Source organism: Methylobacter sp. sgz302048 (genome assembly GCF_052162025.1).
Taxonomy (GTDB): domain Bacteria; phylum Pseudomonadota; class Gammaproteobacteria; order Methylococcales; family Methylomonadaceae; genus Methylobacter.
The window spans coordinates 4,171,328-4,228,998 of sequence record NZ_CP197401.1 but is presented as its reverse complement, the minus strand read 5'-3'; the positions used below and the strand labels follow the sequence as shown (position 1 = coordinate 4,228,998).

45 protein-coding genes, 1 pseudogene and 1 riboswitch are annotated in these 57,671 nt (G+C 53.7%); of the genes and pseudogenes, 24 read left to right on the top strand and 22 right to left on the bottom strand.

The features are described from left to right. Window positions 1–21: 21 nt before the first annotated feature. Both fucP and ACTNE6_RS18950 read right to left on the bottom strand, forming a co-directional pair. Window positions 22–1,323: an L-fucose:H+ symporter permease gene (gene fucP / locus ACTNE6_RS18955; protein WP_442497879.1), complete on the bottom strand. Its 1,302-nt coding sequence runs from the start codon at window positions 1,321–1,323 to the stop codon at window positions 22–24. 282 nt (window positions 1,324–1,605) lie between these two features. Continuing rightward, window positions 1,606–3,795, bottom strand: coding sequence for a glycoside hydrolase family 3 N-terminal domain-containing protein (locus tag ACTNE6_RS18950; protein WP_442497878.1), 2,190 nt, complete (start codon window positions 3,793–3,795; stop codon window positions 1,606–1,608). A 585-nt stretch (window positions 3,796–4,380) separates the two neighbouring features. Here ACTNE6_RS18950 and ACTNE6_RS18945 point away from each other — a divergent pair. The 5 genes and pseudogenes from ACTNE6_RS18945 to ACTNE6_RS18925 all read left to right on the top strand — a co-directional run bounded on the left by ACTNE6_RS18945 (window position 4,381) and on the right by ACTNE6_RS18925 (window position 14,905). Continuing rightward, on the top strand, window positions 4,381–7,980 hold the full coding sequence (locus ACTNE6_RS18945) for an amino acid adenylation domain-containing protein (protein ID WP_442497877.1): 3,600 nt from the start codon (window positions 4,381–4,383) through the stop codon (window positions 7,978–7,980). A 276-nt stretch (window positions 7,981–8,256) separates the two neighbouring features. Beyond that, window positions 8,257–9,849 (top strand): annotated as a pseudogene (locus tag ACTNE6_RS18940) (TonB-dependent siderophore receptor). Between the two features lie 113 nt (window positions 9,850–9,962). Further along, window positions 9,963–11,222 (top strand): PepSY-associated TM helix domain-containing protein, encoded by a 1,260-nt coding sequence (locus ACTNE6_RS18935; protein WP_442497876.1) that lies wholly within the window; start codon window positions 9,963–9,965, stop codon window positions 11,220–11,222. 281 nt (window positions 11,223–11,503) lie between these two features. Beyond that, window positions 11,504–12,211, top strand: coding sequence for a 4'-phosphopantetheinyl transferase family protein (locus ACTNE6_RS18930; protein ID WP_442497875.1), 708 nt, complete (start codon window positions 11,504–11,506; stop codon window positions 12,209–12,211). 339 nt (window positions 12,212–12,550) lie between these two features. Continuing rightward, window positions 12,551–14,905, top strand: coding sequence for a hybrid sensor histidine kinase/response regulator (locus ACTNE6_RS18925; RefSeq protein ID WP_442497874.1), 2,355 nt, complete (start codon window positions 12,551–12,553; stop codon window positions 14,903–14,905). Here ACTNE6_RS18925 and ACTNE6_RS18920 read toward each other — a convergent pair. Beyond that, window positions 14,899–15,111, bottom strand: a complete 213-nt coding sequence (locus tag ACTNE6_RS18920; protein ID WP_194970986.1) for an MbtH family protein — start codon at window positions 15,109–15,111, stop codon at window positions 14,899–14,901. The genes ACTNE6_RS18925 and ACTNE6_RS18920 overlap by 7 nt on opposite strands. Before the next feature lie 491 nt (window positions 15,112–15,602). On the opposite strand from ACTNE6_RS18920, the gene ACTNE6_RS18915 reads away from it, so the two are divergent. The 4 genes from ACTNE6_RS18915 to ACTNE6_RS18900 all read left to right on the top strand — a co-directional run bounded on the left by ACTNE6_RS18915 (window position 15,603) and on the right by ACTNE6_RS18900 (window position 20,688). After that, complete coding sequence (locus ACTNE6_RS18915) at window positions 15,603–16,103, top strand: RNA polymerase sigma factor (protein ID WP_442497873.1); 501 nt, start codon at window positions 15,603–15,605, stop codon at window positions 16,101–16,103. Window positions 16,104–16,156: 53 nt separating this feature from the next. Then, window positions 16,157–17,191 (top strand): FecR family protein, encoded by a 1,035-nt coding sequence (locus tag ACTNE6_RS18910; RefSeq protein WP_442497872.1) that lies wholly within the window; start codon window positions 16,157–16,159, stop codon window positions 17,189–17,191. A gap of 169 nt (window positions 17,192–17,360) precedes the next feature. Further along, window positions 17,361–19,778, top strand: a complete 2,418-nt coding sequence (locus ACTNE6_RS18905; RefSeq protein ID WP_442497871.1) for a TonB-dependent siderophore receptor — start codon at window positions 17,361–17,363, stop codon at window positions 19,776–19,778. A gap of 76 nt (window positions 19,779–19,854) precedes the next feature. Continuing rightward, window positions 19,855–20,688, top strand: coding sequence for a DJ-1/PfpI family protein (locus tag ACTNE6_RS18900; protein WP_442497870.1), 834 nt, complete (start codon window positions 19,855–19,857; stop codon window positions 20,686–20,688). 153 nt (window positions 20,689–20,841) lie between these two features. On the opposite strand, the gene ACTNE6_RS18895 is transcribed toward ACTNE6_RS18900, so the two are convergent. After that, entirely contained in the window at window positions 20,842–21,342 is a 501-nt protein-coding gene (locus tag ACTNE6_RS18895; protein WP_442497869.1) for an RNA polymerase sigma factor, read from the bottom strand. 553 nt (window positions 21,343–21,895) lie between these two features. On the opposite strand from ACTNE6_RS18895, the gene ACTNE6_RS18890 reads away from it, so the two are divergent. The 6 genes from ACTNE6_RS18890 (at window position 21,896) to ACTNE6_RS18865 (ending at window position 28,245) form a co-directional block, all read left to right on the top strand. Continuing rightward, the gene (locus tag ACTNE6_RS18890; RefSeq protein ID WP_442497868.1) at window positions 21,896–24,289 is read left to right on the top strand and encodes a penicillin acylase family protein; all 2,394 of its coding nucleotides are present in this window, start codon (window positions 21,896–21,898) and stop codon (window positions 24,287–24,289) included. Between the two features lie 221 nt (window positions 24,290–24,510). After that, window positions 24,511–25,488, top strand: coding sequence for a FecR family protein (locus ACTNE6_RS18885; RefSeq protein WP_442497867.1), 978 nt, complete (start codon window positions 24,511–24,513; stop codon window positions 25,486–25,488). 289 nt (window positions 25,489–25,777) lie between these two features. Beyond that, the gene (locus ACTNE6_RS18880; protein ID WP_442497866.1) at window positions 25,778–26,095 is read left to right on the top strand and encodes a hypothetical protein; all 318 of its coding nucleotides are present in this window, start codon (window positions 25,778–25,780) and stop codon (window positions 26,093–26,095) included. A gap of 239 nt (window positions 26,096–26,334) precedes the next feature. Then, complete coding sequence (locus ACTNE6_RS18875; RefSeq protein ID WP_442497865.1) at window positions 26,335–27,153, top strand: TonB family protein; 819 nt, start codon at window positions 26,335–26,337, stop codon at window positions 27,151–27,153. 13 nt (window positions 27,154–27,166) lie between these two features. Next, window positions 27,167–27,832 carry a MotA/TolQ/ExbB proton channel family protein gene (locus tag ACTNE6_RS18870; protein ID WP_442497864.1) on the top strand — a complete coding sequence of 222 codons (666 nt, stop codon included), beginning with the start codon at window positions 27,167–27,169 and terminating at the stop codon, window positions 27,830–27,832. A gap of 2 nt (window positions 27,833–27,834) precedes the next feature. Further along, window positions 27,835–28,245: an ExbD/TolR family protein gene (locus ACTNE6_RS18865; protein ID WP_442497863.1), complete on the top strand. Its 411-nt coding sequence runs from the start codon at window positions 27,835–27,837 to the stop codon at window positions 28,243–28,245. Window positions 28,246–28,503: 258 nt separating this feature from the next. Here ACTNE6_RS18865 and ACTNE6_RS18860 read toward each other — a convergent pair whose 3' ends face one another. The 6 genes from ACTNE6_RS18860 to ACTNE6_RS18835 form a co-directional block, all read right to left on the bottom strand. Then, entirely contained in the window at window positions 28,504–29,331 is an 828-nt protein-coding gene (locus ACTNE6_RS18860) for an alpha/beta hydrolase (protein WP_442497862.1), read from the bottom strand. Between the two features lie 56 nt (window positions 29,332–29,387). Further along, window positions 29,388–29,759: a hypothetical protein gene (locus ACTNE6_RS18855; RefSeq protein WP_228779186.1), complete on the bottom strand. Its 372-nt coding sequence runs from the start codon at window positions 29,757–29,759 to the stop codon at window positions 29,388–29,390. A gap of 129 nt (window positions 29,760–29,888) precedes the next feature. After that, entirely contained in the window at window positions 29,889–30,410 is a 522-nt protein-coding gene (locus ACTNE6_RS18850) for a hypothetical protein (protein WP_442497861.1), read from the bottom strand. A 173-nt stretch (window positions 30,411–30,583) separates the two neighbouring features. Further along, window positions 30,584–31,141, bottom strand: a complete 558-nt coding sequence (locus ACTNE6_RS18845; RefSeq protein WP_442497860.1) for a hypothetical protein — start codon at window positions 31,139–31,141, stop codon at window positions 30,584–30,586. Between the two features lie 110 nt (window positions 31,142–31,251). Then, window positions 31,252–31,722: a VOC family protein gene (locus ACTNE6_RS18840; protein WP_442497859.1), complete on the bottom strand. Its 471-nt coding sequence runs from the start codon at window positions 31,720–31,722 to the stop codon at window positions 31,252–31,254. 141 nt (window positions 31,723–31,863) lie between these two features. Further along, window positions 31,864–32,334, bottom strand: a complete 471-nt coding sequence (locus ACTNE6_RS18835) for an Lrp/AsnC family transcriptional regulator (RefSeq protein ID WP_194971000.1) — start codon at window positions 32,332–32,334, stop codon at window positions 31,864–31,866. Window positions 32,335–32,515: 181 nt separating this feature from the next. Here ACTNE6_RS18835 and leuA point away from each other — a divergent pair, with 181 nt between their 5' ends. Continuing rightward, window positions 32,516–34,168 (top strand): 2-isopropylmalate synthase, encoded by a 1,653-nt coding sequence (gene leuA / locus ACTNE6_RS18830; RefSeq protein ID WP_442497858.1) that lies wholly within the window; start codon window positions 32,516–32,518, stop codon window positions 34,166–34,168. Here leuA and ACTNE6_RS18825 read toward each other — a convergent pair. Next, window positions 34,165–35,169, bottom strand: coding sequence for a helix-turn-helix domain-containing protein (locus ACTNE6_RS18825; protein ID WP_442497857.1), 1,005 nt, complete (start codon window positions 35,167–35,169; stop codon window positions 34,165–34,167). The genes leuA and ACTNE6_RS18825 overlap by 4 nt on opposite strands. Before the next feature lie 178 nt (window positions 35,170–35,347). Between ACTNE6_RS18825 and ACTNE6_RS18820 the strand changes: the two genes are divergently transcribed. After that, window positions 35,348–35,926 (top strand): hypothetical protein, encoded by a 579-nt coding sequence (locus ACTNE6_RS18820; protein ID WP_442497856.1) that lies wholly within the window; start codon window positions 35,348–35,350, stop codon window positions 35,924–35,926. Window position 35,927: 1 nt separating this feature from the next. On the opposite strand, the gene ACTNE6_RS18815 is transcribed toward ACTNE6_RS18820, so the two are convergent. Further along, entirely contained in the window at window positions 35,928–36,977 is a 1,050-nt protein-coding gene (locus ACTNE6_RS18815; protein ID WP_434482518.1) for an AAA family ATPase, read from the bottom strand. A gap of 280 nt (window positions 36,978–37,257) precedes the next feature. Continuing rightward, window positions 37,258–37,348, top strand: a riboswitch (cyclic di-GMP riboswitch). Between the two features lie 41 nt (window positions 37,349–37,389). On the opposite strand from ACTNE6_RS18815, the gene ACTNE6_RS18810 reads away from it, so the two are divergent. After that, the gene (locus tag ACTNE6_RS18810; RefSeq protein WP_442497855.1) at window positions 37,390–38,235 is read left to right on the top strand and encodes a choice-of-anchor P family protein; all 846 of its coding nucleotides are present in this window, start codon (window positions 37,390–37,392) and stop codon (window positions 38,233–38,235) included. Window positions 38,236–38,378: 143 nt separating this feature from the next. Here the strand turns inward: ACTNE6_RS18810 and ACTNE6_RS18805 are convergent, their stop codons facing one another. Next, complete coding sequence (locus tag ACTNE6_RS18805) at window positions 38,379–39,047, bottom strand: response regulator (RefSeq protein WP_442497854.1); 669 nt, start codon at window positions 39,045–39,047, stop codon at window positions 38,379–38,381. Beyond that, a complete protein-coding gene (locus tag ACTNE6_RS18800) occupies window positions 39,044–40,405 on the bottom strand; it encodes an ATP-binding protein (protein WP_442497853.1) in 1,362 nt (453 codons plus the stop codon). The genes ACTNE6_RS18805 and ACTNE6_RS18800 overlap by 4 nt, the downstream gene beginning before the upstream one ends. A 214-nt stretch (window positions 40,406–40,619) precedes the next feature. On the opposite strand from ACTNE6_RS18800, the gene ACTNE6_RS18795 reads away from it, so the two are divergent. The 6 genes from ACTNE6_RS18795 to ACTNE6_RS18770 all read left to right on the top strand — a co-directional run bounded on the left by ACTNE6_RS18795 (window position 40,620) and on the right by ACTNE6_RS18770 (window position 48,081). Beyond that, window positions 40,620–41,138, top strand: coding sequence for a DUF2380 domain-containing protein (locus tag ACTNE6_RS18795; RefSeq protein ID WP_442497852.1), 519 nt, complete (start codon window positions 40,620–40,622; stop codon window positions 41,136–41,138). A 179-nt stretch (window positions 41,139–41,317) separates the two neighbouring features. Beyond that, window positions 41,318–42,844, top strand: a complete 1,527-nt coding sequence (locus ACTNE6_RS18790) for an Ig-like domain-containing protein (protein ID WP_442497851.1) — start codon at window positions 41,318–41,320, stop codon at window positions 42,842–42,844. 507 nt (window positions 42,845–43,351) lie between these two features. Further along, window positions 43,352–44,854, top strand: a complete 1,503-nt coding sequence (locus ACTNE6_RS18785) for a metallophosphoesterase (protein WP_442497850.1) — start codon at window positions 43,352–43,354, stop codon at window positions 44,852–44,854. Next, a complete protein-coding gene (locus ACTNE6_RS18780; RefSeq protein WP_442497849.1) occupies window positions 44,796–46,814 on the top strand; it encodes a CHAT domain-containing protein in 2,019 nt (672 codons plus the stop codon). Before ACTNE6_RS18785 ends, ACTNE6_RS18780 begins: the two co-directional genes overlap by 59 nt. Window positions 46,815–46,945: 131 nt before the next feature. Next, the gene (locus ACTNE6_RS18775; protein ID WP_268120897.1) at window positions 46,946–47,389 is read left to right on the top strand and encodes a helix-turn-helix domain-containing protein; all 444 of its coding nucleotides are present in this window, start codon (window positions 46,946–46,948) and stop codon (window positions 47,387–47,389) included. After that, the gene (locus ACTNE6_RS18770; protein WP_442497848.1) at window positions 47,386–48,081 is read left to right on the top strand and encodes an IS630 family transposase; all 696 of its coding nucleotides are present in this window, start codon (window positions 47,386–47,388) and stop codon (window positions 48,079–48,081) included. The genes ACTNE6_RS18775 and ACTNE6_RS18770 overlap by 4 nt, the downstream gene beginning before the upstream one ends. A gap of 145 nt (window positions 48,082–48,226) precedes the next feature. Here ACTNE6_RS18770 and ACTNE6_RS18765 read toward each other — a convergent pair whose 3' ends face one another. The 8 genes from ACTNE6_RS18765 to ACTNE6_RS18730 form a co-directional block, all read right to left on the bottom strand. Then, window positions 48,227–49,408, bottom strand: a complete 1,182-nt coding sequence (locus tag ACTNE6_RS18765; RefSeq protein ID WP_442497847.1) for a sigma-54 interaction domain-containing protein — start codon at window positions 49,406–49,408, stop codon at window positions 48,227–48,229. Window positions 49,409–49,652: 244 nt separating this feature from the next. Then, window positions 49,653–50,867, bottom strand: a complete 1,215-nt coding sequence (locus ACTNE6_RS18760; RefSeq protein WP_442497846.1) for a bifunctional 3,4-dihydroxy-2-butanone-4-phosphate synthase/GTP cyclohydrolase II — start codon at window positions 50,865–50,867, stop codon at window positions 49,653–49,655. A 10-nt stretch (window positions 50,868–50,877) separates the two neighbouring features. Further along, a complete protein-coding gene (locus ACTNE6_RS18755) occupies window positions 50,878–52,071 on the bottom strand; it encodes an acyl-CoA dehydrogenase family protein (RefSeq protein WP_442497845.1) in 1,194 nt (397 codons plus the stop codon). After that, a complete protein-coding gene (sfnG, locus tag ACTNE6_RS18750) occupies window positions 52,071–53,174 on the bottom strand; it encodes a dimethylsulfone monooxygenase SfnG (RefSeq protein ID WP_442497844.1) in 1,104 nt (367 codons plus the stop codon). Before sfnG ends, ACTNE6_RS18755 begins: the two co-directional genes overlap by 1 nt. A gap of 13 nt (window positions 53,175–53,187) precedes the next feature. After that, window positions 53,188–53,730, bottom strand: a complete 543-nt coding sequence (locus tag ACTNE6_RS18745; RefSeq protein ID WP_194969936.1) for an OsmC family protein — start codon at window positions 53,728–53,730, stop codon at window positions 53,188–53,190. Window positions 53,731–53,844: 114 nt separating this feature from the next. After that, on the bottom strand, window positions 53,845–55,026 hold the full coding sequence (locus ACTNE6_RS18740) for an acyl-CoA dehydrogenase family protein (RefSeq protein ID WP_442497843.1): 1,182 nt from the start codon (window positions 55,024–55,026) through the stop codon (window positions 53,845–53,847). 10 nt (window positions 55,027–55,036) lie between these two features. Then, window positions 55,037–55,615 (bottom strand): NAD(P)H-dependent oxidoreductase, encoded by a 579-nt coding sequence (locus ACTNE6_RS18735; RefSeq protein ID WP_442497842.1) that lies wholly within the window; start codon window positions 55,613–55,615, stop codon window positions 55,037–55,039. A 645-nt stretch (window positions 55,616–56,260) separates the two neighbouring features. Then, window positions 56,261–57,655, bottom strand: coding sequence for an OmpP1/FadL family transporter (locus ACTNE6_RS18730; RefSeq protein ID WP_442497841.1), 1,395 nt, complete (start codon window positions 57,653–57,655; stop codon window positions 56,261–56,263). Window positions 57,656–57,671 lie beyond the last annotated feature (16 nt).

Below are 57,671 nucleotides of genomic sequence, written 5' to 3'. Positions count from 1 at the left end.
CTTCTAAAAGCCGATACCTGCTTAAGCTACAAGCCTATGGCCTTTCCAGCCGTAATAAGCAATATATAAATAGCAGAGAACGGGAATGAAGAAAGCCTGCTGGATGCCGACCCGGTCGGCGAACAGGCCCTGCACAACGGGAATGATAGCGCCGCCGACGATGGCCGCGCATAAAATCCCGGAGCCCTGGCCGGTGTGCTTTCCCAAGCCGTTGACTGCCAGAGAAAACAGGGTCGGGAACATGATGGAGTTGCACAGTCCTACGGTCAGAATGGACCACATGGCCAAAGGGCCGGCGCCGACCATGCTGGCTACAACCAGGACGGAGGCGGCCAGGGCATTGAACGCCAGGACTTTTCCGGGCTGGATATTGCGCATGACGATCGCGCCGGCGAAACGGCCGACCATGGCGCCGCCCCAGTACAGCGACACGTACTTCGCCGCCTCGTGCTCGGCCAGTCCCGAAATATTAGGCTGAGCCAGATAATTGACCAGAAAGCTGCCGATAGAGACTTCCGCGCCTACATAGACAAAAATGCCGACCGCGCCCAGGACCAGATGCCGATAGCCCCAGGCGCTTTCGCGAAAGGCGCCATCGGTGATATCCAGCGCATGGGCTTCGGCGGGCTCCACCTCGGGCAGTTTGATCGCGGCAAAGGCGCCGGCAATCAAAAACAAAACTGCGGCCAGCAGCAGATAGGGATGCTGCACGACGGCCGCCTGCGCGGCCTGATAGGCCGACAGATCCCCGGCGTTCAACAATTTGATTTCATCGGCCGTTTTGACGGCGGCGGACAGTATGAACAAGGCGCCGAAATAAGGCGCGATCGTCGTGCCCAGGGAATTGAAAGCCTGCGTCATCGTCAACCGGCTGGAGGCGGTTTCCGGTTGGCCGAGAATGGTCACATAAGGGTTGGCCGCGACCTGCAGCAGGGTGATGCCGGAGGCCAGCACGAAGAAAGCTATCAAGAACAATGGATAGGAATGTTGGCCGGCCGCCGGATAAAAGAGTAGGCAGCCCAGGCCGGCTATGGACAGGCCGGTAATGATGCCGCCCTTGAAGCCGATCCTTTCAACCAGATGGCCGCTGGGCATCGAAACCACGAAATAAGCCGTAAAGAAGCAGAACTGGATCAGCATGGCCTGTGTGTAGTTCAGCGTGAATACCGCTTTCAGATGCGGAATCAGGATATCGTTCAGGCTGGTGATGAAGCCCCAGATGAAAAACAGCGATGTCAGTACGGCCAGGGAGCCGAAATAAGGGTTTTTGGTGTTGTCTGTCAGTTTGTCGGATGCCATTGGGGTATGGGGTATGTTCGCCATGCTTGTATCCTGCTTGTTAATAGGTACCTGTTATATAAGCTTAAAGGATTTGACCACGAAGACGAGAAAACATAAAGCTTCGTGTCCTTCGTGGTGTTTTCTAATATCAGCTGCAGCCGGACGGGGCATGTTGCCCCGTCCGAAACGTTTGATGCTGGTTAAGCGCATTTCCTTAACCCTGACATTGCAGAAACGCTAGGGACGGGGTAACAAACCCCGTCCCGCTTGAGAGTTGCGGAGCCGATAAACGTCGAAGAAGGTACGCAATGCGTACCCTAGGGCCTATTCCGTTACGAAAAAACTGGCCGTTTCATTGCCGACCATCACCTTAAACTCGCCCGGCTCGACGATGCGCTTCATGTCGATGCCGATAAATGACAGATCGCGCGGCGTCAGGGTAAAGCTCAGGCTTTGCTCCTGCCCCGGTTCCAGCTCGACCTTTTTGAAGGCTTTGAGCTGTCTGACAGGCCGCGTTACGGAGGCCGCGACATCATTGAGATAAAGCAGCACGGTTTCCTTGCCTTTCAGCGTGCCGGTATTCTTGACGCTGACATGGACAGTGACGTTTTCGCCCATTTTAATCTGGTTCTTTTCCACGCTCAGGCCGTGGGTCTCGAACGTCGTATAGCTCAGGCCATGGCCGAACGGATAAAGCGGTTTGTAGGTGTTGAATTCAAACGCTTCGATCGGCTTGTGGTCGTACGGCACGATGCCGTTGGTGTTTCTCGGATAGCTGATGGGCAGCTTGCCGTTGGGATTGTAGTCGCCGTAAATAATGTCGGCGATGGCTTCGCCGCCTTCCATGCCCGGCAGGAAGCCCAGGATCACGCCGGGCACTTTTTCGGCAATGGCCGTGATGACGCGCGGGCGGCCGCTCAGCATCAGCAAAATGACCGGCTTGCCGGCCTCGATCACGGCATTGGCCAGGTCGATCTGCTTCTGGTCGAGCATCAATGAGTCGATATTTCCCGGCGTTTCCGTATAGGGTTTCTCGCCCAGGGCCAACAGGACATAATCGTGATTTTGAGCTTCGGCGACGACTTTGTCGACATCGATCGGGTCGTCAAACGCCTGGCCGCCGACATAGGTCACTTTGCCGGCCGACTTTGTTTGCAGGGCTTCGAAGACGGTCAATTTGTCCTGCGGATACAGGCTCTCGCTGTCGCCCTGCCAGGTAATGGTCCAGCCGCCGTTCATGACGCTGAGCAGATTGGCGGTGGGCCCCGCGACTAGAATACTGGCGTCTTTCTTCAACGGCAGTATATGGTTGTCGTTTTTAGCCAGAATGATGGCTTCGCGCGCGGCCTGCCGGTTCGTCTCCACGGCCTCGGGCGTAGCGAAGTTGCCTTCAGCGGGCAAAACCGGCCTTTCCGGATCGAACAGCCCGGTCTGGAACTTGACGGTCAAAATCCTCGACACGGCTTCGTCTATGCGCGACATCGGCACTTCGCCGGATCGGGCCAGCTCAACCAGTAAATCATAAAAGGTAAAATCGAACGGCACCATGCTCATGTCCACGCCGGCCATCACGGCGATTTTGACTGCTTCTTTCGGGGTCGCGGCCAGCTTGTCGCGCGTATAAAGGCGCTTGATGTCTTCCCAGTCGGAGACGGTGAAGCCCTTGAAGCCCATTTCGCCGCGCAGGATCGTCGTCAGGTACTGATAGTTGGCGTGGCCCGGAATGCCGTCGACTTCAGCCGAATTGACCATGACCGTCGGCGACCCGGCCTGTACGCCGGCTTCGAACGTCGGCAGGAAGTATTCGCGCAGCATGCGTTCGCCGATCCAGGCCGGCGTCCGGTCCTTACCGTTGATCGGAAAGCTGTAGCCGACATAATGCTTCAAACAGGTCGGCAGTTTATCGGGCGCCGAGAAATCGTCGCCCTGATGGCCTCTGATATAGGCTGTGCCCATGACAGAGGCCAGATGCACGTCCTCGCCGTAAGTTTCCCACAAGCGTGGCCAGAGCGGTTGCCGGCCGATATCCATGACCGGCGAGAAATTCCATTGCAGGCCCGATGCGCGCACTTCGCGCGCCGTTATCTCGCCTTCCTTGAAGCTCAGTTCGGGATTGAAAGTCGCGGCCATGCTGATGGCCTGCGGAAACAGCACGGCGCCTTGCGTATAAGTCGCGCCGTGAATGGCATCAATGCCGTAGATAACCGGGATTTTCAGGCGCGTTCTCTGTGAGACTTCCTGTATCGCGGCCGTTATTTTCCGCCAGGTCCCGATCGGAGCCGCTCTGTTGGCGGGCGTGAAAGGTACGTTCAGGATGGAGCCGACATGGTGGTTGATCACAGCATCTTCCAACCTGGGCCGGTCGATCGGGGGCTCTTCGCCTGATACGGCAGGCGTGCCCACGACGCTGAAGTCGATCTGCGTCATCTGCCCGGCTTTTTCTTCCAGCGTCATTTGGGACAGCAGTTCTTTTACTTTATCTTCAATGGCTTCGCTTGCGGCATGCGTATTCATGGAGCACTCCAATAGGGCAAACAGGGACAGGATTAGAATACTACGTTTTGCTTTCAACATTTTCCTTGCTAATTCAGTTGATTAAGCCGCTATAAGGCGACGGCTTGCTTTGGGAATGAACGCCGGTCATGGACGGCAGTTCGGGGGCAGTAAAAGTCGGGTGGTGCACCCATCAATTTTATTGTAACCGATGTTATGCATGCGCGGTTTATCCCGTTTGCAGTGAACGCCACCGTTTTTTCGGCGTCCGCAGTACCATGGCTGTTAACCAGCCAATAAACGGCTCACACAGCTAGCCATAACCGGCGTGAGGGTAAGGGAGTTTTGAGACGTCTATTTTTGAACAGAGAGGGCTGCATTGAGGCGCAGCTTATCCTGCGGATGCACAGGCGATCGCTTTGATCGAACGACTGCAAAAGCAAGGCTTGAGCTCAGAGACGTGAGTGGTATTTAATAAGCCAACAGGGGCGAACTGTCGGCCGCCATAAGTGAAAGCAGGGCCAGAGTTTTTGATATACTGCTCAAACTCATACTGGACTTTTTTGAACAATCATTAATCTTCACCTTTTACAAGGAGTTTCGTCTATGGACGTGCTAGAAGTGCTTGCCTACTTGCAGGAAAAAGATATTGCCGTCAGCGCCAATGATGCCGAATTAATCGTGCGCGCACCGCAGGGTGCCCTCAATGAAGGCATAATGGCGCTCCTGCAGCAGTATAAATGGGAGCTGCTGCTCCTCCTTCAGGACGATCAAGACAATCAGGCGGCAAGCGAAACTGACGCACAGACAGCGCAACCGGCCATAATCACGCCCGACATGCTGACGCTGGTCAATCTCACGCAGGACGAGATCGATCTGATTGTCGGCAGCGTGCCGCAGGGCGCGGCCAATATCAAGGACATCTACCCGCTGGCCCCGTTGCAGGAGGGCATCCTGTTCCATCATTTGCTCGAAACCCAGGGCGATGCGTATCTGACGCGTTCGGTCATCCTGTTTGACGACCGCCCTAAGCTGGATGATTTTCTGAACGCCTTGCAGACCGTTATCGACCGGCACGATATCCTGCGCACATCCGTGCGCTGGACCGGACTGTCCAGACCCGTTCAGGTCGTGCATAGCCGGGCGCCGCTGCCCGTTGCGGAACTGACGCTGGCCGCAAATGCCGACATACAGCAGCAATTGCTCAGCCATACCGATCCGCGTCACCTGCGGCTGGATTTGCAGCGCGTGCCGCTGTTTGCCGCCTACATCGCCGCCGATCCGCATTCGGCTGCCTGGTGGCTGGTGCTGCTGAACCATCGCATGACGTGTGACAGCTACACGCTACAGCTGATCATGGCAGAAGTTCAGCGGGTGTTTCAGGGACAAGGGGATCGTCTGCCGGAACCTGTGCCCTATCGCAATTTTATCGAACAGATACAGGCGACTTCACGGGTTGGACACGAAATCTACTTCAGGCAGCAACTCGGCGATATCGATGAGCCGACCGCGCCTTTCGGCCTGTTGGACACAAAAGCGGACGCCGGACAGGCCGGCGAGGCGGTTCTGGCCCTGAGCGACGATCTGGCCCAGCGCATCCGCGACAGCGCCCGACAGCACGGGGTCAGCGCCGCGGCCCTGTTTCATGTGGCCTGGGCGCAGGTTCTGGCCCGGTGCAGCGGGCGCGATGACGTCGTTTTCGGCACGGTGCTGTCCGGCCGGCTTCGGGGTTCGGCCGGCGCTGACCGGGGCATCGGCATGTTCATCAATACCTTGCCGGTACGCATCCCGCTCGCCGGCGCCAGTGTCCGGCAGCTGGTCAAATATACGCACCAGTGCTTGAATGAACTGCTGCTTCATCAATACGCTCCGCTCTCGCTTGCGCTACGCTGCAGCGCCTTGCCGCCGTCGGTGCCGCTGTTTACCGCATTGCTGAATTATCGTCATGCCATTATCGCGGCCGCTCCGGATAAATCCGACGGCATGCGCGTCGTCAGCTGCGTGGAACGCACCCATTATCCTTTTACCGTTTCGGTAGACGATTTGGGGCAGGGCTTCACGCTGACTGCGCAATGCGTGCACGGCATCGACCCAGCCCGCATCAACGATTATCTTCACACCGCCATCGCAGGGCTGGTCGAAGTATTGACTCAGGCCCCCTGGCGCTTGGCCATGGATTTCGACATCCTGCCCGCAGCGGAGCGGCGTCAGCTTCTGGTCGATTTCAACGCGACGGCGGCGGTTTATCCGCGACACAAGTGCCTGCATCAGTTATTCGAGGAGCAAGTTGAAAAAACGCCTGATGCCGTTGCTGTCGCGTTTGAAGAACAGACCTTGACCTATGCCGAACTTAATGCCCGCGCCAACCAGGTGGCCCATTACCTGCGATCGGAGGGCTGCGGCTCGGAGATGCCGGTCGGACTCTGCGTTGAACGCGGTCTGGAGATGATGGTGGGCCTGCTGGGCATCCTGAAGGCCGGAGGGGCTTATGTGCCGATCGATCCTCAGTATCCCGAAGCGTGCATTGCCCACATGCTGGACGACGCGCGCATCGCTTTGCTGCTCACCCAGGCGCGGCTGGCGGCGGCATTGTCCTGTTACACACAGGCTATCGTTTATCTGGATAGCGACTGGCCGGCCATTGCGCAATACCCGGCCGACAATCCGTCGCTATGCAATCATCCGCTCGATCTGGCCTATATCGTCTATTCCTCCGGCTCGACGGGCCAGCCCAAAGGCGTTATGGTCGCGCACCGCAACGCCGTGCATGCGGCGACTGCGCGGTTTGCGGCCTATCAGGCGCCGGTCAGCGCTTGCCTGCTGCTGTCCTCGTTCGCGTTCGACAGCGCCGCCGGCATATTCTGGACCTTGGGGCAGGGTGGGCGTCTGTGCCTGCCGGGCGAATACAGCAGTACAGATCCGTCAGCGTTAGCGGCGCTGATCGAAAGGCACCAGGTCTCGCATGTGCTGGCCTTGCCGCATTTTTATGCCTTGCTGCTCGATCAGGCCCGGGCGCAGTTGCATTCCCTGAAAACGGTCATCGTTGCGGGCGAATTCTGTCCAACCGAAGTGGTCAGGCGACACTACGCGGTGCTGCCGCATATAGCGCTATACAATGAATACGGGCCGGCCGAAGGCTCGGCGTGGAGCAGTGTCCACCTGGGCGATCCGGACGGTCTGGAACGGCCTTTGCCGATCGGCAGACCGATCAACAACGTACGGCTTTATATTCTCGATAAAATCGGCCAGCCTGTGCCGCTGGGCGCGGCCGGTGAGCTCCATGTCGGCGGCGAGGGCGTGGTCAGGGGCTACCTGAACCATCCCGAACTGACCGCGGAAGCGTTCGTTCCCGATCCGTTCCGGAATGACGGCGGCCGGTTGTACAAAACCGGCGATCTGGCGCGTTACCGGCCTGACGGCAGCATCGAGTTTTTAGGCCGCATCGACAATCAGGTGCAAATCCACGGCTTCAGGATTGAGCCGGGGGAAATCGAGGCAAAGCTTGTGGAACAGCCCGGCGTGGATGAGGCCGCTGTTCTCGTGCGTGAAGACCAGTCCGGCAACAGGCGGCTGGTTGCCTATGTGGCCGCTCGCGACAGTGGGGCATTGATCGAGGATGGCCTGCGCAAGGCTATCGGAGAGCGCTTGCCTTACTATATGCAGCCCTCGGCCTATGTATTTATGGAGAGCTTGCCTTTGAACGCAAACGGCAAAATCGATCGAAAAGCGCTGCTTACGCCTGAAAACTATATCACGGCTATGGATAAGCGCGGCGATAGCCTCAGCGATTCCATAGAACAGGACTTGGCGACTCTCTGGATGGAAATCCTCGATACCAAGACTGTAGGGGGCAATCAGAGTTTCTTTGAGCTGGGCGGCCGTTCGATGCTGGCTATGCAGGTCATCGCGCGCATTCAGGAACAGTTCGGCATCAAGCTTGCCATAGATGACATTTTCCATAAACCGACCATAAAGGAACTGGCGGCGCTGATTGTGCAAATGCAGGTCGAGCAATTGACTGTCACTGACATATCGGCGCTGTTGGGGGATATACAGCAGCTTGTTTCGGAAAGCGACAATGAAGAATTCGACGGCATTGATCCCATAGGGCAGAGCGAACACTTGACCGAAGCTGATGCGTCGGCGCTATTGGCGGAAATAGAGCGGCTGACCCATGAGGAAGTGGGCCTTATGCTTAAATTTTAAGAATGTACCCGATCGCCGCCGGTTAGATAAAATCGGCGGCTTGGCGCGATATCGGGCAGGTGGCAACATTGAATTTTTAGGAAGGATCGATGTGTGCTGCTAAAACGCCGCCAGCTCTGCTTTATGAGTAGCGGTTTTTTGAGTCGCTCGTAGCAAGCAAGATCATCAGCAAATAATTCCCGACTGGCCAGGTGAGGATATTGCCTAGTCCGCTCGTCTACTTCCCAATGATGCGGGATAAACGCATCAGTTAATACTAATAACAAAGGGGAGACCATGATAGACACTGTGATAAGTGCCGATGACGCGTCGGCCATGCGAAACCGCGGCCAATTACCGGCCGGCGAACCGGCAATTAATTCACCCTTCCTGAGCGGAAAGCAGGCAGCGGGTCTGGCCTTGATGCTGACATTATGTCATGCCGTGCCGGGCCAATCCGCAGAGCATGATAAAAATAAGGTGTTCCGCTTCGACATTCCGGCCGGGAACATGGCTTCAGCCTTGAGAGCTTTTTCGGAAACGACTGACATGCAATTGAGCTATCCGTCCGTGCTGGTCAGGGATGTTAAAGCCAATGCGTTGACCGGCCGTTATACGCCCGAGCAGGCGCTGGCAAAGCTGTTGGGTAATTCCAACATCACCTATCGGATTGCCGATGACCAGGTCATCGCCCTGGCTCAAGCACCGAAAGAAAATTCCCCGGGTAATCCTGCTCCTGAAAAATCGGTGGAGTTGGCGGTTATGACAGTGAAGGCCGATAGCTTGGCTCCTGATGACATCAGTCCTTACATCAAATCCGAATCGACGGCGGGCTCAAAAATCCCAGTCGAAGGTACAGTGGAAACAGGCTTCCTGACGCATCAGATCTTCCTGGGCGGTGATTACACCAAGTCGCATTTCGGAACGAGCTCGATCAATCTGGCCGGCGTGCCCGCCATTGACGCCCTTAATCCCGTTTATCTGGGTGCACAACCTGCGGCAGGGCCGGCTCGGCTCGGCAGTCACGGCACTTCGGAACTGGGTTCGTTTGCGTTTCAGGATATCATTTCGATCACTCAGGAATTTGACTTGACGGGAAGCGTGCGCCAATCCACCTACAGCGCGAAACGACTCAATATCGCCAACGGCGTAACCTCGGAAATAGATACCGACAACACGTCCTATCAGGTCGGAGGTACTTTTCACGCCACCGATTCTATCCACTTTTTTGCGGGCTACGGCGAGGGATTTTCGCCTATCCCTGCGGTTGCGATGGCCAACGGCGCCTCGCTTGAACCGGGCTAATCCGCACAAGTGGAAGCCGGCGTCAAGATTAACTTTCCTTCCGGCCTGAGCGGGACGGCCTCGTTTTTTGACATTACGCGCAGCAACGTGACTACGCCGGACAGATTCAATCCGGGCTTTCAGGTGGCTACCGGCGAAATTCAATCCCAGGGCGCGGAGGTGGAGCTGGCTTATCAGGTGACCGAACAATGGTACGTTCAGGGCGGCTATGCCTTCATCGATGCGGAAATCACCCAAAGCAACGCGAACGATGTCGGCAACCGGCCGGAAAAAATTCCGGAGCACCAGGCCAATATCTGGACCCATTACAGATTCGACAGCGGCATCCTGAAAAATCTGACCCTGTCCGCAGGCGCCAATTATGTCGGCAACCGCCCGTTCGACAATGCTAATATCGCCAAGCTGCCCAACTATACGACGCTGGATCTGGCTACGTCCTACCTGGAAGAACATAAAACTGGAACTGTTCGCGAACAATGTGCTGGACAAGCACTATTTCGTCTCGGCCGATTTTGGCCCGGCCGTGTTCCCCGGCGATCCGAGGACCATTTTCGGCCGGGTATCGTTGAAGTTTTAACCGCTTAAGCCGGAAGCGTTTTTTCGTAATCTGACTGTTTGACGGGAATGCAGGCTATGGCGGCGGCTTGTCACCCGCCATAGCTTGCAAGGCTGCAAACAACAACCTGCTAGAAAATACCATGCCTGAAAATACTCAATTCATTCTTGACCGCAAGAAACCGATACGTCTGTCATGGCTCAAAGCCGGCCGCAAATTGTGGTTGGACGTGCATGTCTATATCGCCCTGTCGCTAGGCTTTATTTTTGTCTTGCTCGGGCTGACGGGTTCTTTCAATGTGTTTTATTTCGAACTGGAAGAGGCGGGGCTTCCCGACGTGCACAAAGAAGCCCGCGCGCAGCCGCTTCCGCTGAATGACATCATGCAGATCGTCAGGACCGCTCATCCGCAAAGGCAGGGCGTATGGAACCTGCACATGCCCGGCGAGAACCGCGACTATTTATGGGCGACTTTATGGGCGACGTATGCAAAACCCGAGGAAACCGCCGGTGAGCTCTTTGCGCCGCTGCAAATAATGGTCGATCCGTACACCGGCAGAATCGTCAATGAAACCTTCTGGGGACGCACCGTATGGAGCCTGGTTTACGAAGTGCACGCCACTTTGCTGATGGGCAAGGTCGATGCGGACATTGCGAAGGTGATTTTTAAAATCATCTGTTTTCTCGGCGTTTTTATGTTCATATCGGCCTTGTCCGGGCTTTATTTGTGGTGGCCCAGGTCCGGCAAATTCAGGCAGGCCGTCACTATCAAGCCCGGCGCGAGTTCGGAGCGGCTTTGCTTCGATCTGCACAAAACGGCCGGTTTTTACAGTTCCATCGTATTGCTCATTCTGGCATTCAGCGGTTTCTCGTTCGGCTACCGCGATCAGATCAAATCGGTGGTCAGTTGCTTTTCAGACGTCAAGGCGGAGCGTTTCAAAACGCCGGCAGCGGTTAAATCCGACTATCAGGGGCAAACCGAAACGATTTCCATCGACCGTGCCGTCGCAATAGCCGACCGGATTTTCCCCGGCGCGCCGGTGCGCTGGCTGGCAACGCCCAACGGCAAGGAAGGCGTCTACGTCATCGAGAAGCGGCAGGATGGCGAAGCCAGCCGCAGACGGCCGCGCAGCAAAGTCTGGATCGATCAGTACAGCGGCAAGGTGCTGGGGTTCGAAGATCCCAACCGGTTCACGGCCGGCGAAACCTTTTTAAATGTGATGTGGCCGCTGCACAGCGGCGAAGCCTTCGGATTTGCCGGCCGGGTTTTATGGAGTATAGTAGGCGTGATGCCGCTGGTTCTGTACGTTACGGGCCTGATTCGCTGGCTGCAGAAGCGCAAGGCGAAGAAATTGAAGGAAAACCGGGCCAACCCGCCGGCGCTGACGGGACGCGGAATCTGAAAGAACCGAGCCGGTAAAAATAATAAAGAACAAAGAGCGCCTGGAAATACAGGCGTGGCACGAATCGATCTCTGTTCTGTTTTAGTGTTACTGCGGCAGTGCAGGTGCGAATTCATTTATGCCCTTTGGGTACTTGTGCCCCTTGCGGGTACTTGTGCCCTTTGGGGGTATTCGCACTGCCTGTCCATCTCGGGTTGTCCCGGGTCGAATACCCACAAGGGGCACAAGTAAATTCGACCTTACAATTGCACAATATCAGTTATTAAGACGGAGCCCATCAAATGGACGGTAAAAACATTGATCTATGGCTTGAACCATTAGCCGCAGCCGAGGATGCCTATCAACGATACTGGACGCTGCTCGATGAAGAAGAGCGGGCCAAAGCCCTGCGTTTTGTCCAGGAACAGCACCGCGTCCGGTACGTTGTCAGCCACGGTAAAGTTAGGACGATACTGGCGCGCTACATAGACAGGCCGCCTGAAGCCATCCGCTTTGCGCAGGAGGCGGCGGGCAAACCCTATCTGGTCGTCGACGGCAACCCGCACGAGGTCAGATTCAATCTGTCGCATTCAGGCGATACCATGATTCTGGCAGTTAGCCGTCATGAATCTGTCGGGGTGGATATCGAGGAATGGAACCACAGACTCGATTTTGCCGCCATTGCCAAGGAATGTTTTGCCGAATCCGAGCAGGCGTTCTGGCAGGCGTTGCCGGCGCAGGAAAAAATCGACACATTTTTCCGTCTCTGGACACGCAAGGAGAGTTTTGTAAAGACGGTCGGCGCCGGTCTTTCGCTGGATGTCTCGCAAGTCGAGACCTCGCTGGATGGGACTTCCCGATTTGTATCGTTGCCGGATCGCTATGGCGCGGCCGGGCAATGGCAGCTCGTGGACCTGGATTTGGGGCCGGGCATCAGCGGCGCCTTGGCAGTCAGGGCCGGCGGCATGGAGCGGCTTTGTTTCAGGGGGCTGAACGCCCCCATCTCCTGAGTCCATGTAGCCATAATCTGTATTAGTCCGGACCAGCTGCTATAGGTCACAAATTGCTCGCTGAACGTAAATGTAAAGGATGCGCTGCCAACGCATGTTTAACGAAGCCGGCGAACCAGATCCAAAAGCAAACTTTCAAAACCGCTAACGAGCGGCGCGTCCCTTTGACCGCTGTGTTAGGCCAATTGTCAAAGCAGCGTATAGAATGGCCGAAGGCCAGCATGCGGCGCAATACGGCTAGCGCCTATTGCGCCCTATGAATTGCGCCTTATCGCGTTGTTCTTGAAATGGCTTCCGTCAGAGGGCGATAATTCAGCTTTTTTATCATAAGGATTGATAATGTCCATAATAGATAGCTTGTTTGCCTTCAGCCATCGTTCAGGATGCAGACTAGCCAGGCATTTTTCATATCCCGCTCTGAAGCGACGAGGCGGCGTTTATCTTCTTATCGTTACTATGGCATTGATGTTCCTGGCTTTGTGGATACGTCTGGCTATGGCGCCTATCAATGCCGGCCTGCAGTATGTGACATTCTTTCCTGCGGTCGCTCTGGCGGCTTTTATCGGTGGGTTCGGTGCAGGGCTGCTGGCAACAATCGTTGGATTACTCTTCGCTACTTATATCTTTACACCGCCTTATTACTCTTTTTCAACCGAGGTCCTGAAAACCTCTTTTTGGTCAAATATGGTGTTTTTCATTGACGGCATCCTCGTCTCCTCGTTACTTGAGGCTATGCATCGCTATCGCCAGCAATTAGCCAGAGAATTGAAGCGAACGATTGATGTGAATAGCGACTTAGAGGAAAACACCCAGCATTTAAAAAGCCTCATCGATAATCAATTTGCCTATGTCGCCTTGTTAGATACCCGTGGAGTCATTCTGGAAATTAACAAGGCCGCATTGGATCAGTTTGGTTACCGCCGAGAAGATGTCATTCATCATTACTTCTACGACTTGCCGTGCTGGTCTTATGACGAGACGGTCCAGACACAATTAAGGACGGCGATGGCCGACGCCCTGCGGGGGAAAACAGCGCGTTATGACGTGGCCGTGAAAAAAGGCGATGACTCCATTATGGTCGATTTCCAGCTATCGCCGGTACGCAACGGCGAAGGCAGTATCGTAGGGTTACTGCCCATGGCAGTCGATATTTCAGAACGCATCCATGCCGAGGAGGCGCTAAAAAAATCCCGTTCGCAACTGAAAACTTTCATTCGCCAAGCGCCCATTACCATGGCCATGTTCGACCGGGACATGAATTATCTGGAAACCAGCGGCCCCTGGCTGCATGATTATGGCCGCGGTTACGCCGATTTGCGCGGACTCAATCACTATGATGTGCATCCGGACCTGCCGGACAGGTGGAAATTGGTCCATCAGCAGTGCCTGGCTGGCGCTATGCTGAGAAATGAAGAAGACCTATGGGTCCATGAGGATGGCAGCGAGCATTGGTCGCGTTGGGCAGTAATGCCATGGGTCGACGAGAATGGCACCATTGGCGGTATTATCGTCTCGGCTGAAAATATTACCGACCGTAAGCAAAACGAGGCGCATTTGGCCGAGCAAGCGCAACAGTTGCAGGAAGCCGACCAGCGCAAGGACGAGTTCCTCGCCATGCTGGCTCACGAACTGCGCAATCCTTTGGCGCCGATCCGTAATGCGGCGCAAATTCTGAAGCGGCCCGATCTGGACGAAACACGGCTGGCCTGGTGCCGTAATGTCATCGACCGTCAGGTCGACCACCTGGTCCAATTGGTCGATGACCTGCTGGATGTCTCGCGCATCAGCCGCGGCAAGATCGAGCTCAAGAAAGAAATTCTCGAGGTGTCAGCTATCGTGCAGCGGGCGGTGGAAACCACGCAGCCCTTGATTGAGGCTCGCCATCATGCCTTTATGGTACAATTGCCATCAGAACCTATCTATGTCGAAGGCGATCTGGTGCGACTCTGTCAAGTCGTGTCGAACCTGCTCAATAATGCCGCCAAATATACCGATGAAGGCGGCTGCATTGATCTGACCGTTGAGCAGGCAGGCAATGACATCTTGCTCCGAGTGCGCGACAATGGCCGGGGCATCGCGCCTTCGGCGTTACCGGGCTTGTTCGAATTATTCTATCAGGTAGACCGCACGCTCGACCGCTCGGAAGGCGGGCTGGGCATTGGCCTGTCACTGGTTAAAAGCCTGGTAACGATGCACGGCGGCGAGGTCTGGGTCAGCAGCGAAGGCCGCGGCCAAGGCAGCGAATTCGGCATTCGTCTACATCGCGTGCAGCCAGCGCCGGCCGTCCCGATCGCCCATGCAGCAAAGCCGAAATGGGCGGCGGACCTTTTGCACATTCTGGTGGTCGATGATAATCGCGATGCGGCCCAAAGTCTGTCCCTGCTGCTGACCAGCGAAGGGCACGAAGTATTGCTGGCTTATGACGGCTACAGCGCCTTGGAAGTCGCACTGGCTGAACGGCCGCAGATCGTGCTGCTCGATATTGGTCTGCCTGGCATGGATGGCTACGCAGTGGCTCGGGCGCTGCGGCAGCATCCTGACATGAATAGGACGCAGCTGATCGCCCTGAGCGGTTACGGACGGGAGGTGGATCGTGAGCAGGCGCGGGCAGCCGGATTTAACGGTTATTTGACCAAACCGGTCGACTTTGACGAACTGCATTGCGCCTTGACTCAACCGTCATTTGATCATTGATGCCCCGTCTGGCTGCGCAAGCTCAACGGACGCATATCCGTCCAGACATCCTTGATGTAATCGAGGCATGTCTGTTTGTCGCCGGTTTTATCAACTGTCTTCCAGCCGTCGGGAATTTCTTTGTAATCGGGCCAGATCGAGTATTGTTCCTCATGGTTGACTACGACCCGATAGATAGTGTTGTTTTCTTGGTTATTATTAGCCATTGTTGATGCCTTATTAAAATTCTGTGAGCTGATGCTCTTCAGTCATGAATCAGACGACTGACAGGCCATTTAACCTCAGTATTATTTTTATCCCGCTGCCGTTTTTTATCTGCCTGCAGGTGCGCCAGGCTTCCATTAAAAATAACCGTGGGAAACGCGTAAAGGGCGCTTTACGTTCTTTTTAGAAACTGATGTTACACCGTTGTAGGATCGAATGCGCCTGGAGCGCCTGCTGGGATTTGCCCCCGCATTGCTTGCGGTCAGCCTAAAATTAAAAAAACTATGTCATATAACCTATCGAGTGCGGCATATGACATAGTTTTTATGACTTGTCACGAGACCTCTCTAACTGATGGAATGAGCGCCAGGCCGCATAACTTAAAGGTTTGGCCGTAATTGGCACTGTATTTGCTAAAAATATTTAAGGGGATTTCCCCTTCTTAATTTCCATAGCAGCATCATTCTTGAACATCAAAGGAATTGATTTGACGATGAATTTATTTCCCGATCAGAGTTTGTCATCGTGTTTTCTTCAGCATCAAAAGGATTTGATGCAATTTTTGACGTACAAGGTACAGTGCGCCGAAACCGCAACGGATTTAACTCAGGAAACTTATTTGCGTGTTGCCCGCCATCGAAAAGCGGACACTATCGAAAATATGCGCGCCTATTTATTTCGGATTGCCAATAATCTTGCCCTTGACCATCTTCGCAGCCGGGCACGGCTGCTTCAGCGCGAAGCCGGACCGGTTACGGACGATTTCATCTGCGAGGCGCCCGAGCCGGAGACCGTATTGGCCAACCGTCAGCAATTGGAGATGCTTGAACAGATCATTTACGGTCTGCCGTCGAAATGCCGCGAGGTTTTTTTGATGTGCCGCGTGGAAGGCAAAAGTTATACGGAGATCGGCGATGCGCTTGGCATTTCGCCCCGTACCGTGGAAAGTCACATGCGCAAGGCTCTCGAACAGATCCGCAAACAGATTGACTGATCCGCTCCGGATGACAGAACAAAAATAGTTCCTCCATAATAAGGGAAAGGCGCTTGTCAGACGTCTTATTGACATGTCCTTTTCTGTTTATTGAGGTACTACAATACCCGGCCATGCCCATCAAGAACCCTTCAGAGCAGCCCCCATGTGTTTCCGAGCAGGCGTCCGTCTGGTTTGCGCGCCTGCAGGCAGATGACGTGACGGCCGAAGAACAGGCCCGCTTCAAAAGCTGGTATCGGGCAAGCCGGGAACATGCCAGGGCTTATGACAGGATGCGGGTGCTCTGGGACATGCTGGAAGTGCCCGCGCAGCGGGTGCAGGCAAAAGTCGATGCCGAGCAGGTGCCGCCGCCTTTGGCGAATAAAAGTCCCCATTCCCGGCGCTTCATGGCTGCTTCCTCGCTGATTTTGGGGATTGCTGTGCTGCTGTCCAATCAATTGTCGATACTCTACCAGAACTGGCAAAGCGATTATCACACAGGACCGGGCGAACGCCTGACCGTTGCGCTCGATGACGGCTCACGGATCACGCTGAACACCGATACGGCGCTGAACGTGGATTTCTCGGCGGCGCAACGGCGGATCGAACTGCAGCGCGGAGAGGGCTATTTCGATGTAGCGCCGAATAAAAGCCGCCCGTTTATCGTCACTAACGGCACAGCCAGCGCCCGCGCCGTAGGCACGGCTTTCAGCGTCAGGGACTTTGCCGACACCATGCGCGTGATCGTCAGCGCAGGAACGGTGGAAGTCTCTTCAAACAATGCCCATCAAGCCGTTCTGGTGCATCTGAATCAGCAGGTCAGTTATCAACAGGGCCGGATCGGGCCGGTCAAGCCGGCCAATATTCTGGAAGCGCTGGCCTGGCAGCGCGGACAATTGATTTTTAACCGTCAGCCTTTAGCGACGGTGGTCGATGAAGTCAATCGTTACCGGCGCGGCCAGATTCTGCTCATCAACCCGGAACTGAAAGAACGCATCGTCAGCGGCGTGTTCGATACCAATGAGCCGAACGCTGCGGTTGACGGGATCAAGGCAACGTTAAAGATAAACGCCCTGAATCTGTCCGAGCGTCTGGTTCTGCTTTATTAGGCGCTGATTGGGTGTATCCGGATAAATTAAGCGGTTCAGCTGCCAAGTCATCTTCCATAAAAAAATTTCAAACTTCCTTGCATTTTTTTCAACTTCGGCTAAGGGAAAATCCAAGACTCGTCGTCTTTAGTCATAGGTAACGCTTGATAACAAAAAAGAGAAATACAGCATGAAATTATCAAAAGGCCGTAAACAGAGGCAAAAAACTATCAAAGCGGCAGGGGTTCTGGCCATTCTGCTTGCCGCGGGACAAGACGGCTATGCCGCCGATGCCGGCAAAGCGGTGCAATTCAATATTCCGGCGCAATCTTTATCAAACGCATTGATCCGCTTTTCCGCCGACACCAAGCTGCAGGTACTTTATGACAGCGCGGTCGCGGAACACTTGCAGGCGCCCGCGCTTAACGGCAGTTATACGCCGGAACAGGCGCTGGGGCAGCTGCTGAAAGGCACCGGGCTCAATTACCGGTACAGCGATGACAAGACCATCACTTTGGAAGCGCCAAGCTATCAGGGCCAGGTGCAGAAGGTGAATGCGACCACATTGCAGGCAATGACCGTAGTAGGAAAAAACGAGACGGACGATCCCACGGCTTATACCGTCACCCATGCGGCCACCGCCACCAGAACCGATACGCCGATCATGGAAACGCCGATGTCCATTCAGGTCATCCCAAAGGCCGTGACGGATGACCAGCAAACCATTACGGTGGAAGAAAGCTTGCGCAACGTGAGCAGTGTTGTGCCGCGCCTTTCAACGGTTTCTCCCAATTTTGAACCTACCCTGATCCGCGGGTTTGCGGCCCGGCAGTTCATCGACGGCTTTAACCAGTATCTGAATGCCGGCGATCAGGGCAGCATGGTCAATATCGAGCGGATTGAAGTGCTGAAAGGCGCCAATGCGGTGCTTTACGCCGGCGGCAACGGTTCTCCGGTGGGCGGGATGGTCAACCTGGTTTCCAAGCTGCCGCAAAAAGAGGCGTTTTATGAGATAGGCGTAAAAGCCGGCCTGTATGATTTTGCCCAGCCGTTTGTGGACTTGAACCAGCCGATCAATGACAACGTCCTGTTCCGTTTTACGGGCGAATACACGAACAGCAGCAGCAATATCGACGTGCTCGACACGGACCGGTTCAATGTCAATCCTACCCTGACCTTCACTAACAACGACGATACCACTTTCACTCTGCAAGGCAAGTTTTCGAGATGGGAGCAGCAGGACTACCAGGGCTTGCCGGCGACCGGCACCGTTGCGGGCAATTTCAGGATCCGGCCGGAACTGTTCATCGGCCCTGAGGATATCGCAAAGAGCAACTCGGAATTCTATGGCGTCTGGGGTACGCTGGATCACAAGTTGAATGATATCTGGTCGTTTACCGCCAAAGGACGCTATTCTCATTCCAAATTCGATACCCTGGCGCAGAATCTGCTCGGCAAGGGCTTTAGCTTCGGAGCCGATCAACCGCTCGTTCCCCCGTCGACATGGGGGCTGGTCAACAGCGAGCTGGGCCAGGAGCAGGAAGAAAAAAGCGTGCAGGTTTATGGAACGGCTAAATTCGATCTGGGCCCGACCAAGAATACGGTACTGCTGGGCGCCGATTTCAGTGAGCTGGATGACGACGGCTTCATGGATTTCGACATGATGCCCGTCGCTTTTGTAGACCTGGTCGCTCCGTCCTTTCCGGTTCCGTACAGCCATCCGGGCACGCGCCAACAAACTCAATTTACCCGAAACACGACTTATGGCGGCTATGTGCAGCTGCAAAGCACGATCTATGACCGCCTGCACTTGCTGGCAAGCGTGCGCAGAGCCAATGTCACGACCGATTTCGTCAACACGGCTAGCGGGTCAAAATTCAATTCCGATGAAGGACGTTTCCTGCCTAACGTCGGCGGGCTTATTGACATAACGGATGAATTTTCGCTGTTTGTCGACTACAGCGAAGGCATGCGAGGCCAGGGCGGCGCCAATTATGCTTCAACGCCCAAGCCTGAGCTTTCCAATCAGATCGAAGCGGGCATAAAGTTTGATATCGCCGAGCAGTTGACAGGACAACTGGCGGTCTACCAGATTGAGCGGGAAAACGTCAGGGTCACCGATTTCACAGATGCTCAATTCCGGTCGGTCACTAAAGGGCAGCAGCGTTCGACAGGCATCGAGACCGATGCGACATGGCAAGTAACAGAAGGCTTAAGTTTGTTGGGAAATTATGCCTTTACCGAGGCGGAATTCACCGACAGTCTGGCGGGAGTGCCTGACGGCAACCGTCTGCCGGGCGTGCCGAAGCATTCCGGCCGTTTCTGGGCCAATTACGCTTTTCAGGACGCGATGTTGAGAGGATGGAGCATAGGCTCCGGAATCTATGCCCAAACAAGCGCCTATGTGGACAAAGCCAATTTATTCAGCACTGAGAGCTTTTACACCATAGATGCGGATATCGCTTACAGGACAAAAGCCTACAAGCTGGGCGTCTCGATCAAGAATTTGACTGACAACGATTATTTTCAGCGGCTGAATTACTTCGATACCCGCGTGACGCCTTCCCAGGGCACGACCGTCTATTTCAGCGGCTCAGTGATCTTCTGACGTTTTCGGCAATTCCCGATGGCTGTTTAATCTGTCCATCGGGATTTACATTAATACAACGAATCAGGACTATTTTATGGATCGTCGACAATTTACCAAGCTGGCATTATTTGCCGCTTTTCTCGCTCCTTTGGGCAACAGCGTTAAAGCGGCCGAAAGCGATGAACAGAGGAAAATCAAGGCTCAAGCGGATTCCATGCAAGCGCATAAAGCGTTCATGAGCGATCCGGACGTAAAAATGATGGGGAATGAAAAAATTGCGATGCTTTTATACCCCGGCTTTTATGCGCCGGATCTGATTAATCCGCAGTTTTTATTTACCGCCATGATGGGCGCCGAAGTATATCTGATTTCTCCCACCGATGACCTGACGCCGGTGTCTTGCGGTAATTTTTCAATTGTTCCTACGCACAGGCAGAGCGAATGTCCGGAAAAACTGGATATTTTGTTTGTTCCGGGCGGTGCAGCCGGGACGTTGGCGGCCATGAAAAACAAACCGTTTATCGACTTCATCAAAACCAAAGCGGCCAATTCCAGATACATCGCCAGCGTCTGCACCGGCAGTTTGCTGCTCGGCAAGGCCGGCCTGCTGAAGGGCAAAAAGGCCACTTCCCATTGGACAACGCTGGAATTATTGAAAAAGTTCGGAGCGACGCCCGTGAGCGAGCGCGTGGTCTGGGACGGCAATCTGGTGACCGGCGGCGGCGTTACCGCCGGGATTGATTTGGGCCTGCAAATTGTCGGCGCTTTGCGCGGCAAGGAATATGCTGAAGCCATTCAGCTGCAAGCGGAATATGATCCGGCGCCGCCCTATAACGCCGGCTCACCTGGAAAAGCGCCCGCTTTTGTCCGGGATAGCGTCAGAGGGATGTTTGCGCCGCTAGTGCTGGATATGGAACTGGAAATTTAGATAGAGCCTGTTTTTCAGGTTTCGGGCGGGGCACAGTCATGCCCCTGTCTCTGATCATTTCCGGCATTGGCGCCTGCCTTAACAGCGGGTAGACCTCATGTTGGTTATTGGCCGGCAAGCGGTTCTCTTGCGATAGGCGTTTCAGCCGTATTTTTATTCCGGCAGCCGTTTCTTCATCTGCTTGCGGCAGTGCAGCAAGCCTTTCATGATGTGTTTTTCGACGCCGCTTTCGGATATGTTTAGCGCCTGAGCTATGTCGCGATAACTCATGCCGTGGATGTTATGCAGAATGAAAGCCTGGCGGCAGCGGAGCGGCAATTCGGCTATGGCCTGCCTTAGAATATGCAACCTTTGGGCATCTGATACCAATTGTTCGGCCGATGGCGATTCGGTCGCCGGAATCAGGGCCGGATCTTCGGACTGCGCGTAGCTTTCCGTCACCTTTGCGTGCTTCAGGTAATCGAGCGCCAGATTATGGGCGATGCGGAACAGCAGGCTGCGGGGATGTTCGATCTTTTGCCTTTCGGCTTCGCGTGACAATTTGATGTAACTTTCCTGAACAATGTCCGCCGCGATATCGCGGCAATGCAGTATGCCGAAAACATGGTAAATCAATTCGTCTTGATGTTGCTGGTAAAGAGCTTCTATGTTCAATTTTTCTTCCTTGGTCGTTAATAGCCAGATAAAGATCGCCCGGAAAAAATGAGCGTTTAACGATGCGCGATTTCACGTCTGCGCTTGAAAGCTGAAAAGCATTTTTTATGCCTAAAATAATAGAAACGGTAGACATAAAAAGGTTATTGCGGCGCCGGGCTATGCGTTTCAGGCGGGTATGAGATTTGATTCTGTTTTTTTTCGGGCGAAAATGATGCTGGCATAGCTTATACACATACTCATCAATAAGTGATTTCACGCATCATAATGCGCTAAATAACATAGTTCAGTTAAAAAGGCGGCAGGCTCTGCAAGAAGCCCTCTAATCTATGTATCTCAAGCCTGCTCAGGGGAGGCAATTCGGGCGCAGCGGAAGAAAATGCCCCTATTTTCTGACGGCTGCCTGGAATTACACCCGCCTTATACCGGTCTATAAATCGATATGGCCCAAACTGTCGATAACACAGGGCCCGAAGTTTTACAGGCCTGCATTTTTGTGACCTTCGTGGTAATTTTTGCATAACTTTAAGAAGGCATAAAAACCGGAACATTCATGCAACGAATTCGAAAACTACTCCTTTATTTCCTGTTCACGCTTTTGGGCCTGAGTATGCTTGGGCTAGGCGCGGGCTTCCTGTTCCTGGAACGGTCGCTGCCGCCGCAGGACGGCGAGTTCAGGGTGCAGGGGCTGTCCGCACCCGTCACGGTAGTGTCCGACAGCCACGGCATTCCCGTGATCAAGGCCGGCGATCGGGCCGACGCCCTGCGGGCGCTTGGCTATGTCACGGCGCGCGACCGCCTGTTTCAGATGGATCTGATGCGCCGCAAGAATGCCGGCCGATTGGCCGAGCTGTTCGGGCAGATCGCCGTCAATAACGACATCAGAGCGCGAACTTACGGATTTTCCCGCGTCGCAAAAGCAGTCGTGGCCAAACTGCCGCAGGCTCACCGGCGCTATCTCGAAGCTTACGCCGATGGCGTCAACAGTTATATCGATAACGCACGGGCCTTGCCTTTCGAATTCACGGCCTTGGATTACCGTCCTGAACGCTGGAAGCCGGAGGACAGCCTGCTGGTGGCTTTGGGCATGTTCGATAATCTGACGTCCGGGTCAGAGAAAGAAGAGCGCATGCTGACGGTCATGGAGAAAAGCCTGCCGGCCGATGTCGTGTCTTTCCTGACGCCGGATACCGATCGTTTCACCGATAGCCTGTATGGCGACGCCGAACCTTACCGGCCTGCCCGACCCATCCCTGTGGCTTCGCTGGAGACTGCGCTTGCGCGGCATGCGCCGGCGGCGCTGAAACTCACCGAAGCCGTGCAGCTGCGGGATATGGTGGCCGGCTCCAATGCCTGGGCGGTCAGCGGCGCGAAAACGCATGACGGGCGCGCCATCCTGGCCAACGACATGCATTTGGGTATTTCAGTGCCCAATACCTGGTACCGCGCCGAAATGGATTATGGCTCCGGCCGCACGGCAGGCGTGACCTTGCCCGGCATGCCCGTGTTCATCGCCGGCGGCAATGACCGGCTGGCCTGGGGCGGAACCAATCTGACGGGCGATTTCCTGGATCTGGTGAGCCTGGAGATTAATCCGCAAAATCCGGACCAGTACCGCGTCGGCGATAAATGGCGACCGTTTGAACAGATCAGCGAAACCATTCGGATCAAGGATGCCGCGCCATTGCAGGTGACCGTCAGGCGCAGCATCTGGGGGCCTGTGGCCCAGGAGCCGCTGCTGGGCAAGCCGGTCGCCGTGCACTGGAGCGCGCTCGACGACACTGTCGTCAATCTCGGGCTGCTGGATCTGGATCAGGCTGAAACGCTGGAGCAGGCCATGGCGGTCGTCAACCATACCGGGGGCCCGCAGCTGAACTTTCTGCTGGCCGATAACCATGGCCGTATCGGTTGGACGGTCATGGGCCAGATTCCCAAGCGCGTCGGTTTCGATGGCTCGGCCAGCCGTTCCTGGGCTGACGGCAAGGTCGGCTGGGACGGCTACGTCGATGAGCGCCAGCTGCCGCGCGAGATCGATCCCACCGCCGGCATACTGGTATCGGCCAATGACCGCCGCCTGGGCAAAGCGTATCCGTACGTGATCGGCCGCCAGTTCGCGAGCGGCTACCGCGCCTACCGCATCACCCAGCGGCTCAAAGAGATGCCGGCCATCAATGAAGGGGGCATGTTCGGGCTGCAGCTCGATACCGGAAACGAATTCTACGGGTTTTATCAGCAACTGGCGCTGGACGTGCTGTCGCCCAAGACGATTGAGCGGCAGCCGGAACTGCGGGAACTGCGCGACACGCTGCGGGCCTGGAACGGCAGGGCAGATACGGACAGCCTTGGCTTTGCCCTGCTGGAGCGGTTTCGGCGGCAGCTGGCGATAAGCGTGTTCAGTCCGTTCCTGGAAGCCAGCCGAAGCATGGATAAAAATTTCAACTATGCCTGGTCTTATATCGATACGCCGCTGCAGGCCATGCTCACCGAGAAAGTGCCGCAGCTGCTGCCGGACCCGGCCAATTACCACAACTGGGATGACTTCATCCTGGGCCAGTTAAAGCGCTGCGCCCAGCAACTGAAGACCGACTATCCCGATACGGCGCTGTCCGAACTGACCTGGGGCCAGGTCAACAAGGCCCGAATCGGCCATCCTTTCTCCACAGCCATGCCGCTGCTCGGGGTTCTGTTGGACATGCCGGCCGACGCCCTGGCCGGCTGCGCCAACTGCGTGCGGGCGGTCGGTCCGGCTTTCGGCGCTAGCGAACGACTGGTCGTTTCACCCGCGCATCTCGACGAAGGCATCATGCACATGCCCGGCGGCCAGTCGGGGCATCCGCTGTCGTCTTATTACCGCGATCAGCACCGCCACTGGGTGAATGGCCTGCCCCTCGCGCTGCTGGCCGGCAAGGCCGAGCACAGGCTGACGCTGAAACCCGAAGTCGATTGATCCGTTAACTGGCAGGGATTGAGCTTTTGAGGACGGGGCGCCAGAACATTAAGCAGTAAATAAATGAGGAAAAATAGCATTATAATCGTCTATTAATATAAACAGGGACTTACACTGTTTATCTGTTCAACTGCTGAAACAAGTGGTTTAAAACCTGTGGGGGCGACTTCGCCTACCAACAGGCTTGCGTAAGTCCTGATAGTAGTTTAGGTATGCCGAATATGAAGCACGATAACGATTTTAATGAGGAATCAGGGAGCGAGGCTCTGGTCGACGAACAGGCGGCCGCCTGGTTTGTGCGGCTGCGCGCGGAAAATGTCGGCTATGAAGAAAAAGCCGCGTTTGCACGCTGGCTGGCGTATAACCCCGCGCATCAGCAGGCGTACGATGATATATGCATGCTGTGGGGCGATGCTGCTTTGAAGCAGGCATTAAGCGAGGCCGAAACAAAGCCGCCAGAAATTTCCCGTCAGAAAAAAGAAGCGCGCCCTAGACAACGACTGCTGCTGGCTATGGCCGCCTGCCTGGCGCTGGCGTTTGTCTTTCGCGTTGAACTGACCGTGTTGCTCCAGGCCGACTATGCGACGAAGGTCGGCCAACAGAAAACCGTGCGCCTGGAGGACGGTTCCGTCGTCACGCTTAACACGGACAGCGCACTGGCGGTTACGATGCAGGGCGACCAGCGGACCATCGCGTTGCTGAAGGGCGAAGCTTTTTTCGATGTGCAGCCCGATGCCCGTCGGCCTTTTGTCGTTCATGGCGACCATTCCATCACGCGCGTATTGGGCACCCGGTTCTTCGTGCACGAAAAAGGCCGCAGCGATGAGGTCAAAGTATTGTCGGGCCGCGTCGAAGTGACGGATAGCCAGCGCTGGCGGCAGTCGGTTGTCCTGCGTGACGGCGATGCTGTATCGGTTGGCCGGGATGGACACAGCGCAACCGGCAGGCTCGATACGAAACTGACGACATCCTGGCTGAACGGCTATCTGGTCTTCGAAGACATTGCCCTGGGCGATGTCATTGAACAAGTGCAGCGCTACAGAAACGGCGTGGTTCTCTTCAAGGACAACAGCCTGCGCCAATTGAAAATCAACGGCCGCATCGATCTGCGCGATCCGGCGCACATCCTCGAAACACTGGAAAAGAGTCTGTCAGTCAGGATGACACATCTGAGCGACTGCCTCGTCATCATCGGCTGATGCCAAAAGCATCAGGCCGCCAAACTCTACAACCCGCCTAAAATAATTTTTTATTTTCGGAGTGAGGGATTTTCACGACTGAATCGTCTTTTAAGATGAAGTTCTGAAATAGCCGTTATTCCCTCCCAAAATACGGCTGTTCGGAACTTCTAGCACCCCAAGAAAAACGTCAGGCATGACGTCCAGAATCCAGGGATGGATTAACTGAACCACAGACATTGGCTGTCCGTGACTTGTGGGACGACTTAATGTTATTGCTGATATGCATTTAGAGGACTGCTCTGTCTTAATGAAGAAAACCGGTAAGACCGATAACATCGAAGCGGAAGGACGCATGACAACACCAAAGCTGGCGCAAGAACGCAAGAGAAGCTCCAAGCCCCCCAAGATACCCGAAGAGCGCAGGGTTCAAGAGGGTGATGACTTGCTGGATCTGTTTCCGTTGCCTCGGTATTTTCAGGTTCATTTCCAGCATGTCCATGAGAATGCCAACGATATTCAGGCGCAAATGATTCAGCTCAGGGAATATGTAACGCAAGTGGATGTGAAACTGGACCGGCTCACGGCGCTTTTAAACACGCTTTCCTGCAAACGGCAGGACGAGTGAGAAAGGCCGATCAGCCTCAGCAGGCTGCAGCGGCAATTTGTACCAATACAATGAGGTTAAGAAAATCCATGACATGCTTTGGTGGAACCGGCTTCGACAATGTTTAACGACGCCGTTCGCACCTGCGTTACCTTGACTAACCAAATAATAATAAAGCGCCAGCAGGCTGGGCCGCCGTTATCGGGCATAGTGGTGAACAACACCTGGCATTGGGGCAAATTAAGGAAGGCATATTTCCCATGTATTTATTCAATAACCACGAACAGGGCTTGATCGGGCAGAGTTTACCGCTTCTGGGCGGTGCGGCGCCATCGGTCGCGCGCAAAAAGCGAACCTTGTTTGAAGCTTTAACCGGAGAAGAAAAGCCTCGCTCGATCGGCAGTTTACTGCTTGTTCTGGTGATGCTGCTGCACATCTGGGCCGCCCAATGGTTGTTGCAGCCGAAGGAACCGGTCACGATGGCGCAACCATTGATGATGGAAGTGTCATTGGTTTCAGCGCCGGGCCCAAAAGCCGTAACCGCGCCGTCGGCACCGCCCAAACCGGCTGAACCGCCCAAACCGAAAAAAACGCAGGTCAAAAAACCCTTGAAGAAAAAAGCGCCGGAAAAGCCCAAACAAGCGAAACCGCCAAAAACAGAGGCGATCGCCGAAGAACAGCTGCCTGCGCCTTCACCTGTGGCATCGGCAGCGCAGCCGTCGAATTCGCAAAACTCAAGCGCAGCTCCCAGAACTACAGCGTCAGCAAGCAAGGCACCGAGTAATGCAGTGCCTTATACCGAAGCCAGCGTCAACGCCAACTACGGTTTCAATCCTCCGCCGAAATATCCGGCCATTGCCAAAAGGCGAGGCTGGCAGGGGACGGTACGGCTACGGGTAAGCGTGTCTGCCGAAGGCTATAGCGAAGCCGTCGCCATACACAGCAGCAGCGGTTACGAGGCGCTGGATGAGTCGGCTGTCGAGGCAGTCAAGAAATGGCGGTTCAATCCCGCCAAACGGGGCGATACGGCAGTAGCCAGCTCGGTGATCGTACCCATTAATTTTACTTTAGAACGTTAGGAGAAAAGAAGGCATGCCTTACCATATTGCTCCCCAATTGATTGTCGACGGGACTTTGTATGCATTATTGGCTTTTTCAGTGATCACCTGGACGCTGATTCTGTTCAAGCTCTGGCAATTCGGCAAGAACGGTTATTACAACCGCCGCTTTAACAGCGCGTTTTGGGATGCGCCGAATCTTGCTACCGCCCGGGCCTTGCCTGAAACGCTGGCCAGAGGGCCGCAAGCCCGTATTGCCACAAAAGGCTTCACCTGGCTGGACGGCAGCCAGCAGGCGTCAGGCAAACACCTGAAATATCAGGGGGAGCCGACCGAGCAGCTGGAACAATCGCTGCTTATTCACATGCAGCAGGAACAGCGCGCGATGGAAGCCGGCCTGACCATGCTCGCCAGCATAGGCAGCACCGCGCCCTTTGTCGGATTGTTCGGCACGGTTCTGGGCATTATGCACGCCATGCATGAAATTACCCAAAGCGGTTCGACCAGCCTGGATGTGGTCGCCGGCCCCATTGGCGATGCCCTGATCGCCACCGCCATCGGCATTGCCGTTGCCGTGCCTGCGGTACTGGCCTACAACTTCTTCATGCGCGGCGTCAAACAGCACCGCGCCGACCTGGAAAACTTCGTCGCCGGCTTCATGCACATCGTCTTTAGCGCCGACAGGCAAGGCAGGGCGTAACCATGGCCTTCAAAACGCAATCGGACAGCGAAGATGCGATGAGCGAAATCAACGTCACGCCGCTGGTAGACGTGATGCTGGTGCTGGTGATCATTTTATTGGTGACCGCACCGTTACTGACTCAATCCGTGCATGTGGCGTTGCCGAAAACCGCCGAGACCACGGCGGATGTGAAGGAGCAACCGTTGCAGCTGGGCATCGATGCGCAAGGGATCATTACGCTCAACAAACAGCCTATGGCGGACCTCGCCGCGCTGGAAACCGCGTTAAAGGATGAGATAGCGAAAAATCCCGAGACCGGCGTGCACTTATACGCCGATCAAGCCGTGGTTTATGCCAAGGTGGCCGAAATAATGGCGACTGTTCAGCATGCGGGCATCACCAAAATAGCTTTTGTAACGGTAGAACAGTAGTTTGCTTGACTTATGGAAGACCTATAAAGTCCAAAGCGAAATAGTGGATAGGCGTAATCATCTTCAGCGTTCCTATGGACTGCGACAACGATAAATGTATAAAGGAGATCATTGTAGGGTACGCATCGCGTACCTTTTTATTGGGGGATAGGAAAATGGTACGCAGTGCGTACCCTCTACATGATTTGCGCGGCATCGGTCTGTTATGCCGTGTGGAGAGAGTTTTCCAACCCGGTCAGCCGATGTCGAGCAAAAAAGTTAGCAATGCTTATCCAGCCATTCGAAAATTTTCTTCAGGACCTGTGCCCTTTCATCGGCTAGATGGTTCAAAAGCTCATGCTTTAATCCATTAAAAATAATTAACGATTTATCGTCGCTGCCCAATTTTTCATACAGTAATTCTGCGCCCGCAGCTGCCGCAATAGGGTCAGCATCACCATGACAAATTAAGGTGGGAAGTAAAATCCGGTTGGCATTGAGCAAAATATTTTTCTGTGTCAGCTTAAACTCGTGCAGCCAACTGAGCGAAACGTCTTTAACTATATAAGGATCATGCTTAAAGGCTTCAATAACTAGTGGGGCGTCCGTCAACTCATCGGGATCTATCATATTGGGAATCTTGACTTGCGGGGCTATTTCCGACAATGCATCGGCAAGAAGACCACCAAAATTGGCAAGCCAGTAGGCAAATTTTAGTGGGCATGAAGAAATCACTAATCCGCGTATTTTCGTTGAATATTGCAAGGCATAAGCCAGTGTGACAAGCGTTCCCATGCTGTGGCCAAATAAGAAGACCGGCATTTTTGCGTCTTTATTAACAATTTCATCAATAAATCGGGCTAAATCATCGACGTATTCTGTAAATGAATTGATATGCCCTCGCTCGCCGTCAGATTGCCCGAAGCCTCGCTGATCAAAGCCGAAACAGCTATACCCTTGAGCCGTAAACGATTGAAAAATGGCTTCATAGCGGCCGATGTGTTCACCCACACCATGTAGAAACACAATAGATGCCTTTGATGAAGTGCTGGACAATGTATTAAAAAAGAGAGAAAGATCGTCTCTCGTCTGAAAAAATCCTGTCATTTTAAAATATTGGTATTGATGCCCGCTGTTCACGGATTAATAAATTGATGTCCGGTTTAGGGTTCCTTTTCGGTCTCATCTTTTTTGTCTTCCTTCTCTTTTTCCTTCGTTTTATAAAGATCAATCGAGATTAAAGCAAAAACAGCAGCCCAAAGTTTGGATGCGATATTCTGTCCATATTGAAAGAAAGCGAAAGAGTCCTTGACGCCATAAGGTAAAAAGATAAAAAAATACTCCAAAACAAACCACATGGGAGGAAAAATGCCCCAGATTATCAGCAACAGGTATTTGGTTTTTAAGGTGTTTTTTCTGTACAAGATCCATAGCGTTACTACTACGGCAAGCAGGGCGAAGATTATAAAAGCGTAAATTCCATCCCGAAGTGATCCTTCATAAACGATCCGCAATCCAGGAGCATCATTATTCATTGATTTTTTCCTCCGAATGCCTGCCAGCTCTGGTCAGAAATAATCATTACCCTCATGCATTAAGTCCGCAGGGACTTTAAGTCGGGATCAGGCTTTAATTTCTGTTCAATAAAAAACCGTCAGTAACTCTCACTTTCTGCTGTTTAATAGATGATGTTCAATAATGTTATGAATTTTAAGTTCTTCCATAAGTTTTTTAACCGAAGGCAGCGATTGGGTTTTTTCATAACTCCGAGGCCAGCTATCCCATCCGTAACCCCAGCGCCATGGGGTTGGCAACCAGGGCACTCCGCCTATACGGGTGCCGACATAAATAAGACTGCCCATAACCTGCGCTTTGTTGTTCACGCATCGCCTGAGCATCTGATCAGCTTCTTGGCGGTCCTGCGCGCTGCCTCCGCACCAGTAGGCAATATCATGCGCAATACAACAGGCTGCCCATGAGTCGTCAAGCCACCGAGAACAGCCATCGGTAGTAAAAATAAAGTCAGGCTGCATCCCTGAGCCAACAGAGTCTGGACCTGCACGCTTTTTTCGGCAATAAGCTTCCGCAACCGTCTCAAGCTCATCCCGCATCGGCTTGTTTTTGGTATAAGGTTCGATAGACAGCCGGGATTCCAAAGTGGTACACCCCGTAAATAGACCGTTCATCAGCAAACACGCCAGAAATCTGTTTAGCAATGATATGAAGCGGCTATTTTTCATATGAGATTTAATGCATGATCATCGGTAACTTTATATGGGTTTAGTCAGATCGAGGCGACAATGTTTCTCGGCCTGCCTACTAAATCATCATGCGCCAATAAGCAAAAGTCAGAGCAAAATTAACTATCTGATTTGCGAAAATGGTCTGAACTTCTGAGTTTTTCCATCAGTCTGCGGACCAGCAGCCGGGGGCCGGACAGCCGGATTTTAAACCATTCCTTCACGGACTTAAGCCGGGCGATGATATGCCGATGGATGGCGCTGGACTTGATCTTGTGTATGGCCAGCATCACCAGTTCGTAAAGCCGTCTGAACCAGCCGAAGGTCATGAGTTTTTCCTTCGAGATGTTAAAGAGCCAGAAGGTGAATGCGGCGATGGGAATTTTGCCGGCATACAGCAGCGTACCGGCGATGATCTGGCCTGTGGCCATCAGCTTCAGCGCGACGATGCCCAGCAGTTCCACCTGCGTGAATAACGCCAAAAAGATGATCAGCAGCGCATGACGATCGAGCCTGGAAATCATGGCTTCGACTTTCTGTAAAATTTTGAGTCCGTGTATAAAGTTATAAATCGGCTCGGCAATGTTGTCCCAGACCAGCTCTTCCAGAACGATATAAATGCCCACCAATAATCCCAAAAAGAGGTCGGCGGTTTTGGCGATGAATTTTTTCAGCATAATTATGATTTCCATAACGCTCATTATCAGCGATTAATTGTATAGCAATTAAATGCAATCAACACAGGAGCTGGGGCAGCGGCAGAGGAGGCATCGGTATTCGACCGTACTTATCCGCATTGCGCACTGAAAAGCGCTTCGGCGCGCCTGCTGATCTCTTCATGCGACAGGTCTTCGATGCGCGAAGCCAGATACCAGATATGCCCGAAAGGGTCTTGCAGGACGCCGGTCCGGTCGCCGTAAAACTGATCCAGCAAGGGGCTGATGACTTTCGCCCCGGCATTGACGGCCTTCGCAAATTGCGTATCGACATCTTCCATATATAAATACAGGCCGACGGATGAGCCGCCCTGCGCTTGGGGACTGAGCAGCTGGCTTCGGCTGCAGGCTTCGGACAACATGAAAGATGAGTCGCCGATCCTGATTTCCGCATGCCCGATCTCGCCGTCTGGCGTAACTAGCCGGAACACTTCGGCCGCATCGAACGCGCGCTTGTAGAACTCGATGGCTTCAGTTGCGCCTTCAATGCACAGATAAGGGGTGATGCTGTGGTAACCGTCGGGGATGGGGCTGACTGTCATGACTATTCTCCTTCCGAAATGAACATACCGGACCGCTTGATATGGCCGGAAGCGGACGAGGGCAGCCTACGCCAACTCGTCATTATTAATGCCTTAGACCTCATTTCCGGGCTTTGTTGCCTTTAAGTTCGCAAACAAAGGCTACAAGTGATGCAGTGGCAAGACGGTCGTATCGATGGCCTTGCGTAATACGAAACTGGATTGTACGCCGCTGACGCCGTCGATGCGGGTCAATTTGCCGAGCAGGAATTCCTGATAATGATCCATGTCCGGCACGATCACTTTCAACAGATAATCCGCGGACTGGCCGGTGATCAGGTAGCATTCGAGCACCTCGGGCCAGGCGCTGACAAGTGCTTCGAAGTTTTCGAACCGTTCCGGCGTGTGCAGGTCCATGCTGACCTGAACTACAGCGGTCAGCTTCAGTTGCAGCTTGGCCTGATTGAGCAGGGTCACATGGCGGTCTATGAAGCCGCCGTCTTCGAGCTGCTTGACTCGCCTCGAGCAGGGCGAGGGCGAAAGCCCTATCTTGTCGGCCAGCTCCAGATTGGAAATGCGGGCGTTTTTTTGTATTTCATCCAGAATGCGTCGGTCTGTTCTATCTAGTTTCATGGCAATTCAGCAGGGTCGTTTTCGGATTTAGGCAATGGCGGAAATGATTATACAAACAGATGACGATCAGTAAGCAATAATTGCTTAAAAAGCTGTTTTTGCCGGCATATTGGCAATCATTCGCTCAAGCCTTTTCCCTATACTGTGGCTTCATTTAACGATAATTGAGCGAGGAGGCATTATGAATACAGCACAGCGAGCGGTTTTCGATCATCATAAGTACGAGCCTTGTCCAGTCATCAGCCTGCCGCAACGGCAGTGGCCCGACCGGCGGATTGAACAGGCGCCCATCTGGTGCAGCGAGGATCTGCGCGACGGCAATCAGGCGCTGATTAATCCCTTGACCATCGAGCAGAAAACGGCTTTCTTCAAGCTCCTGGTCCGAATCGGCTTCAAGGAGATCGCCGTCGGCTTTCCTTCGGCCTCGCAGACCGATTATGACTTTATCCGCCTGCTGATCGAGCAGCAACTGATACCGGACGATGTCGCGGTATCGGTGCTGATGCCGGCGCGCGAAGCGTTGATCCGGCGCAGTTTCGAGGCTTTAAAAGGCGCAAAACGGGCCATCATGCATTTTTATAATTCCACGTCCAGAGCGCAGCGCGAGCAGGTCTTCAAGATGGACAAGAATGGCATCATCGCGCTGGCCGTGGACGGCGCGCGGGTGATGAAGGAATGCGCCGCGGCGCAGCCGGAGACCGCGTGGCAGTTTCAGTATTCGCCGGAGAGCTTTACCGCGACGGAACCGGATTTCGCCGTGGAAATCTGCAACGCCGTCGCCGATGTCTGGCAGCCGACAGCCGAGCGGCCGATTATCTTCAACCTGCCGTCGACGGTTGAAGTCTCGACGCCGAATGTCTACGCCGACCAGATCGAATGGTTCAGCACGCATATCCGGCATCGCGAGGCGGTCATCATCAGCCTGCATACCCACAACGACCGGGGCTGCGCGGTAGCGGCCGCCGAATTGGGGCTCATGGCCGGCGCCCAGCGCGTCGAGGGCACGCTGTTCGGCAACGGCGAGCGCACCGGCAATGCCGATATCATGGTCATGGCCATGAATCTGTACAGCCAGGGCGTCGATCCCGAGCTGGATTTTTCCGACCTGGGCTCAATCAGCCGCCAGGTCAGCCAGTTAAACCAGATTGCCGTGCATCCGCGCCATCCCTATGCCGGCGATCTGGTGTTCACGGCTTTCTCGGGCAGCCATCAGGATGCGATCAAAAAATGCCTTGAAGCCCGCCGGCCGGGGCAGCCGTGGAACGTCGCCTATCTGCCCATCGACCCGGCCGATGTCGGGCGCGATTACCAGGCGGTCATCCGCATCAACAGCCAGTCCGGCAAAGGCGGCGCCGCTTATATCATCGAGCGGGAGCTGGGCCTGCAACTGCCGCGCTGGCTGCAGATCGAATTCAGCCAGATCGTGCAGCGCCGGACCGAAGCAGAGGCCCAGGAGATAAGCGCGCAGCAGCTGGTGGCCTTGTTCGAGCAGACTTATCTCGCCGTGCAGCCGGTTTACCAACTGGCCGGATTTCATCTCGATCACGACCAGCATGAAACGATTGCTGCGCGTCTGGTTTCGGGGGCGGGAGAGATAACGGTGACAGGAACCGGCAACGGCGCGCTGGACGCGTTTGTCAACGCGCTGGAACGGCAGTTGGGCCAGGTTATCGAAATCACCGACTATCACGAACACGCCATAACGGCCGGCAGCGATGCCAAAGCCGCCTGTTATGTCCGGCTGAAATACAACGGCGGGGCGCATACCGGCATAGCCTGCCATGCCGATATCGTCAGCGCTTCGCTGAATGCCGTTTTAAGGCCTATCCGTTAGGCTTTCGGCTGCTGCCGGTATTCTGTCGGCGAGCAGCCGAAGCGCTGCTTGAACGCGCGGCTGAAGTGCGACAAATCGTTGAAGCCCCAGCGGAATGCGATGTCGGAAAGCCGATGACCGGCGTGGACTGGGTCAATCAGGTCTTTCCGGCAGTTTTCGAGCCGTCGCTGCCAGATATAGCGCATCAGGGAAGTGTCTTCGTCCTTAAACAAATCATTGATATAGCGCGGCGACAAGCCGACGCCGCCGGCGACCCGCGCGGTATCCAGATCCGGATTGGCAAGATGGCGTTCGATGAATGCCTTGACTCTGTTCAGCGCGATGGAACGGCTTCTGGACACGTTGAAGTTTGCCGGGCGCACAGAGGCCAACGCCAATGTCAGCAGATCAAGGGAATGATCGGCTAGCGCGGAAAATTCCTGCGCATTCAATTGGCCGGTCTGGCTCGCAGCAGTGCGGATGAAATTGGCCGCCACGGAACCGATGCCTTTATTGCCGGGGATACGCAGTGCCGTGCAATGCTCAATGCCGGCTATTCTGTCCCGGAGCATCGGCCTTGGGACCGAAACGATCAGTTTCGAAAAGTGCTGCGGGCAGTGTATGCGATGGGGCTGCGTGGCGTCGTAAAGCGTCATATCCCCCGGCTGCAGAACAACGGTTTTGCCGTTTTGCTCCAGCAGGTAGCCGCCTGAGAGCAGGACGACCGCAAAGTAGGCATCCTGACTGACCAAATGCGGCTCGCGCGGCAGCCGCTCCAGGCAAATGGCGCTCGACCGTATGGCGGACAGGCGCAAATTCTGCCACGGGTATATCGTCATCTCATTGAACAGGCTGCCGTCGGCCGGCGGTGTGACTTCGACATTGGCATATTCCCGCCCTATCACTTCGCGCAGCCATTCATGCCGCTCTCGCGCCGGGAGATCAGCGGTCGATAGCTTGATTTCCGGCGTCATGCCTGAATCTTTTGAGGACTCCGAGGCTATCGAGCCATAAATATCCATAATCAAAACTCCTGAGATAGAAACCGGCTTTTGCCAATAGTAGAGACAAGCGCGTTGTGTGTAAATGGACGGCCTATTGCCGTTTCAGTCAAACAATTGTTCCGTCCAAGGCAGGCGTGTGATCGGCCGTGTATTTATACTGAAGAGACAGTATGAATTCAAATGAATAGGGCAGAACATGAGGCAATTAGGTATGGATCAGGATTCAAGACATGCGGGCAATGTGCTTTTAATCAGAGGCGCCGCTTTATGGCTGCTGGCGGCGTTGGTGCTGGCGTGGTGCATGGTGGGCATGAATTTGGGCATGTCGCCGCTCAAGCTGGTTTTTCAGGGCAAGATCACGCGCTTGCTGCAGGCGCATCTGGATTTTCTGTTAATGAGCGCGCTGCTGTTCGGCTTTTATGCGGCCAAGGTGCCGCTGCCCTGGCATGTGCGCTGGGCCATGGTGGTCGGCGCATTCACCAATTCGAGCCTGTTTCTTCTGCAGGCCGTATTTCCGGTACTGGATGCGCCAGTTCCGGCCGAAGGACTGTTGCCGGCGGCGTTTCGCCTGTTTCTGATGATGAGCATCATCATCACGAGTTACGGGTTTGGCAGGGGCGCTGTGATTATTTTATTGTCTACATTCAGTAAGAATAGCCTCGGCTTGGAAAGCTCAGGCAGGGCTTCCGGGTTCAGTGAAATGTCAAACGAAGGCAAGGAAGCGATACTGGAGAACCGGTTGTCGGCCAGGTCGGAAAACAGCAATTTCTCTTAAATTATCCAGCTTCCGGGAACTCAACCTGAGCCAAGCATTGCAGGAACAGTTCCTGGCACAAGCCGCGGTGATGCAGCTCTTCGCGTAGTTTCTCAATGCGCTGGGCAGCGGCGCTGTTTTCGCAAAGGCGATAACTGACGATGATCAACAGTTTCGCTTCAGAGCGCCGAAATGCCAACAAGGCGATTAAGTCCAGAGTCGCTTGATCAACCCATTGCGCGTTATCGATAATTAGGATAAAGGTCGAACCGGTACTCAAATTCTCAAAAAATTCGGCGGCCTCTCTCAACATGCGGCGCGTATTGTTTTGGGAGACTTTTGGAATGATGGCTGCAAGTTTGTCATCGCTCAACAGATTCGACATTTGGAAGAGCCAGGTGGGAGCAGTCTGTTCCAGACGCTCAATCAATGTTTTTCCGGAGGGTTCGCGGCAACGACGTTCCAGAGCCTCCAATAAGGGCAGGAAGGGTTCCGCAGTCCCGTGCAGTTGCACGCCCCGGGCACGGAGTACGGCCAGGTTGGGGGATATGATTCTGGAAAGGAACATATCGATCAAGGTAGTTTTGCCCGCGCCGCGCTCACCGCTCAGAAAAAACAGGCATCGCTCTTTTCTAGCCGCCTGATGAAAGGCTCTCTGAAGCAGATCCAATTCCGAAAGGCGTTCAATCCAGGCCGGTGAAGGCTCAATTTTAGGTTGGTAATGCAAAAGGGTAACATTATCATGAGGCCGATTAACGGCGACATCGGCCAGAAAACGGTAGCCCCGCCTGTTGACCGTTGATATAAAACGTGGTGTTTTGTGGTCGTCCTGCAAAATATTGCGCAAGGAATTAACGGCCAGCCGTAATGCCGAATCATCGACAATCCGGCCATCCCACACCGCATTGAACAACTCTTCCCGCGATATTAACTGACCTGCATGCTGCAGAAAATAAAGCAATAAGCGGTAAATCTTGGGCGGTAAATTGACGGGTGTTTCACCTTCCCACAATAGATAAGTTGCTATTTCCAGGCGAAACGTTCCAAATTCATAAATAGAATCTTGATCCATTGACACAAGCATAAAAAGCCTGAATAGAATAATCCCAGACTCTAACACAAAAATAACAAATTGCTAACAACTTGCAGATGCGGCCTGAGTATACTGGCGTTAATTAAAAAAATTAAGTTGTTTTTAAGTTGTTTTTAAGGTGCTGTACGATCAAGGTACTGAAACCAGGTGGAATTGCTGGAATTGGAGAAGTAAAAAATGGAGACGATGTTGAAAAAGCTTTTCTCAATCGAGTTCTTCCATTGGCTTTACTTTGTGGCTGGATGCCGGAGACGTTAAAAAATATAAAAGCCAAACTCGCCGCGAGGCGGGGACGGAAAGCTACGGGTCTTTATTAAAGGTTAATGATAGAAGACGGCTGGGTTGCAAATTATTTTTCAACATAATTTGTAATATTTTGGAATTTATAATAATGAAAAAACAAGCTTATTTTTTGGGAGCCGCCGCATTAACGCTGGCATCTGTTACTTTTACCCCAAGCGCGGGCGCCGCGATCGTTAATGCTAACAGTGAAGGATATGGGCTCTTTGTAAATTTGGATGTTCTAAACTCAAACTTGCTGTCAGTAACAACACTTGCAGGTATATCGGGAACAGCTCCGGCGCCATATAGTCTGAATAATGCGCTTTTAGATCTTAATGCTGGCGCCACTATATTAGGAGTTCAAGCTCATGCCTCAGCCGATACAATTAATGGATCGGCGAATTCCAATGTTGATGGATCGGCCGGCAGTAAAACCACTGGCGCGTCCGGCGGCGTCGAAGATTTAAACATCAATGCTGATCTTTTATCGATTTTAGGCCTTTCAAGCCTGCTTGAGCTGGATAATGTTACTTTAAGCTCCAGCGCCGAGGTAACGGGGGATTATGGCAACCTGACTGCCTCAGGAGGTGCTAATATCACATCGCTAAACTTGAGCATATTGGGCCAGGATATCCAAGTTGACGCCAATGCCGGCGCAAATTCCATAATTGATTTAAATGCACTTGGACTCATTGGTGCCACTTTAATTCTCAACGAACAGATAGCGGATTGCTCCAATTCTTTTTGTTCAATGACGGTCAATGCGCTGCGCTTATCCTTAAATGGTCTAGCCGGCTTATTTGACACCGACATCATCATCGGACACGCCTATGCGGAAATGTCGGCTGAGAATATATCAGCCGTTCCCGTGCCAGCGGCAGTCTGGTTATTCGGTTCGGCAATGGTTGGGCTAGCCGGTTTCTCGCGCCGTAAAACAAGCGCTTCAGAGGCTTGATCCGGTCAATTAGAAATATCTCTAAAGGGGGCGCAATGCTCCCTTTTTTATTGCGCATCAACCTGATGAAACACGCTATAGCTTCTGATTACACAGTCTTTAAGCCCATTGGACCGTGATCATTTTGGGGCGGATTAAAGCGCCTACAGCGGTCCCGACAGTTCCAGCAGGCTGACCACGTTCATCCTGATGGCCAGACGGGTCAGTTCGATATCGCTGGCGACGCCCAGTTTCTTCTTGATCAGGTAATGGCAGTTCAGCACGGTTTTTGGGCTGATATGCAGCAGGCGGGCGATGTCTTCGGTCGGGCGCGCTTCGGCCAGCAGGCGCAGAATCTCGAATTCGCGCACGGTCAGGTCTTCCAGCGCGATGCGGTCGGCGCCCAGCTTTTCCAGGGCAAGCGCCTGGGCAATATCGGCGCTCAGCGTGTGGCGGCCGGCATGGACGTCGTAGACGGACCGGATCAGGACATCGGGGGCACTGCTCTTGGTGACGTAGCCTAATGCCCCAGCCCGCGCGGCCTGAACCGCAAATCCCGGATGCTGGTGCATGCTGAAAACCAGGATTCTGGCATCGGAGCGGCGCTGCCGGATGCGTGCGATAACCTCAAGCCCGCCCTGGCCGGGCAGCGAAAGATCCATGATGACCAGATCGGGATTGCATTCCTTAAAGCGGGCATAGGCCTCCAGGCCGTCAGCCGCCTCCGCGACGACCTCCAGTCCGGGTTGCTTTTCCAGCAGAGAGCGGTAGCCTTCGCGGACGATGGCATGATCGTCGACCAGCAAGATCCTGATGTACGTTGAGGTTGTCATGCCGGGGCTCCTGTCGCAGGCTGCAACGGCAGCCATGCCCGGACCATGAGTCCGCCGGTCTGAATCGGAGCCAGCGTCAGCTGGCCGCCCAGCGCCGTCACGCGCTCGCGCATGCCGAGCAGGCCGATGCCGGAACTGTCTTCAAACGGCAGTTTGTCGGCGATGCCGTCGTCTTCTACCTGCAGTTCTACAAGTCCATCAGACAGTTTGATCATGACTTTCGCGTTGGCGGCGCCCGAATGCTTGGCGATATTGGTCAGGCATTCCTGCACGATGCGGAAGATGTTGACAGGCACGGGCTCGGGCAGTTGGCCAAGATCGCCGTTGATGGTCAGCTGATAGTGAATTTTGCCGCCGTTTCGGGCATTCCAGCCGGTTATCAGGCTGTTCAACGCGACCGACAATCCCAGTTCATCAATATCCATGGGCCGCAATCGCAGCAGCATGCCGCGCAATAAATCCATCATGTGACCGGTAATGCGGGCGATGTTTTTGCCTTCGGGAACCAGCGCAGGGCAGTCCTGTTCCGCCGTCTGCATCATGGAGGCAGTGACGGCGTTGATGGCGGCCAGACATTGGCCGAACTCATCGTGCAGCTCGCGCGCCAGATAGCGGCGCTCTTCCTCCTGAACGGTCAGCAACTTCAGGGCCAGCATCCGGCGCTCGGCGAGCAGCTGCTGCTGGCTGGCCGCCAGTTGATTGATAGCTTGGCCGGTGCGCTGCCATTCGGCCAGCTCGAAAGCGGGCAGGCGGTCAGACAAATTTCCATTGCTCATGCTTTCCAGGCCGGCAACAATCACTTGCGCAGGCCGCAAGGCGCGGTTCACCGTGACATAAACCAGCAGGCAAAGGGCCAGCACGGTTGTTGCGGACAGTCCCATCAGGCCGCGAAGCTGTTGCCAAGTGCTGGCGATCTCGATTTCGGCGCTGGGCGCGACGACGACGGCGCCATAAACATGGTTACGAAAGGCAACCGGGCGCATAGTCTCAAAACCAGGCTTGAACGCCCACCGGTAAATGCTTTCGAACCAGTCCGGCCCGCTCTGGGCAGAGGTATTGCCGCCGCTGCAAACACTGCGGACCTGATCCCCGTCTGCCGGTATGAACCACACGCAAGCGCCGGAGATGGCGCCCATCTGTTGCCATAGCCCCAGATCAGGGAAGCGCGCCGTGTGATCGAAGCCCGCATTGATGCGCAGCAGCTGCAATTCCAGTTGTCTGCCTATTGAGTCAGCCTTTGAACGGGCCTCATGCCGGAATTCCTGATCGGCCTGATACAGCACCCAGCCTGTCGTTGCGATCAGGCAGGCAAAGCCGATCAGGATGATGCGCGATAGCAAATGAAGTTTCAGATTCATAGTAATGTCGGATGAGCTTTCTTGCTGACGATCAGGCGGTTTGAGGCACGGTGCGTCTTTGCTCGCATTTTATGCGTTTGTGGCCGGTATGGAAAGCTGTCTTGATAAGGTCGGGCAAATTGCCCGTTTTTAGCAGGCAACGATCAGGTTACTGGCATATGCATGCCTATTAATCTGGCAACTGCCGCCAAGGCAGATTTTTAAGAGGAGAAAGATGATGAAATTAATAAGTGCGCGTTTAATCCCAGCTTGGGTAGTGCTGAGCATGGGGCTGGTTTTCAACGGGGCCGCTCATGCAAGCGTCCGCATAGCGGTTTTGAATTTCGAACTGAACGATATCACTTCAATGCCCAATACGCCGGACGAGCTTGTTCGCACGGCTACATTCAGACCGTTGCTTGAACAGGCGATCAGCCGGGCCGGTGACTATGAAATCATTCACATCAATATCAGTGAACAGGCGGCTGCCAATGCCGGGTTCGGCTATCTTTTCAAATTCCATGACGATGCGGCCGCGCTGGCCAGGCAGTGGAATGCCGACTGGGTCGTTGTCGGGCAGCATAGCAAGCCCAGCTTCCTGTTTTCTTATTTGATGGCGTATCTGGTCAATGTGAAAAAACCCGATCTCTCAGCAAGATACGCTATCGAACTGAAAGGCACGCATGAGAAGGTGACGAGGCGCGGAATCGATGCGCTAGCGAAAAAGATTCATGCTTTGATCAATCGGATGTGAATGCCAATGGGCTGCGCACAAGATTAAGCTGACTCTGGCCGCACTCCTGATCTACGGTAACAAATAGCGGGAATCTGTCCGCTGAGCATTTTTGTGGCTCAGCTTGACTATAGGCCAAACTGAACTATTCTCAGATTAACCCGATTAACTTGTCCGTAAGATCACAGGAGTGTATCTCAATGTTAAAAAAGATTTCCCCTTTATTATTGCTCTGCTCATTTGAGCTGTGTGCCGATCCTGGGCCCTTAAAGGCGCCCGGAGGCTCCACTGGTTCCGTAGATCCCGTAGCACCTGTAGAAGCGCAGCTTGTGGCAATTGATGATAGTGTCACCGTAATGCCAAATAATGTTGATTCTGTGACTGGCGATGTGTTGGCAAATGACATGAATGGGACAACTGTTTACCTTAACAATTCGCCAGCCAGTGATTATGGCACTCTACTTTTAAATTCTGACGGTAAATTTACTTATACATTGTATAAAAATGCCCCCAGCATCAATAAATTGTTGGCTGGTGAAGTTGTTACTGACCCTTTTTCCTATACCCTTATCGACCAGTATGGCCAAAGCGCTACTGCGAAATTGAATGTTACTATTATCGGCAACCCGGTCGGTGCTGATGGCAATACCATTTTTGAACAGCCGAAGGATGAGCTTTACGACAATGTGGATGTTGAATTTAATGACCGTTCTGCCGATGCAACACCTCTTAATTCCACCAGAAACATTAAAGGGCATTTGCTTCATTCGGATGATAAAGATTGGTTTTTCCTACACAGTGCCGGTAACGAAATTATCAAGCTTGCCGTTTGCCCACAGGGCAGCAGTTGTTTCGGCAAGAAAAGCTGGGTGTTGTATGTATTTGACAGCACTTTGCTACAGCCTGAGATGGAAGAGCTGAGTTTTCCGTTTCAACGTTGGGTGACCGAGACTGGCACTACCAAAGACATACTTGGAAATACAATTCTGGATAATGCTTGGGCGGGTAGCTCAAACCACATGTATCTGGCTTACAGGTATGGTCTCTTCGATGGAGCTCTCATCGGTATAGTCGATCCTTGTTATGATACCACTAATTCTGTTGAAATCGGTGTTCCTCCAGGGGAAAGAGATTACTTGATTGCTATTTCCTCACCTCTAAAAGGAGATGCAGACAAAGAAGCCGAATGTGGTCAAGGGTCGGTTGTTTTACGTAAACCTGGATTTCCTGTAGTTGGTTTAGATTCAAAAGGAGTGGCTAAAAGCTATGGAACTACACAGGAATATGTCACAGCTTTCCCTTTTAGTGATGATCAATACACTATCAATGTAACTGGCACTGGTCTCGATCCATTATCATCATCACTCCATCCCTTATTATCAACATCGGCAGTTGAAAAATCGTCGACATTCGATGGCTCTGTCGGCGAACTGGATATCCCTAAAGTCAAGGTTGATGGCAAGTTCTATGAGGCGCGCTTAGTAAGGCAAGGCCCATCATCAGGTGATACTTATAATTTCGCTCTATCAGCGCTTAATGAACTTGGCGCTGGAGAGGTTGCCGATCCATTCCAGGCCACGTATAACCCGGCTAACCAACAAGTGTTAATCCCTCGCGTGACCGATGCCGGCAGCGGCAATGCTTTTTCTGTCGTTATGCAATATCATCCGCCGGTTAACGGTATTGCCGAATGGCTGGAAGCGATTGCTATTACGCCTATCAAGTAGCCTGTAGACGGACGATATAGCCCCTTGCCTCAGCAGTTTTCTAAGATGTCTCGGAGAGACTGTTTTATTTGACTGCTTGAGGCAATTGCCTCAAACAAAAGATAAGCCTGTTTTTACTGGCATCCACGGTTAGCATAACGGCGGGGACGCCGGCCTTCTGCTATTTCTTGCCACACTGTCTATATCATCTATAATCACACCTCTAGCTAATGCTGATCCATATATTTCCAGTAATTACAAAAATTGCATTACTTTGGCTTTTTCTAGTGCGCGTATAGCTTAGCGGCCGATGTTTCCGGTTAGGGTCGGCAAGAATGTAATGCCGCACTGGGGATCTATGGAGCGGGATCGTCAGGGCTCGAAGTAGCAGAAGAGGAGCATCATGTTATGAGTTTACACTTTTTATGCTCAGGCATGCGCAAAGACCCTGAATGTCAGGCCTGACCCGCGCTTCCGGCTGGTTGTCAGTATTTGTCGACGATTTTATTTGTTACTGGAGATAGACCTATGAGCGATTTTCCCGCTTACGATGAGATTCATGTGATCTCGGACATCCACATGGGCGGCAACAGACCCAATTTTCAGATCCTGAAGGAGGCCAGGAGGCTGGCGGGTTACATTGGGTGGGTGGCCCAACAGTGCCCGGCAGGCCATGTAGCGCTGGTGCTGAACGGGGATGTCTTCGACACGCTGGCCGAGGAACTGCCGGGCTACGTGGCGGTCGAGCAGGCCGTATCCGTGGTTGAGCGGATCATGAAAGACGCGTCCTTCGCCTGCATCTGGGATGCGCTCGCGGCTTTCGTGGCAGGCGAACGGCGCACGCTGGTTTTTATCATCGGCAATCACGATATCGAAATGGCTTTCCCGACGGTGCAGCGCCTGATCATGAAACGATTGGCAGGCGATGACCTGGTCAAGCGCGCCCGGATCGAGTTCTCGACCACCGGCGCCGGCTACACCTGTACAGTCGGCAATGCGCGTATCTACTGCACGCACGGCAACGAGGTGGATGCCTGGAACTACAACCGCTACGAGGATCTGGCCAAGGTCGGGCGGCGCCTGAATGCCGGCCGCTCGCTCGATGCCAAGGAATGGTATCCGAACGCCGGCACGCGCATGGTCAAGGAGGTCATGAACGAGGTCAAGGAAAAATACAAATGGATCGATTTGCTGAAGCCGGAAACCCAGGCCGCGGTTGGCACGCTGATCGTGCTTGATCCGTCCCAGGCGAAAAAGATCACCGACCTGGTGTCAATCGTCGGCGAGAGAGTCGGCGGCGGCAGGGAAGTCAACCAACGCCTGTCCGCGGAAGGGTTTCAGCCGCGCGAACAGGTGACGGATGCCTCGGCGGTGACGGTCGAGCAATTGCTGGGCCCCAATCTCAGAGAGGGCATCAACACGCATCCGCGGCAGGATTCGCAGGATGTGGACGCGATGCTGGCGCTGGCCGAGGCCAATCTCGGCAAGCCGAATGCCCAGATCGTCGAGCCGGCAGCGCCGCTGGGCACCTGGCAGCTGATTTTCGATCGGCTGACGGGCTGGCTCAGGGATGTGCCCAAGGACGAGGCGTTGCGCCGGGCGCTGAAAGACTGGCTGGCCGACGACAAGACCTTCGACCGCACTGACCAGGACGATACCTTCAAGGATGTCACGGCGGCGGTAGGGGCTTCCATCGATTTCATCGTCACCGGCCACACCCATCTGGAGCGCGCTATCGACATGGGCGGCGGGCGCTTCTACTTCAATTGCGGCACCTGGATCCGGCTGCTGCGCTTCACCGACGCCATGCTGAAGGACCAGAAGTCGTTCAAGCCGGTTTACGACGTCCTGATGGACGGCCGCATGGAACTGATCGACGAGGCGAAATTCGGCGGGCAAAGCTTCGTGATGAACCAGACCAGCGCCGTGTCCATCAAGGCGGAGAAAGGCGGCGTCGTCGGCTGCCTGAGCCATGTCGTCGGCGACGGCACCGGCGCGCCCCAGGTCATCCAGCAATTCGCGAGGAAGTGACATGATCGAAAAGTACACTTCGGAAATCCGCAACGTCAAGCTAGAGCTGTTAAGATCCGGGCCCGCCCACAATCAACTGTTGTCGCCGCTGACCAACTACATTGCCCTGTGCGGCTCCGACGGGCCGGTGACGCTGCAAATGCCGTTCGAGCATCGCCAGTTGCTGATGCGCCTGCGGCGGCTTAGATACCCCCAGGATAAGGACCCCGCCACTGACGACCAGCGGCAATCGGAAATCCGCGACATAGGCGAGGCCATCGGCCGCGTGCTCGGCCAGGTGCCGGCCCTGCTCTCCGAGCTCGGCAATGCCGGCGCCGAGAGCGGCAAACTCGTGCATTTGAGATTGGCCATGTCCGCGTTCGAACTGGGCCTGATGCCCTTCGAGGCGGCCGTGGCGCCGGACGGTTTCCCCGGATCGGGCTCGCCGCTGTTCCTGCAAATGCGCACGCCGATCACGATCACGAGGGAAATCCGCCGGGGCCGTCCGCTGCCGGTCGACTGGACGCGTCCGCCGCGCATTCTGTTCGCGTTCGCGGCGCCGGACGGGCTTTACGTGCCCGCGCAGGCCCATTTGCAGGCCCTGCGCGAAGCCATCGAGCCCTGGGTCAAGATCAAGGACGAGAACCGCATCGAGGAAGTCAAAAAGCTGCTGACCGTGCTGCCCAATGCCACGCTGGAGCAAATCCGCTCGCTTTGCGCGTCGACCGAGTTCACCCATGTCCACATCCTGGCCCATGGCGCGCCGTTCAAGTATTCCGGCGATGAGCGCTACGGCCTGGCCTTGTGCAGTGAAACCGGCGACAGCGCCGACATCGTCGACGGCGAGCGTCTCGCCATCGCCCTGACCTCGAGCGATTCGGCCGGCAACACGCGGTTTCGGCCGACGCTCGTGACGCTGGCGACCTGCGATTCCGGCAATATCGAATCGGTGCTGACGCCCGGCGGCAGCATCGCCCACGAACTGAACGCGGCCGGCATTCCGTGGGTCATCGCGTCCCAGTTTCCGCTGTGGATGAAGGCATCGGCCATCGCGGCCAAAGTGCTCTACCGCGGCTTGCTGAACGGCGGCGACCCACGCTGGGTGCTTTACGAGCTGCGCCAGCGGCTGCGCACGGATTCGCCGGAGACGCACGACTGGGCCAGCATCGTCGCCTACGCCACAGTGCCGTGGAATTTTGAACGCCAGGTCAACCTGTTCCGCGACCAGCAGACGCAGCGCAAAATCGAAGTGAAGTTTGACCGGATCGACGAACTGGTGGGAGCGAATCTGGACCGGGATCAAAGTGCCGCGCAGATTCTCAGTGATTCCCAAAATGTGGAATTGGCCGCACTGTGCGCATCGGTGCGCGAGGATCTGAAAAACTGGCGCGAGGAATCGCATGCCATCGTCTCGGCCAAGGATAGGGCGCAGCGCCTGGGCATCAGCGCCGCCAGCGAGAAACGCATCGGCATCGCCTATGCCTTGGCGGAAAATCTACCATTGGCCCAGAAAGCCTACGAAGCCTGCCGCGATTTTTATCGTGATGCCTGGGAAATCGACCCTTGCAATTACTGGGTGATCACGCAATATCTGTCGATTATCGCCATCCTGAACCGGGAAGACGACGGCCCCGTGCTCAAGGAACTGGCGCATAAATACAGCATATTGTGGAACGCGGCCAAACAGATTGTGCAATGGCAGATCCGCAAATCGTCAGGCGACGACCGGGCTTATGCGTTGAGCACGCTGGCGGAACTCAGCTTGTTGGGAGTGGTGTACGGCGGACAAGACAGCGATCCTAAATCGCTGGAAACCGAGATTAAGCAGCACTGCCGAGAGATGCTGAACGAGCTTTGCGCCGACGCGTTTCCAATCATTTCAACGCGGCGCCAGTTCAGGCGATATCTGAAAGATTGGAGTACGCCGCTATGGACCGGTCTGGCGCAGACGGCATTGGATGCGCTGGGGGATGAGTATTAAGCGCTGAGTCTGTGATGCGGGATAACGGGAAAAGGATGTCCCGATTCAGTGCGCTAGTGCACTGCCAACGCTAAGAATATGGGCTACCTAAAACTGTCTAATAGGCTTCTTTCCCAAACCGGAGACGAGACATGCCCAAGAAATACATTGTCCGCCTGAGCGATACGGAACGTCATCATCTTCAAGAGGTGATCAAAAAACTTCAAGGCAGCTCACAAAAAGTCCGGCGTGCGCAGATTCTGTTCAAGGCCGATGCGAATGGCCCGGGTTGGACAGACCAGCGGATTGCGGAGGCCTACGCATGCCGGATCAACACGGTCGAAAAGATCCGCCAGCGCTTTGTCGAAGAGGGCTTTGAACGGGCGTTGGAAGGCCGAAAACGCGAGTATCCGCCGACCCCGAGGTTATTGGACGGGGCACAGGAAGCGCGCATTATCGCCACGCGCTTGGGATCGCCGCCGGCAGGCTATGCGCGCTGGAGCCTGCGGCTGTTGGCCGGGCGCGTCGTGGAACTGGGGATTGTAGACGCCATCAGCCATGAGACCGTCCGCAAGCTGATTAAAAAAACGGCATGACGCAGCGGGCGATTGCCTATGGGGTGATTCCGCCCGAGCAGGACGCCGAATTTGTGGCTGCAATGGAAGAGGTGCTGGACGTGTATGCGCGACCGTATGAGGCCGCGCATCCGGTCCTTTGCATGGACGAACAACCGATACAGTTGATCAAAGAGACCCGTACGCCACGACCGGGGACGCTGACGCAGCCGCCACGGGTCGATTACGAATACGAGCGTGCCGGCACCACCAGCTTGTTCCTGTTTACCGAGCCGTTAGTCGGATGGCGCGAGGTGACGGCCCGCCCTCAGCGCACCAAAGCAGATTGGGCCAAAGAAGTGGCCCGCTTGCTGGAAAGGCGTTATGCCCAGTGTCCCATGGTGACGCTGGTGAGCGACAATCTCAACACCCATACCAAAGGAGCCTTTTATGAGGTCTTCGAACCCGAACGTGCCCGCAACCTCGTACGGCGGATCAAGTTTTGCCAGACGCCCAAGCATGGCAGTTGGTTGAATATCGCTGAAAATGAGTTGAGTACCCTGACCCGACAGTGCCTGGCGCATCGAAGGTTCGGTGACATGGAAACCTTACGGACTGAAATTAGCGCCTGGTCGAGCTCTGTTAATAGCAAACAACGCGGTGTCGATTGGCAGATGAAAGTGGACGATGCACGAACGAAACTGAAATCCATTTACCCTAAAATTAAGCTGTGACAATGCACTAGCCATGAATCAAGTATAGCGGAGAACGCAAAATGTTGGAGTGTGAGAACTGACCCTGTCGCTCCTCCGGGAAATGGGTCTTATTAATCAATAGCTTCCGTCTCCTTTGACAACATCCATTAATACCAACAGTAAATCAAAATCCCCAACACTCTTGCGATAGTTCGGAAAAAACAAGCTCCTTGCAGTCCAGGTCGATTGGAAAAACATCAGGTACTACAATGGATGAAACGCTTACACCTTTCGGCAGTGAAGGTTGATATTTTTCAGTTTTCGATTCCCCTGATGCCAATATATGGCGTTGAATTAATCGGGCCCGGACAACGTGTCGGCTCAGTCCTAGCAATCTTGCTGTTGCCAATTGATTTCGGCCAGTATGCTTATAAGCTGCTTGCAGCAAAGCTTGTTCCACACGAGCATACAGATCAGGATGTTCTTGTTCGCATAAAGCCTGAAATATATTTTCTAATTTCTCGAAATCTCCAAGATCGGGGTCTACTGCCTTGGGAAAATTTGATAATTGAGAGAGACTTAGATCAGTCGGCGTAATGGTAAGATCACGAGCTACCAATAAAGCATGATGTATAGCATTTTCCAGTTCACGAATGTTACCTGGCCAAGTATGTGCCACCAATGTTTGTTTTGCGGTTGGGGAGACAGTGGTTTCCGGACAACCAAGCCGCTGCCCATAAATTTTTAAAAAATGTTCAACTAATGGCAGAATGTCCCCAGTGCGCTGCCGTAAAGGCAACAAATTCAATGCTGCGACATTCAGACGGTAGTATAAATCTTCACGAAAGCGGCCGGCCAGGACTGCCTCTTCCAACTTGACATTAGTGGCCGCAATCAAGCGCACATCTATGGGGATTGCTTTATGAGAACCGACCCTTACCACCTCTCGTTCCTGCAGAACTCGCAATAGTTTTACCTGTACCGACTGCGGCAGATCACCAATCTCATCCAGAAAAATCGTACCGCCGGAAGCGGCCTCAAACCAACCGGCTTTGTCTGTCGTCGCTCCGGTAAAAGCCCCTTTTACATGGCCGAACAGCTCACTTTCAATCAATGTTTCCGACAAGGCGCAGCAATTGACCGCCATAAACGGCCCGTTGCGTCTTGCACTGAGTTCGTGAATGTGGCGGGCAACCAGTTCTTTGCCGGTGCCGGTTTCGCCAATGATAAGGACATTTAACTCGCTAGGCGCAATGCGTTTGATCCTATCAAGCAGTTCTTTGGATTTTGGATCTTCGAAGACTAAGGCGGACGCTCGAATTGAGAGTGCCAATTCGGCAGGATTGGGAAAAGCAAGTAAATGCATAAGAAAAAAACATATCCCTTGAAATTATAATTATCTCTAAAATAGCATACGTATTTATACTTACTAAAATGATTAAAAGTAATACTATTATGTGTAAATGAGATAGCTTCGATTGAGGATAAGGAAAGCAGGCAGGCCTTTGTAAAAACAGGAAAACTACAGATTTCAGCTTCTGCATTTCCTCAAAAACCTGCCTTGTAAAATTAATACGGTCGGCAATCTTATTTGTTAGTGCTTAACTTTCTCAAGACAAATTGTCTAAATTGAATAAATGTCCCAGCTTTTCGGATTTAGTGCGTAAATAGACGATATTCTCCCGATTGGGGACGGGTTCTAGCGGTATTCGTTCGACAATTTTCAGCCGGAATCCCGCCAGTTCGGTGAACTTGGCCGGATTGTTGCTCATCAGCCGCAGCGTAGTCACGCCCAAGTCAGTCAAGATTTGCGCACCTACATCATAGCTCCGGGAATCCACCGGCAAACCCAAGTCCAAATTGGCTTGTACGGTATCCCGGCCTTGGTCCTGCAGCTCATAGGCGCGTAGCTTATGCGCTAAACCGATGCCACGGCCTTCATGACCGCGCAAGTAAACCAAAACCCCACTGCCTGCCTGTTCAATTTTAGCCAAGGCCATTTTCAGCTGATTGCCGCAATCGCAACGCAGAGATTCAAAAATATCGCCGGTTAAACATTCGGAATGCACGCGCACCAGAACGTTTTGCTGCCCCGTCACCTGGCCTTTGACCAAGGCCAAATGCTCCGAGCCATCTAGCGTCGAACGGTAAACATGGGCGGTGAAAACTCCGATTGCTGTCGGGATCCGTGCTTCTGAGATGTGTTCAACCAAGCGCTCGTTACGACGTCGGTAGGCAATAAGATCAGCGATAGTGATAAACGGCAATTTATGTTGCTTGGCAAATGCCCGCAGTGCTTCGCCACGGGTCATGCTGCCATCGTCATTGACGATTTCGCACAACACTCCGGCAGGATACAAGCCGGCTAAGCGTGCCAAGTCCCCGGCCGCTTCGGTGTGACCTGGACGAACCAAAACCCCATGTTGCCTGGCCCGTAATGGAAATACATGGCCTGGCCGGGCAAAATTGTCGGCATCGCAGGCGGGATTAGCCAATGCGCGGATGGTGGCGCTGCGATCTGCAGCAGAAATGCCGGTGCTGGTGCCTTTGTTCAAGTCCACCGAAACAGTAAATGCAGTGCCATGCGCATCGGTGTTGTTCGCCACCATGGGGTCCAGCCGCAACGCATCAATGCGCTCACCCGGTAGTGAGACGCAAACGACGCCGCTAGTGTGCCGTATTAGAAAGGCCATGCGTTCCGGAGTGATTTTTTCGGCCGCTATGATTAAATCGCCTTCATTTTCCCTGCCGGCATCGTCGGCTACCACTACGAAGTCGCCGTTGCGAATGGCCTTCAGGGCTATTTCGATTGAGTCGTAACTCATTATATGATCCTCATGAGTAAAAACTCGGTGTCGGCGATTTGGCATTCAGAACCCATTCGCCAAGATCGAGCAGCTTATAATCCACCGGATCATGCAGCGAATGGGTACGCAGATTGCGCCAATAGCGGTCAAAGCCTGCTTTGGCACTGGTCGCCCGCGCACCGGTAACTTCAAATAAGCGCTGAGTCACGTCTAAACCGGCCCGGGTTGCCAGGACTTTAGCTGTCGCGCTGGCAATGGCAACACTGCCGCGCTCAGCCTCGGTTAACGCATTTTCCTGACGCCAAGCGGAATCCAGTAAACTTGCGGCATAATCGGTTGCCAGTGCGGCGGCATTGAGGTCAACCCAAAACTCACCGTATTTTTTAAGTACATAAGGGTCGCTGGTAGCGCTTTCCACGCCGGATAAAAACCAGGCTCGCGATTGGCTGCGGGTGTAATTTACGGCTTCTGCCAAAGCGCCTTCACCTATGCCTAGATAGATATTGGTCAAAACCAGCTGTGCAATCAACGGGCGTAATGAAGCAAATACACTGCCTAAAGGGCCAGGCTGACGTAAAATTTCATGATCATATATTTGTACCCCATGAAAATCCACCGTGCCGCTGTCAGTTTGGCGTTGCCCCATATTGTCCCAATCCGCATTGATCCGGATGCCTGCCCGATGGCTGGGAATTGCCGCTATCACTAATTTGCCGCCTGTCTCCGGCAATGCTGATACGATTAAATAGTCGGAATCTGTAGCACCGGAACAAAAGCTTTTTGTGCCATTCACCTGCCAATCTTTGCCGTCGGCCCTAATCTTGGCGCGGGTATCCAAAGGATTGAGGGTATTTCCCCAAAACCAGCTATTTTTAACCGTTTCACGATAATAATGCGGCCATTGATCTCCAAATAACCGCACAGTCGCCAGCAATAAATGCTGGAAACCGAACAAATGTCCCATTGAACTGTCAGCCCTGGAAATAATGCGCACCATACGCAAAGTGTCGTGCCAATCAAGACCGTGTCCGCCGTATTCAACTGGAATGATGAGGTTTAATAGGCCGCTTTTACGCAAGCTATCCCGTTCAGCTTTAGCCGTACCGCCAGTTCTATCACGTTCTACAGCGGTGGCGGCAAACTCTGCCGCCAATTTTTCGGCTTTATCGAACAACGCTTGAGACTTTACCTGAGCTTGTTTGAGAGGGTTAGCGGTGCTCATTATGCGGCCACTTGGTCAGCTTGTCGTGATTCCAATTCACGTACCAGAGGTAAAACCCGTTGCCCGAAATATTCGACTTCTTCTTGGAAATGCAAAAAGCCGGTTAGAATCAAGTCAACCCCCACCGCTTTTAAGGCCACAATACGTTCGGCGATCTGTTCGGGCGTGCCGATCAGATTAGTTTTAAAGCCGTCGTTATATTGCACCAAGTCTTCGAATGTAGACTTAGCCCAGTTGCCTTCACCTTCCGGCGATGCTTTGCCCGCTTGTTTAACTTCATGCCCAAACGCGTTGACTGCTTCCAAGTCGGCTTTTTCAATAATTTCATTGAGTACCGCCTGAGCCTCTTCCTCAGTATCCCTGGCGATAACGAAAGCATTGACGCCAATCTTGACCGAATGGCCTTCTTTGACCGCCTTAGCGCGAATATCGTCAATCTGCGCTTTAATGCCTTCCAGTGTATTGCCATTGGTAAAATACCAATCCGAGATCCGGGAAGCCATATCGCGTGATGCCCTGGAGCTGCCGCCCTGAAAAATTTCCGGATGCGGTTGTTGTAAGGGCTTGGGCTTTAAGGTGAAATTGTGGAAACGGTAGAAATCGCCTGAAAAGCTGAAGTCATCCTGTGTCCAAATGCCTTTGATAGCGCGGATGAATTCTTCGGAACGGCGATAACGTTCGTCATGCTCCAGCCACGGTTCACCGATGGCGGTGAATTCAGTTTTAAACCAACCACTGACTATATTGACGGCTATGCGGCCGCCCGTCAGGTGATCGATAGTAGCAATCTGCTTGGCTAATACTGCCGGATGCCAAGGTCCTGGCAAAATAGCAGCAATAACCCGCAGTTTGCTGGTGGCTGCCAACAAGGCATGGGTGAAAGCTACCGATTCGTGTTGATACTCGGCACCGTAACCGGCGGTGAAACGGATCTGGCTAAGGGCATATTCAAAGCCGTTTTGCTCCGCTATTTGCGCGAGCTTGCGGTTATAGTCAATATCCCAGCTGGTGCGTTGCTCGATTTTACTGATCAGCAGACCGCCGCTGACATTGGGCACCCAATAGGCGAATTTGATGGGGGAGGAATTAGGTAATTGACTCATGTGGTTTTTTTCCTTATGCAGCATAATTGGCTGGGTTGTTCAGAGGCGCTCCATTGAGTGTGACCGTACCGATCACCTCTACAGGCCTGGTCAGCGTATCAAGCACTGGGCAGTGCGTTTCTACAAGCGCAATGAGCTTTCTGATCGTTTCCGGGTCCGCAGGGCTTTTCAATGTGGTTTCAAAGCTGATTTTCTGGTAGCCGGCGGGCACCTCTTTCAAGCCAAAGAGCCCATGCAGATCAAGATGTCCCTTGGCGGTCACCGCTACGGCATCCAAAGGAATACCCAACACGGCGGCGTAAGCGGCATAGACGATTTCCTGACAGGTGCCGAGCGCGACCAGTATGAGCTCGACGGGGTTCGCTCCCGCGTCTTCTCCGCCCAGATCAGGGGGCTCGTCAATGATCAGCGGCGGAAAATTCCGCACTTCGGCGGAGCAGCGCAGGCCATTGAGCAGGCGAGTGTGCGCCTTAAATACCAAATGGGCTCCTGCCGGATTTTTTTGCAAGGCAGCAATGGTATTCTCCAATGCGGCTTTCAAAGTTTTCTGTGACATGTGGATCTCCAGCGTATCGATGCTAGGGCAATCGACAAAAAAGGATGGCTTTGCGATCGGCTCGTTAAATCGAACCGATACAAATGTTTATAAACCTGAACTTTCCTGCAGTTTCTACTCGCCGCCTGCCTCGAACAGTTCCAGCGGCAATCCAACCAGTGCTTTTCCAATCCATTCGCGAGCGATGTTGTTTGATGGCCCCATGCCGATGCCTGCACGGGCATCACGGAAGATGCGTTCGATAGGGCCTTTCTTGTAACCATAACCGCCGCTGACATCCAGGGCATTGCGTGCCGAAATGTTGGCCACTTCCGCTGCATGGATTTTGAATTCAGTCAACGGCAGCAGGATTTGCCCTTGCAGCTGGCCGGATGCCTGCAATTGGTCCAATTGCCGTGCCAGATCGTGCTGCCAGGGACGCAAGCTTTCCACCAATACCTTGGACTCACCCAATTGCTGGCGCAGCACTTGATAGTCAGACAGTTTGCGGTTGAAATCGCGATGAATGGTGCCGGTTAGATGATCGGCCGCTTTTTCCAAGGCCGACCTGGCTACGCCGTGCCAAACAGCGCCCAGGCCGATCAGATACACCGGCGATACGCCGTGGTAAACAATGTCTTTACCTTGACCTTCTTCGCCTAAGCGATCAATGCTTTTCACATGCACATTTTTATAACTGATTGGTCCACTGTGATTGCCGCGAACTCCAAGCGCTTCCCATGTGCCATGCGTAATGCCATCCAGTTTGGAATCGACGATGAAAAAACTGATATCGGTAGCGCTTTGGGCGCCAGGCGAGCGGGTTTGAAAAATATAATAATCCGCTTGGCCGGCGCTGGTAGTAAATGATTTTTCAGCATTGAGCAGATAGTTGTTGTCATCATCCCGTGTGGCTTCACTAAAATTAAACCACCAGTGTCCGCCGGAGGCTTTTTCGCTGGTGGAATAAGTGCCGATCAGACCGTCCCGGGCAGGTCTCAACCAGCGTTCTTTCTGGTCGTGGTTGCCAAATAAATTGATGGTCTGTGCGGCACCAGTGTGCATCACATACACCAGGCCGGTGGAGGCGCAGGCGCGGCCGACTTCTTCAGCCACTATGGAAAAAGCAACATGATCCAAACCCAAGCCGCCGTATTCCTTGGGAATCAGCACGCCATTCCAGCCGGCCCGACCCAAGGCTTCAAGATTCTCCCTGGGGAAAACGCCCTGGTCAGTTTGTTCGGCATTAGGCCGTATGACTTCGTCAACCAACGCGCGAATTTCAGATCGGATTTTTTCGTAATCGGGTATAGACATGATGCTCTCCTTAAGCTGCTTCGCATGATTGAGTTTGATCCGCTCGGATAAGCGCCGCGACAACTGCCTGGCGCGCTGCCGCATGGATGCGTTCATTGACGACGGCATCGCTAAAGCGTGAACCATCATAGTTCTGTTCGGTGGCGTAGATGCCGGAAGGGACGGTTTGCGCACCGAAGAAGCCGAATAGCGGCCGCAGTTGATGTTCGATAATCAGGGCGTGCTTTTCTCCGCCGCCGGTGGCACCAAGAATCACCGGCACTTCGTTTAGCGCCTTCACATCCAGAAAATCAAACAGATGCTTGAAGAGGCCGGTATAGGAACCTTTGTAAACCGGCGTAACCGCCACGAGGATGTCTGCCGACCCGATAGAATCCAACACCGTTTTGCCAATATCACTCAGCTCCCCAGGATGACGGGCAAGTCCGAAAACCGGAGCCAGATCAGCCAAGCTGTGGGTTATTACTTCAATACAAGCTTGCGGGTAAGCTTGCTGCTTGATTGCCTCGACTATTTGCCCGGCCAATGCTAGCGTCTTAGACGGCAGCCCTAGATTGCCCGAGACAACCACGACTTTTAATGTACTCATATTGATTGCCTTTGTACGGTTGAAAAATTCAAATGCCCAATGCCCACAAAGCATTGGTACTGTATTTAGCTGTAGCAGCGATCATGCCAGTTTATAATCTTTTGTTTTTAAACGAATTGTAGAAGTATTTATAGAGTTGAATGCCGCTTCCGTAGCAATAACAGAAAACAATTGCCGCTGTAGCGGCAATTGTTTTTGGATAAACAACCGGCAAATCCAGGATTAAGGCAGTTCCTAAATTTGGCACAATGACTGCTGCTTATGTGACTTGAACACTAGCCGAAGCGGAGGTCGCTTCAACACATTTCTGCATGATTTTTGGCGCAACGCTGGAAACACCAGAATATGAAATCCGCCAAATGGCTTAATCGTCGGCTGGGATCAAAACAGGACGATCAGATATTCTGGATGGGATTATTGAAGAAATTCGCAAAGCGGGTGTTGGCCACACAGTTGTCGTTGGCCGTGGCACACCCTGCATTAAGGTTGATAGTTCGTACCTGTTACGGGCGATGAGATGAACACTTGAGGATTTTCGTACGAAGGAGCACTGGATGCATCGAAACGCAAAGCGGCTGCTGCGGATTTGACCTACAGGCCGGATTTGCCGAATAATTCCACAGCGGACTATTCGGCATCCATCACTTAAAATTTGAAATTAGCCCCCGCACCCAATGCCCATTCGCTAGCACTAACATGATAATCGCCTAAAGCCAGTGTACTGCGATCTGCCGAACCTTCAAATGCATAGGCCGCAAACGCATCCAGCCTGAACTTGGGCGTAAAGGCGTATCCCAGACCTGCGGTAGCTGTATGCTGCCAAACGACCGGGCCTAAAGTAGTTTGTACGACTTTAATCAAATCGTTGCTATTAAGAACACCGGGAACACTAGTATTAAGAGGGAGTGTCCCTAATCCTTTAAAACCGCCAACCGTGCCATTCGGATTATCGCGGAGCAACTCCGAGGCATAACTGTAGCCTGACCGAAATTGCCAGTTTCCATGGGTATATTGGCCACCCAGCATAGCCAGGAACTGATCGTCGTAGACATCTTTATATAACGAAGAATTCGACCAGTTTTTCCAGGCTACGTCCGCCTCTAATAACAGATTGGGGGTGGCATTGGCTGCTATGCCCCAAGTCACCTCCAACGGTTGATCGAGCTTTACGCTTTGGTATTCTTGACTGCCGCCTACCGTGGTCGACAATACGTTCTTGTAGCGGTATTGCAAAGGGGATTTTAATGATGCGCTTAACTTCACATCCTGCGTGAGTTGATAAGTTGCTCCGAAAGCGCCACGGATCCCAATACCATGTACACTGGACGTAGTCCCTCCAAAATCACCTGTTAAACCGCTAAGTCCCGTCGTGTTGCCGGTTGTCCCGAATTGGCCTAAGCCGAATCCTACCGTTAGTGCTGCCCCTAACGACAAATCGGGTGTCACTTCATAAGCCGCTCCTACATTGGAACTTAATGACAGTAATTCCACAAGCAAAGGCAATGTAGCCGCACCACCGGCACCTGCACCGCCCAGCCCGAGTCCGGCCCCGCCATTGATTGGATGGGTACGATAATCGGCGCCTATGCCGGAGTCAACCGAGACACCGGCGCCGATCACAAAGCCGGGCAACACTTCGGCACCGAGAGCAATATCCGGCGCGAGGTAATTCTGGGCCAGACTGTGGGAGTGATTAGTGAAGCCGTTATTGCTTTGATAATTGTCCACATCGGGCTCGAGAATTGCCGCACCTAAGCTAAAATTGAAGCCTTTAAACTGAGTCAAGGCGGCCGGATTGCCAAATAGCGCCGCAGAAACTTCTTGCGGCCTGGTATAAGCCGCGCCAGCCATACCGCCGGCAATGGGTTTTAAAGACAGATTCAGGTCAGTTCCGGTATTTAGCGCCAATACGCCAGGCGATGCCGTACTCGCTAGCGCCAATAACAATACTCGCTGTAACCGCCATGAATTTATGCATCGGTAATCTTTGAGAGAAATTAATTCATTATTCATTTTTAAACTCCAATAAAACATTTTCATGTATCGGCTATATCCT

What these genes read in the sequence shown, in the direction of transcription:
- ACTNE6_RS18735 (WP_442497842.1), bottom strand. Translation starts at nt 55,615, where the DNA reads ATGAGTACATTAAAAGTCGTGGTTGTCTCGGGCAATCTAGGGCTGCCG.
- ACTNE6_RS18730 (WP_442497841.1), bottom strand. Translation starts at nt 57,655, where the DNA reads ATGAAAATGTTTTATTGGAGTTTAAAAATGAATAATGAATTAATTTCT.
- ACTNE6_RS18805 (WP_442497854.1), bottom strand. Translation starts at nt 39,047, where the DNA reads ATGACAACCTCAACGTACATCAGGATCTTGCTGGTCGACGATCATGCC.
- ACTNE6_RS18825 (WP_442497857.1), bottom strand. Translation starts at nt 35,169, where the DNA reads ATGGATATTTATGGCTCGATAGCCTCGGAGTCCTCAAAAGATTCAGGC.
- ACTNE6_RS18780 (WP_442497849.1), top strand. Translation starts at nt 44,796, where the DNA reads ATGTCGTCGGCGACGGCACCGGCGCGCCCCAGGTCATCCAGCAATTCG.
- ACTNE6_RS18930 (WP_442497875.1), top strand. Translation starts at nt 11,504, where the DNA reads ATGGACGGTAAAAACATTGATCTATGGCTTGAACCATTAGCCGCAGCC.
- ACTNE6_RS18950 (WP_442497878.1), bottom strand. Translation starts at nt 3,795, where the DNA reads ATGAATACGCATGCCGCAAGCGAAGCCATTGAAGATAAAGTAAAAGAA.
- ACTNE6_RS18875 (WP_442497865.1), top strand. Translation starts at nt 26,335, where the DNA reads ATGTATTTATTCAATAACCACGAACAGGGCTTGATCGGGCAGAGTTTA.
- ACTNE6_RS18885 (WP_442497867.1), top strand. Translation starts at nt 24,511, where the DNA reads ATGAAGCACGATAACGATTTTAATGAGGAATCAGGGAGCGAGGCTCTG.
- ACTNE6_RS18870 (WP_442497864.1), top strand. Translation starts at nt 27,167, where the DNA reads ATGCCTTACCATATTGCTCCCCAATTGATTGTCGACGGGACTTTGTAT.
- ACTNE6_RS18925 (WP_442497874.1), top strand. Translation starts at nt 12,551, where the DNA reads ATGTCCATAATAGATAGCTTGTTTGCCTTCAGCCATCGTTCAGGATGC.
- ACTNE6_RS18905 (WP_442497871.1), top strand. Translation starts at nt 17,361, where the DNA reads ATGAAATTATCAAAAGGCCGTAAACAGAGGCAAAAAACTATCAAAGCG.
- ACTNE6_RS18915 (WP_442497873.1), top strand. Translation starts at nt 15,603, where the DNA reads ATGAATTTATTTCCCGATCAGAGTTTGTCATCGTGTTTTCTTCAGCAT.
- ACTNE6_RS18755 (WP_442497845.1), bottom strand. Translation starts at nt 52,071, where the DNA reads ATGAGCACCGCTAACCCTCTCAAACAAGCTCAGGTAAAGTCTCAAGCG.
- ACTNE6_RS18790 (WP_442497851.1), top strand. Translation starts at nt 41,318, where the DNA reads ATGTTAAAAAAGATTTCCCCTTTATTATTGCTCTGCTCATTTGAGCTG.
- ACTNE6_RS18820 (WP_442497856.1), top strand. Translation starts at nt 35,348, where the DNA reads ATGAGGCAATTAGGTATGGATCAGGATTCAAGACATGCGGGCAATGTG.
- ACTNE6_RS18920 (WP_194970986.1), bottom strand. Translation starts at nt 15,111, where the DNA reads ATGGCTAATAATAACCAAGAAAACAACACTATCTATCGGGTCGTAGTC.
- ACTNE6_RS18840 (WP_442497859.1), bottom strand. Translation starts at nt 31,722, where the DNA reads ATGACAGTCAGCCCCATCCCCGACGGTTACCACAGCATCACCCCTTAT.
- ACTNE6_RS18845 (WP_442497860.1), bottom strand. Translation starts at nt 31,141, where the DNA reads ATGCTGAAAAAATTCATCGCCAAAACCGCCGACCTCTTTTTGGGATTA.
- ACTNE6_RS18900 (WP_442497870.1), top strand. Translation starts at nt 19,855, where the DNA reads ATGGATCGTCGACAATTTACCAAGCTGGCATTATTTGCCGCTTTTCTC.
- ACTNE6_RS18800 (WP_442497853.1), bottom strand. Translation starts at nt 40,405, where the DNA reads ATGAATCTGAAACTTCATTTGCTATCGCGCATCATCCTGATCGGCTTT.
- ACTNE6_RS18880 (WP_442497866.1), top strand. Translation starts at nt 25,778, where the DNA reads ATGAAGAAAACCGGTAAGACCGATAACATCGAAGCGGAAGGACGCATG.
- ACTNE6_RS18795 (WP_442497852.1), top strand. Translation starts at nt 40,620, where the DNA reads ATGATGAAATTAATAAGTGCGCGTTTAATCCCAGCTTGGGTAGTGCTG.
- ACTNE6_RS18815 (WP_434482518.1), bottom strand. Translation starts at nt 36,977, where the DNA reads ATGGATCAAGATTCTATTTATGAATTTGGAACGTTTCGCCTGGAAATA.
- ACTNE6_RS18740 (WP_442497843.1), bottom strand. Translation starts at nt 55,026, where the DNA reads ATGTCTATACCCGATTACGAAAAAATCCGATCTGAAATTCGCGCGTTG.
- sfnG (WP_442497844.1), bottom strand. Translation starts at nt 53,174, where the DNA reads ATGAGTCAATTACCTAATTCCTCCCCCATCAAATTCGCCTATTGGGTG.
- leuA (WP_442497858.1), top strand. Translation starts at nt 32,516, where the DNA reads ATGAATACAGCACAGCGAGCGGTTTTCGATCATCATAAGTACGAGCCT.
- ACTNE6_RS18945 (WP_442497877.1), top strand. Translation starts at nt 4,381, where the DNA reads ATGGACGTGCTAGAAGTGCTTGCCTACTTGCAGGAAAAAGATATTGCC.
- ACTNE6_RS18770 (WP_442497848.1), top strand. Translation starts at nt 47,386, where the DNA reads ATGACGCAGCGGGCGATTGCCTATGGGGTGATTCCGCCCGAGCAGGAC.
- ACTNE6_RS18765 (WP_442497847.1), bottom strand. Translation starts at nt 49,408, where the DNA reads ATGCATTTACTTGCTTTTCCCAATCCTGCCGAATTGGCACTCTCAATT.
- ACTNE6_RS18745 (WP_194969936.1), bottom strand. Translation starts at nt 53,730, where the DNA reads ATGTCACAGAAAACTTTGAAAGCCGCATTGGAGAATACCATTGCTGCC.
- ACTNE6_RS18860 (WP_442497862.1), bottom strand. Translation starts at nt 29,331, where the DNA reads ATGACAGGATTTTTTCAGACGAGAGACGATCTTTCTCTCTTTTTTAAT.
- ACTNE6_RS18810 (WP_442497855.1), top strand. Translation starts at nt 37,390, where the DNA reads ATGAAAAAACAAGCTTATTTTTTGGGAGCCGCCGCATTAACGCTGGCA.
- ACTNE6_RS18890 (WP_442497868.1), top strand. Translation starts at nt 21,896, where the DNA reads ATGCAACGAATTCGAAAACTACTCCTTTATTTCCTGTTCACGCTTTTG.
- ACTNE6_RS18850 (WP_442497861.1), bottom strand. Translation starts at nt 30,410, where the DNA reads ATGAACGGTCTATTTACGGGGTGTACCACTTTGGAATCCCGGCTGTCT.
- ACTNE6_RS18935 (WP_442497876.1), top strand. Translation starts at nt 9,963, where the DNA reads ATGCCTGAAAATACTCAATTCATTCTTGACCGCAAGAAACCGATACGT.
- ACTNE6_RS18865 (WP_442497863.1), top strand. Translation starts at nt 27,835, where the DNA reads ATGGCCTTCAAAACGCAATCGGACAGCGAAGATGCGATGAGCGAAATC.
- ACTNE6_RS18785 (WP_442497850.1), top strand. Translation starts at nt 43,352, where the DNA reads ATGAGCGATTTTCCCGCTTACGATGAGATTCATGTGATCTCGGACATC.
- ACTNE6_RS18855 (WP_228779186.1), bottom strand. Translation starts at nt 29,759, where the DNA reads ATGAATAATGATGCTCCTGGATTGCGGATCGTTTATGAAGGATCACTT.
- ACTNE6_RS18835 (WP_194971000.1), bottom strand. Translation starts at nt 32,334, where the DNA reads ATGAAACTAGATAGAACAGACCGACGCATTCTGGATGAAATACAAAAA.
- ACTNE6_RS18775 (WP_268120897.1), top strand. Translation starts at nt 46,946, where the DNA reads ATGCCCAAGAAATACATTGTCCGCCTGAGCGATACGGAACGTCATCAT.
- fucP (WP_442497879.1), bottom strand. Translation starts at nt 1,323, where the DNA reads ATGGCGAACATACCCCATACCCCAATGGCATCCGACAAACTGACAGAC.
- ACTNE6_RS18760 (WP_442497846.1), bottom strand. Translation starts at nt 50,867, where the DNA reads ATGAGTTACGACTCAATCGAAATAGCCCTGAAGGCCATTCGCAACGGC.